The sequence below is a fragment of the Planctobacterium sp. AWM4_229 genome, assembly GCF_056160305.1.
In genome coordinates, this window is record NZ_JBSWWX010000008.1 from 173,015 (window position 1) to 230,685 (window position 57,671).

At 45.5% G+C, this 57,671-nt stretch carries 54 protein-coding genes (2 of these 54 running past the window's edge); 34 read left to right on the plus strand and 20 right to left on the minus strand.

Annotated features, from left to right (window positions below; all coding sequences use genetic code 11):
• Positions 1–265, minus strand: the 5' portion of a protein-coding gene (gene nhaR / locus ACXAGP_RS18395) for a transcriptional activator NhaR (protein ID WP_475263015.1). It extends 638 nt beyond the left edge of the window; 265 of the gene's 903 nt are visible here — the first part of the coding sequence; its start codon is at positions 263–265; its stop codon lies off the left edge, out of view.
• Between the two features lie 118 nt (positions 266–383).
• Between nhaR and nhaA the strand changes: the two genes are divergently transcribed.
• Complete coding sequence (gene nhaA / locus ACXAGP_RS18400; protein ID WP_475263016.1) at positions 384–1,580, plus strand: Na+/H+ antiporter NhaA; 1,197 nt, start codon at positions 384–386, stop codon at positions 1,578–1,580.
• Positions 1,577–2,068, plus strand: coding sequence for a hypothetical protein (locus tag ACXAGP_RS18405; protein WP_475263017.1), 492 nt, complete (start codon positions 1,577–1,579; stop codon positions 2,066–2,068). The genes nhaA and ACXAGP_RS18405 overlap by 4 nt, the downstream gene beginning before the upstream one ends.
• Positions 2,069–2,122: 54 nt before the next feature.
• Here the strand turns inward: ACXAGP_RS18405 and ACXAGP_RS18410 are convergent, their stop codons facing one another.
• From ACXAGP_RS18410 to ACXAGP_RS18420, 3 genes are read right to left on the minus strand one after another with little or no spacing between them, the layout of a single operon-like run.
• The gene (locus tag ACXAGP_RS18410; RefSeq protein ID WP_475263018.1) at positions 2,123–2,728 is read right to left on the minus strand and encodes a cytochrome P460 family protein; all 606 of its coding nucleotides are present in this window, start codon (positions 2,726–2,728) and stop codon (positions 2,123–2,125) included.
• Positions 2,725–3,348 carry a cupredoxin domain-containing protein gene (locus tag ACXAGP_RS18415; protein WP_475263019.1) on the minus strand — a complete coding sequence of 208 codons (624 nt, stop codon included), beginning with the start codon at positions 3,346–3,348 and terminating at the stop codon, positions 2,725–2,727. The genes ACXAGP_RS18410 and ACXAGP_RS18415 overlap by 4 nt, the downstream gene beginning before the upstream one ends.
• Positions 3,349–3,359: 11 nt before the next feature.
• On the minus strand, positions 3,360–4,355 hold the full coding sequence (locus ACXAGP_RS18420; RefSeq protein ID WP_475263021.1) for a cytochrome-c peroxidase: 996 nt from the start codon (positions 4,353–4,355) through the stop codon (positions 3,360–3,362).
• Positions 4,356–4,554: 199 nt separating this feature from the next.
• Between ACXAGP_RS18420 and ACXAGP_RS18425 the strand changes: the two genes are divergently transcribed.
• From ACXAGP_RS18425 to ACXAGP_RS18435, 3 genes are all read left to right on the plus strand, one after another.
• A complete protein-coding gene (locus ACXAGP_RS18425; protein WP_475263022.1) occupies positions 4,555–6,963 on the plus strand; it encodes a methyl-accepting chemotaxis protein in 2,409 nt (802 codons plus the stop codon).
• Between the two features lie 24 nt (positions 6,964–6,987).
• Positions 6,988–10,044 (plus strand): methyl-accepting chemotaxis protein, encoded by a 3,057-nt coding sequence (locus tag ACXAGP_RS18430; protein ID WP_475263024.1) that lies wholly within the window; start codon positions 6,988–6,990, stop codon positions 10,042–10,044.
• Between the two features lie 124 nt (positions 10,045–10,168).
• Positions 10,169–10,789, plus strand: coding sequence for an HvfX family Cu-binding RiPP maturation protein (locus ACXAGP_RS18435; protein ID WP_475263096.1), 621 nt, complete (start codon positions 10,169–10,171; stop codon positions 10,787–10,789).
• On the opposite strand, the gene ACXAGP_RS18440 is transcribed toward ACXAGP_RS18435, so the two are convergent.
• The 4 genes from ACXAGP_RS18440 to gorA all read right to left on the minus strand — a co-directional run bounded on the left by ACXAGP_RS18440 (position 10,786) and on the right by gorA (position 14,503).
• On the minus strand, positions 10,786–11,187 hold the full coding sequence (locus ACXAGP_RS18440) for a response regulator (protein ID WP_475263025.1): 402 nt from the start codon (positions 11,185–11,187) through the stop codon (positions 10,786–10,788). The genes ACXAGP_RS18435 and ACXAGP_RS18440 overlap by 4 nt on opposite strands.
• Positions 11,188–11,208: 21 nt before the next feature.
• Positions 11,209–11,973: an EAL domain-containing protein gene (locus tag ACXAGP_RS18445; RefSeq protein WP_475263026.1), complete on the minus strand. Its 765-nt coding sequence runs from the start codon at positions 11,971–11,973 to the stop codon at positions 11,209–11,211.
• Positions 11,974–12,140: 167 nt separating this feature from the next.
• The gene (locus ACXAGP_RS18450) at positions 12,141–13,082 is read right to left on the minus strand and encodes a GGDEF domain-containing response regulator (protein WP_475263027.1); all 942 of its coding nucleotides are present in this window, start codon (positions 13,080–13,082) and stop codon (positions 12,141–12,143) included.
• Positions 13,083–13,153: 71 nt separating this feature from the next.
• Positions 13,154–14,503 (minus strand): glutathione-disulfide reductase, encoded by a 1,350-nt coding sequence (gene gorA, locus ACXAGP_RS18455; protein ID WP_475263028.1) that lies wholly within the window; start codon positions 14,501–14,503, stop codon positions 13,154–13,156.
• Positions 14,504–14,672: 169 nt separating this feature from the next.
• Between gorA and ACXAGP_RS18460 the strand changes: the two genes are divergently transcribed.
• The 4 genes from ACXAGP_RS18460 (at position 14,673) to ACXAGP_RS18475 (ending at position 18,959) form a co-directional block, all read left to right on the plus strand.
• Positions 14,673–15,668 (plus strand): hypothetical protein, encoded by a 996-nt coding sequence (locus ACXAGP_RS18460; RefSeq protein WP_475263029.1) that lies wholly within the window; start codon positions 14,673–14,675, stop codon positions 15,666–15,668.
• Positions 15,669–15,776: 108 nt separating this feature from the next.
• Positions 15,777–16,127 (plus strand): response regulator transcription factor, encoded by a 351-nt coding sequence (locus ACXAGP_RS18465; RefSeq protein WP_475263030.1) that lies wholly within the window; start codon positions 15,777–15,779, stop codon positions 16,125–16,127.
• A 79-nt stretch (positions 16,128–16,206) separates the two neighbouring features.
• Positions 16,207–18,243 carry an oligopeptidase A gene (prlC, locus tag ACXAGP_RS18470; protein WP_475263031.1) on the plus strand — a complete coding sequence of 679 codons (2,037 nt, stop codon included), beginning with the start codon at positions 16,207–16,209 and terminating at the stop codon, positions 18,241–18,243.
• 20 nt (positions 18,244–18,263) lie between these two features.
• Complete coding sequence (locus ACXAGP_RS18475) at positions 18,264–18,959, plus strand: DNA-3-methyladenine glycosylase I (protein ID WP_475263032.1); 696 nt, start codon at positions 18,264–18,266, stop codon at positions 18,957–18,959.
• Positions 18,960–18,983: 24 nt separating this feature from the next.
• Here the strand turns inward: ACXAGP_RS18475 and ACXAGP_RS18480 are convergent, their stop codons facing one another.
• Positions 18,984–20,195 carry an AraC family transcriptional regulator gene (locus tag ACXAGP_RS18480; RefSeq protein ID WP_475263033.1) on the minus strand — a complete coding sequence of 404 codons (1,212 nt, stop codon included), beginning with the start codon at positions 20,193–20,195 and terminating at the stop codon, positions 18,984–18,986.
• A gap of 154 nt (positions 20,196–20,349) precedes the next feature.
• On the opposite strand from ACXAGP_RS18480, the gene ACXAGP_RS18485 reads away from it, so the two are divergent.
• The gene (locus tag ACXAGP_RS18485; RefSeq protein ID WP_475263034.1) at positions 20,350–20,841 is read left to right on the plus strand and encodes a hypothetical protein; all 492 of its coding nucleotides are present in this window, start codon (positions 20,350–20,352) and stop codon (positions 20,839–20,841) included.
• Positions 20,842–20,929: 88 nt separating this feature from the next.
• A complete protein-coding gene (locus ACXAGP_RS18490) occupies positions 20,930–21,886 on the plus strand; it encodes a hypothetical protein (protein ID WP_475263036.1) in 957 nt (318 codons plus the stop codon).
• A 3-nt stretch (positions 21,887–21,889) separates the two neighbouring features.
• Here the strand turns inward: ACXAGP_RS18490 and ACXAGP_RS18495 are convergent, their stop codons facing one another.
• The 3 genes from ACXAGP_RS18495 to ACXAGP_RS18505 form a co-directional block, all read right to left on the minus strand.
• Positions 21,890–24,034 (minus strand): methyl-accepting chemotaxis protein, encoded by a 2,145-nt coding sequence (locus ACXAGP_RS18495; protein WP_475263038.1) that lies wholly within the window; start codon positions 24,032–24,034, stop codon positions 21,890–21,892.
• Positions 24,035–24,061: 27 nt separating this feature from the next.
• The gene (locus ACXAGP_RS18500; protein ID WP_475263040.1) at positions 24,062–24,742 is read right to left on the minus strand and encodes a TorF family putative porin; all 681 of its coding nucleotides are present in this window, start codon (positions 24,740–24,742) and stop codon (positions 24,062–24,064) included.
• Between the two features lie 96 nt (positions 24,743–24,838).
• On the minus strand, positions 24,839–25,960 hold the full coding sequence (locus tag ACXAGP_RS18505; protein ID WP_475263042.1) for a response regulator transcription factor: 1,122 nt from the start codon (positions 25,958–25,960) through the stop codon (positions 24,839–24,841).
• Between the two features lie 188 nt (positions 25,961–26,148).
• Between ACXAGP_RS18505 and ubiE the strand changes: the two genes are divergently transcribed.
• Genes ubiE through ubiB form a run of 3 tightly spaced genes read left to right on the plus strand, consistent with a single transcriptional unit; the run spans position 26,149 to position 29,206 of the window.
• Entirely contained in the window at positions 26,149–26,922 is a 774-nt protein-coding gene (gene ubiE, locus ACXAGP_RS18510) for a bifunctional demethylmenaquinone methyltransferase/2-methoxy-6-polyprenyl-1,4-benzoquinol methylase UbiE (protein ID WP_475263043.1), read from the plus strand.
• Entirely contained in the window at positions 26,922–27,560 is a 639-nt protein-coding gene (locus ACXAGP_RS18515; RefSeq protein WP_475263044.1) for a ubiquinone biosynthesis accessory factor UbiJ, read from the plus strand. Before ubiE ends, ACXAGP_RS18515 begins: the two co-directional genes overlap by 1 nt.
• Before the next feature lie 11 nt (positions 27,561–27,571).
• A complete protein-coding gene (ubiB, locus tag ACXAGP_RS18520) occupies positions 27,572–29,206 on the plus strand; it encodes a ubiquinone biosynthesis regulatory protein kinase UbiB (RefSeq protein WP_475263045.1) in 1,635 nt (544 codons plus the stop codon).
• Positions 29,207–29,228: 22 nt separating this feature from the next.
• Here ubiB and ACXAGP_RS18525 read toward each other — a convergent pair whose 3' ends face one another.
• Positions 29,229–30,785, minus strand: a complete 1,557-nt coding sequence (locus ACXAGP_RS18525; protein ID WP_475263046.1) for a response regulator — start codon at positions 30,783–30,785, stop codon at positions 29,229–29,231.
• A gap of 157 nt (positions 30,786–30,942) precedes the next feature.
• On the opposite strand from ACXAGP_RS18525, the gene ACXAGP_RS18530 reads away from it, so the two are divergent.
• On the plus strand, positions 30,943–36,546 hold the full coding sequence (locus tag ACXAGP_RS18530) for a two-component regulator propeller domain-containing protein (RefSeq protein ID WP_475263047.1): 5,604 nt from the start codon (positions 30,943–30,945) through the stop codon (positions 36,544–36,546).
• Between the two features lie 6 nt (positions 36,547–36,552).
• Here ACXAGP_RS18530 and ACXAGP_RS18535 read toward each other — a convergent pair whose 3' ends face one another.
• Complete coding sequence (locus ACXAGP_RS18535) at positions 36,553–38,229, minus strand: helix-turn-helix domain-containing protein (protein ID WP_475263048.1); 1,677 nt, start codon at positions 38,227–38,229, stop codon at positions 36,553–36,555.
• A 570-nt stretch (positions 38,230–38,799) separates the two neighbouring features.
• On the opposite strand from ACXAGP_RS18535, the gene ACXAGP_RS18540 reads away from it, so the two are divergent.
• Positions 38,800–40,443: a S8 family serine peptidase gene (locus ACXAGP_RS18540; RefSeq protein WP_475263050.1), complete on the plus strand. Its 1,644-nt coding sequence runs from the start codon at positions 38,800–38,802 to the stop codon at positions 40,441–40,443.
• A gap of 96 nt (positions 40,444–40,539) precedes the next feature.
• On the opposite strand, the gene ACXAGP_RS18545 is transcribed toward ACXAGP_RS18540, so the two are convergent.
• Positions 40,540–41,463 (minus strand): hypothetical protein, encoded by a 924-nt coding sequence (locus ACXAGP_RS18545; RefSeq protein ID WP_475263051.1) that lies wholly within the window; start codon positions 41,461–41,463, stop codon positions 40,540–40,542.
• Positions 41,464–41,675: 212 nt separating this feature from the next.
• Between ACXAGP_RS18545 and tatA the strand changes: the two genes are divergently transcribed.
• Genes tatA through hemB form a run of 6 tightly spaced genes read left to right on the plus strand, consistent with a single transcriptional unit; the run spans position 41,676 to position 45,360 of the window.
• A complete protein-coding gene (gene tatA / locus ACXAGP_RS18550) occupies positions 41,676–41,912 on the plus strand; it encodes a Sec-independent protein translocase subunit TatA (RefSeq protein WP_338294630.1) in 237 nt (78 codons plus the stop codon).
• Positions 41,913–41,927: 15 nt separating this feature from the next.
• Entirely contained in the window at positions 41,928–42,233 is a 306-nt protein-coding gene (gene tatB / locus ACXAGP_RS18555) for a Sec-independent protein translocase protein TatB (protein ID WP_338294629.1), read from the plus strand.
• Between the two features lie 3 nt (positions 42,234–42,236).
• On the plus strand, positions 42,237–42,995 hold the full coding sequence (tatC, locus tag ACXAGP_RS18560; protein WP_475263053.1) for a twin-arginine translocase subunit TatC: 759 nt from the start codon (positions 42,237–42,239) through the stop codon (positions 42,993–42,995).
• Position 42,996: 1 nt separating this feature from the next.
• Positions 42,997–43,533 carry a hypothetical protein gene (locus tag ACXAGP_RS18565; protein WP_475263054.1) on the plus strand — a complete coding sequence of 179 codons (537 nt, stop codon included), beginning with the start codon at positions 42,997–42,999 and terminating at the stop codon, positions 43,531–43,533.
• A 21-nt stretch (positions 43,534–43,554) separates the two neighbouring features.
• On the plus strand, positions 43,555–44,331 hold the full coding sequence (locus tag ACXAGP_RS18570) for a TatD family hydrolase (protein WP_475263098.1): 777 nt from the start codon (positions 43,555–43,557) through the stop codon (positions 44,329–44,331).
• A gap of 30 nt (positions 44,332–44,361) precedes the next feature.
• On the plus strand, positions 44,362–45,360 hold the full coding sequence (gene hemB, locus ACXAGP_RS18575) for a porphobilinogen synthase (RefSeq protein WP_475263056.1): 999 nt from the start codon (positions 44,362–44,364) through the stop codon (positions 45,358–45,360).
• Positions 45,361–45,376: 16 nt separating this feature from the next.
• Here the strand turns inward: hemB and ACXAGP_RS18580 are convergent, their stop codons facing one another.
• Both ACXAGP_RS18580 and rhlB read right to left on the minus strand, forming a co-directional pair.
• The gene (locus ACXAGP_RS18580; protein ID WP_475263057.1) at positions 45,377–46,846 is read right to left on the minus strand and encodes a Ppx/GppA phosphatase family protein; all 1,470 of its coding nucleotides are present in this window, start codon (positions 46,844–46,846) and stop codon (positions 45,377–45,379) included.
• An 18-nt stretch (positions 46,847–46,864) separates the two neighbouring features.
• Entirely contained in the window at positions 46,865–48,112 is a 1,248-nt protein-coding gene (gene rhlB / locus ACXAGP_RS18585) for an ATP-dependent RNA helicase RhlB (RefSeq protein WP_475263059.1), read from the minus strand.
• Between the two features lie 106 nt (positions 48,113–48,218).
• Here rhlB and trxA point away from each other — a divergent pair, with 106 nt between their 5' ends.
• Positions 48,219–48,554, plus strand: a complete 336-nt coding sequence (gene trxA / locus ACXAGP_RS18590) for a thioredoxin TrxA (protein ID WP_338294623.1) — start codon at positions 48,219–48,221, stop codon at positions 48,552–48,554.
• 323 nt (positions 48,555–48,877) lie between these two features.
• Here the strand turns inward: trxA and ACXAGP_RS18595 are convergent, their stop codons facing one another.
• Together ACXAGP_RS18595 and rraA are read right to left on the minus strand one after the other, a co-directional pair.
• Positions 48,878–49,915 (minus strand): formimidoylglutamase, encoded by a 1,038-nt coding sequence (locus tag ACXAGP_RS18595; RefSeq protein WP_475263061.1) that lies wholly within the window; start codon positions 49,913–49,915, stop codon positions 48,878–48,880.
• Between the two features lie 18 nt (positions 49,916–49,933).
• Entirely contained in the window at positions 49,934–50,419 is a 486-nt protein-coding gene (gene rraA / locus ACXAGP_RS18600) for a ribonuclease E activity regulator RraA (RefSeq protein WP_475263062.1), read from the minus strand.
• A 216-nt stretch (positions 50,420–50,635) separates the two neighbouring features.
• Here rraA and ACXAGP_RS18605 point away from each other — a divergent pair, with 216 nt between their 5' ends.
• The 11 genes from ACXAGP_RS18605 (at position 50,636) to ACXAGP_RS18655 (ending at position 57,254) form a co-directional block, all read left to right on the plus strand.
• Entirely contained in the window at positions 50,636–51,148 is a 513-nt protein-coding gene (locus ACXAGP_RS18605) for a phosphatase PAP2 family protein (protein ID WP_475263063.1), read from the plus strand.
• Between the two features lie 35 nt (positions 51,149–51,183).
• Positions 51,184–52,260: an MJ1255/VC2487 family glycosyltransferase gene (locus ACXAGP_RS18610; RefSeq protein WP_475263065.1), complete on the plus strand. Its 1,077-nt coding sequence runs from the start codon at positions 51,184–51,186 to the stop codon at positions 52,258–52,260.
• 94 nt (positions 52,261–52,354) lie between these two features.
• A complete protein-coding gene (locus tag ACXAGP_RS18615; protein ID WP_475263066.1) occupies positions 52,355–52,975 on the plus strand; it encodes a Crp/Fnr family transcriptional regulator in 621 nt (206 codons plus the stop codon).
• 50 nt (positions 52,976–53,025) lie between these two features.
• Entirely contained in the window at positions 53,026–53,481 is a 456-nt protein-coding gene (locus ACXAGP_RS18620) for a GNAT family N-acetyltransferase (RefSeq protein ID WP_475263067.1), read from the plus strand.
• Positions 53,482–53,506: 25 nt separating this feature from the next.
• Positions 53,507–54,418: a DMT family transporter gene (locus ACXAGP_RS18625; RefSeq protein WP_475263068.1), complete on the plus strand. Its 912-nt coding sequence runs from the start codon at positions 53,507–53,509 to the stop codon at positions 54,416–54,418.
• Between the two features lie 173 nt (positions 54,419–54,591).
• Positions 54,592–55,023 (plus strand): hypothetical protein, encoded by a 432-nt coding sequence (locus ACXAGP_RS18630; RefSeq protein ID WP_475263070.1) that lies wholly within the window; start codon positions 54,592–54,594, stop codon positions 55,021–55,023.
• Between the two features lie 96 nt (positions 55,024–55,119).
• Positions 55,120–55,422, plus strand: coding sequence for a hypothetical protein (locus ACXAGP_RS18635; protein WP_475263071.1), 303 nt, complete (start codon positions 55,120–55,122; stop codon positions 55,420–55,422).
• Positions 55,423–55,464: 42 nt separating this feature from the next.
• Positions 55,465–56,001 (plus strand): GNAT family N-acetyltransferase, encoded by a 537-nt coding sequence (locus tag ACXAGP_RS18640; RefSeq protein WP_475263072.1) that lies wholly within the window; start codon positions 55,465–55,467, stop codon positions 55,999–56,001.
• A 50-nt stretch (positions 56,002–56,051) separates the two neighbouring features.
• Positions 56,052–56,522 carry a nuclear transport factor 2 family protein gene (locus ACXAGP_RS18645; protein ID WP_475263074.1) on the plus strand — a complete coding sequence of 157 codons (471 nt, stop codon included), beginning with the start codon at positions 56,052–56,054 and terminating at the stop codon, positions 56,520–56,522.
• A gap of 50 nt (positions 56,523–56,572) precedes the next feature.
• On the plus strand, positions 56,573–57,016 hold the full coding sequence (locus ACXAGP_RS18650) for a hypothetical protein (RefSeq protein WP_475263076.1): 444 nt from the start codon (positions 56,573–56,575) through the stop codon (positions 57,014–57,016).
• Between the two features lie 37 nt (positions 57,017–57,053).
• Complete coding sequence (locus ACXAGP_RS18655; protein ID WP_475263078.1) at positions 57,054–57,254, plus strand: tautomerase family protein; 201 nt, start codon at positions 57,054–57,056, stop codon at positions 57,252–57,254.
• 16 nt (positions 57,255–57,270) lie between these two features.
• Here the strand turns inward: ACXAGP_RS18655 and ACXAGP_RS18660 are convergent, their stop codons facing one another.
• Positions 57,271–57,671 carry the final stretch of an alpha/beta hydrolase family protein gene (locus tag ACXAGP_RS18660; RefSeq protein ID WP_475263080.1) on the minus strand. 661 nt of this gene lie beyond the right edge of the window, so only the last 401 of its 1,062 coding nucleotides appear in the window; its start codon lies beyond the right edge, outside the window; the stop codon is at positions 57,271–57,273.

The window sequence follows — 57,671 nt, forward strand, 5'->3', positions numbered from 1 at the left end:
CTTTTTGTTTCAGGTTTTGTAGAAGCTCTGTTCCCAAACTGAAGATGTCTTCTGCATAGCTGTAAACGAACTGGCCTTGTTGATTCAGGATTAATCGCTTGCCTTTTCGGTCAAATAGCTTTTTACCCAGATAGTCTTCAAAGGTAGCGATCTGGCCGCTAACCGTTTGCGGTGTAAGGTGCATAAGCTCAGCAGCGCGCATAATACTGCCTTCTCTGGCTGTTACGTAAAAGTAGTAGAGATGGTGATAATTCAACTGTTGCATAGTTTCGGCACAACCCTAAAAGTTGATCTATTCAGATAATAACTGAGTAAAAGTACATTAGATACGAATTTAACGAAATAAAAGATCGTTGTAAATTAAACTTTTTTAGGGGGATGGAATGACAGATAAATTGAAACAGATTTTTAAACATGATGCTGCTGGTGGCGTTCTGTTGGTGGCTGCGGCATTTTTGGCTATGGTCATGGCCAATACCCCGATGCAAAGCCTGTATAACGGTTTTCTCGAAATACCCGTGGTATTTAAATTTGGCGCATTTGAAATTGCTAAGCCTCTGATTTTGTGGATCAACGATGGTTTGATGGCGATTTTCTTCTTCCTGATTGGACTGGAGATTAAGCGGGAAGTATTAGACGGGCAATTGCGCTCCGTGGAACAAATTACCTTGCCTGCATTTGCCGCCATCGCGGGTATCGCCGTTCCTGCTGTATTTTATTATTGGTTTAACAGCGGCGATCCCATTGCCGTCAATGGTTGGGCCATTCCGGCGGCGACGGATATTGCATTTGCGCTGGGTATCTTCATCTTGTTTGGTAAGGGATTACCCTTGTCATTAAAGCTGTTTTTATTGAGTGTTGCCATTTTCGATGACATTGGCGCGATTGTTATCATTGCCTTGTTCTACTCACAAGACTTGTCCATTCTCTCCTTGATTGTGGGCACCACAGGATTAGCCGTCCTGGGTGTTTTGAATCGCTTTAATGTGCGCTATCAAGCCGCCTACTTATTGATTGGCGTCGTTGTGTGGGCAGCCGTATTAAAATCGGGTGTGCACGCAACACTTGCCGGTTTTGCACTGGCCTGGTTTATCCCACTCAAAGTTAAAAATCCTGACGGCCACGCAATGCTGCCTCATATGGAGCACGCATTGCATCCTTGGGTTTCTTTCATGGTATTGCCTATTTTTGCCTTTGCTAATGCGGGTGTACAGATTGTCGGCGCTACCATGGAGGATCTGTTTAACCCTATCACTTTGGGGATCGCGGCAGGTCTCTTTGTGGGCAAGCAAATTGGTATTTTCGGCACCTGTTTTTTAGTGATTAAATCTGGGCTGGCAAAAATGCCCAAAGAAGCTACCTGGGCGCAACTATACGGTGTGAGTTTGTTATGTGGTGTGGGCTTTACCATGAGTCTGTTCATTGGCTCATTAGCTTTTGAAGAGCAAGGCATGGGTTACCAGCTCAGTGTTAAAGTGGGGGTTCTGATGGGGTCTTTATTGTCTGCCATCGTCGGTGCAATTGTGATCATGAAGGCGAAACCCGAGAGTAAAGAAGAGGTTGCAGGGGAAACAGTATGAAAAAGTTAGTCAATATTAGTTTTTTGCTGGTGTCTTTAGCCCTTACTTTTGGCGCTCAAGCTAAATCGGATGAAGAGTTTTACGAGGATATGAATCAAATGTGTGTTGAGACGAACACCAAGTCCAGCACGGTATTTATTACCAGCTGCTATCAATACATACGTGGCTTTTTGCAAGGCGCGGTGATCACCGATACCGTGATCATGGAACAGGTGGATAAGAGTGCCTTTGAGTCCAGCTATGAAAACAGAGCCTACCGAACACGAGTGGGCATGGAACGGACAAAAACACCTGCTACATTATACGCTGGGTTTTGTTTACCGGACGATGATGTCACTCACGAGGTGGTGCTAGATCTATTGCAAAGTGTTCAGGAGCACTTTAATGCGGCGGACGAAATCCCAGGTAATCCACTCTCCGAGTATTTGTATGCTCTTTTAAAGCAGCGCTACCCCTGTGAGAATTCCACCAATATTATGGTTAACTAATTGGTAAAAGTGCCAAGGTAAATTATTTTAAGGAAAGGGCCGAAAGGCCCTTTTCTAATTCGCTTTGGAAAAATAATTGGCGAAGATGTAGTCCCGGCTTGCAATGTTAATATGGCAGCTGGCACAGGCTTTGTTGATCACTGGATCCTGGCTATTTCCCTTTAAGATGATGTTACCTGTAGGATCAAACTGCACATACTCCCAATTACCGGCAGCGTCATCGTATCCTGCTTCTTTCTTTACCATCATAGTGACCGAAACGGGTGTGTTGGGTGACCCCTCACTTGCCAGAAAATTCTCTTTCAATACGATAGTGCCGGTTGGATAGGGTTTGAATTTTGGCTCAGGAATTTCATCTTCATCCTCGTATTCATCATCGTCCATATCCTGATAAAAGCGCAGATATTCAGAGTAGTTGTTGCGATAAGACTCTGCCCCTTTGTTGAGATACACCACAATAAATTGATTCCAATGTAACCCAGAATATTCAAAGCCCGTCATACGGTCCCAAGTACTGCGATAGTTTGCAAGCTCAGCTTGATATTCCTCAGGTGCTTTAAACGGATGAATATCAAAAGGAGAGGTTACGGTTTCCACAGCCAAACCGGTGGAGCCAAGCAAGAAACCGGCTAATACAGTGCTAATTAGCTTTAATTTCATCTGCTTACCGTTAACGTTGCTCTCTTTTTGCCCTTGCGTGTCACTTCCAGTGTTTTTGATTCACCGGGCGCTAATTCAAAAGCTAAGTCATCATATTTGGGCAGGGTTAATACAAATTGGGTATTGCTGCTGTCCAAACCATCCAGTTTGATATCGTATTCGCTGACCTTCTTCTCAAACTCGAACAATTGCACATTGTCTGAGTTAGTGTTGAGAATATAAGAGCGCATTTTTGGATGAATTTTACAGCCTATGCGGGTGAGCGTATCTTCTTTCCACTCAACATCCAGATTGGTCACTGTGCCTGACTCCATCAGTCCCACATCAAAGCGAACGCCTGAATTGGCATCATCGGCAAAAATATTGTGTTGAAAACTGTCGGAGTTTTTGAATTCGATCTTGCCACCATTGCTGATAGCAAATACTTTTTTGTTGAAAACCTTGTTGCTTTGGTCGAGGCTGGCAGCCGTATTGCCTGAGCCAGAATTCTCGACGGCGTACAAGGCTCCAGCAAACGGCGGTTTTTTCTCAAACACCAGTTTGCCGCTGATAGCATCCGCCATCACATTGGCAGAACCTGTAATTAATGACGCTAATATTGCGAATTTAAACATCTTCATCGTAGCTTCCTTCAAGGTAGTTTTGGACGTTCGACAACAACAGTGTCAGTCAATGCGCCAAGAAATGCCACTAAGTCGGCTTTTTCTTGGGCAGATAAATTTAATGGAACAATCAGGGGAGAAAGGTTTTCTACGCCTTTTTCTCCGCCTTTATTGTAAAGTTCAATTACCTCTTCCAGTGAAGCCGCAGAACCATCGTGTAAATAAGGTGCAGAGAATATGATGTTACGCAAGCCGGGCGTTTTAAACGCGCCTTTTAAGGTGGCATCGGCCACTATCGCATAGCGCCCGGGATCCTTATCACCGACGCCAATATTGTGGAAGCTGTCATCAGTAAAGTTTGCTCCATCGTGGCATTTAACGCAGTTGGCTTTACCCACAAATAATTCGAGTCCGCGAATCGCTGAAGGCGACATGGCCGCTTCGTTACCAGCAATGTATTGATCAAATGCTGAATTATCAGAGATAAAAGTACGTTCAAATGCAGCAATTGCGCGGCCCACGTTTTCGAAGGTCAAACCGTCATCGTAAACGGTTTCAAACCGATTTACGTAGTCTTTGATTTCCTGCAGACGTGATAACGTGAGTTCTGGCGACATGCCCATTTCGGCTTCGGCAACAATAGGCCCTAAGGCTTGTTCTTCCAGGGTTGAGGCGCGGCCATCCCAAAATAAGCTGCTGCTCCAGGCCAGGTTATAGATGTGGGGAGCATTTCTACCTAAACGATTGCCATTGGTGCCTAAACCCAGTTTTAAACCGTCGCTAAAACCCAACTCGGGATTGTGGCAGGTGGCGCAGGATTGGTTGTTATTTATGGAAAGGCGCGGTTCAAAAAATAGCATTTTTCCCAGTTCAACTTCTTCTTCGCTGTGGGGCTCATCATCGGGATACTCAATATCATCAATATCCGGCGTACCGAGGTTGAAGTTGGGTAAGTCAATTTTGGCGTTACCACTAAAACTAATCACTAGAATAAATGCGGCGAAAAAGCCTCTGAAAACGTTCATAAATTGTGCGATCCGCTCAATTGGTTCAAATTTTGTTACTAAGTCTAGTCAATTAAAGATCAATCGCTATTAGACCAAGGTCGAATTCAGTCCTTTCTAAGAATGCCCCAAAATTGGGCAATTATCTTTTTCATAACAAAAGCACTACACTAGTCTGGTTGCTACAACTCTTTACCACCTGGACTGGTTTACGACTATTATGCAATTGACCTTAAAACTAAAACTGTTGCTAAGTTTTGGCTTGATTACTTTGTTAGTGGTGTTAATGGCGGGCATTATCCTGTTCACCAGCAACAAAGTAGAAGATTCCATTACAGATGTAACCGACAACAAAATCCCACTGGCTATTTCGGTTAATCGCTTGGATACACTAGTCAATAAATCCCTGGCAGCCCTTCGCGGCCAGATCATCCTCGGTAACAACCCACAAGAGCGACAGCGCTTTATTGCACAGCAAAAGAGTGCATTTGAAGCCATAGAAAGTGAGTTGAGCGAAGTTATTCGTGGTGCGGAGGTAGTGGGTGTTAGCCCTGCACAAGGACAGCAGTTAAAAATCAAAATTGAGCAACTGCGTCAGCTGTTTACACAGGTTTCCGCCATTGCCAACACACCTGAGAATGTCCCGGCACAAAAGATACTTGTTGAGGAAGCCGTACCCATAGCTGAAAAAATGCTGGAGGAACTGCGCGTTATCAGCGAGCTTGAAACCGCAGAAGATGCGGATGAAGATCGCAAAGAGCTGTTCGCAAATCTCGCTGGCTCCAGAGCAACGTTTGCTGCTGCAGTGGGGAATTTACGAGCCTTTTTACTCACCAAAAACTTGCGTTTTCAATCCCAATTTAACGAGCAGTGGCTGCTCAATGGTGATCACTTCACGGTTATTTTCGAGGATTATGAAGAATACTTAACTGACGACCAGTTACAGCATTGGGAGAACTACTCTGCTCTTCGGGAAGCATTTGCTCCCCTTACCATTCGCATTTTTCAGGCGCATGAAAAACCGGATTACAACCGAGCTAACTACATACTGGCGAATGATATCGAACCGTTGATTCAGGGAATTGGAGACATCTTAAAGTCGCTAGAGGATGCAGTGGAGCAAGTGGTTTCGTCAGCTCAATCACAGCTCAAAGATGGACAAGCGGATTTGCAATGGCAGATTTTGGCGGTTTCATTGGTAGTGGTATTTATTTCGCTGGCGGTTAATGTGGGCATTAGCCGCTATCTCGACACTAATATTCAGGAAATGATGGAGCGCTCATTCTCTATTTCGGCTGGTAACCTGGTGATAGACAAACAGATGGAGTTGGCGGATGCCAAAGATGAGTTTGAGCGGCTGGATGCCAGCTTTAATGCGATGGCAAGTGCCTTGTCATCTATGATAAAAATCATCAAAACTCGCTCATTTCAATCCAAGGCTGCAGCACAATACGTGGCTTCCTTGGCCACAGACATTCGCGAACAGGCTGAAAAGGAAAAACAAAATTCTGACGCCATAGGGCATGCTTTGGAATTATTCCGGGAAATCCAGACCGACTCTCAGCACATAGTACAAAAAGCACAGAACGAGCTAGGGGCCTCAATTGAACTGGCTCGAAGCGGAATTGCTGCCACCAAGCTTAATCTGCAAGAAATGGATCGCTCAGTACTCGCTGTGCAGGAAGCGTCTGACAAGGTTGAGAACTTAAAAGTGGCGTCAGACAAAATTTCTGAAGTCACCAGCGCCATTAATGACGTCGCAGACCAGACTAATTTAATTTCGTTGAATGCGGCAATCGAAGCGGCGCGAGCTGGAGAGCATGGACGAGGGTTTGCTGTTGTTGCCGAAGAAGTACGAAATTTAGCGAAAAGAACCTCAAATTCAACTAATGAAATCAGAGAGGTTATCGCCGAGCTGGGCGACATCGTTGCTGATGTTCAGACAGGTATCAAAGCTATCGTGGAGCAAGTGAACAAAGGAAAGACCCGCTCACTAGAGAGTGAAGAAGCCATGGAAAAAATGATGTCAGCCATGGACAGAGTCGTTTCTGAAAATCACGTGTTAGTCGCTCATTCTGATAAACAAACCGCAGAGCTGGGACAGCTGCATAACCAATTAGCACAGCTATTAGAATCATTGGATCAGAATGCGCGTCAGGCAAAAATCGTCAATGGTACTTCTGAGGTGCTAAACGAAGCTATTGCTGCAGTGAATTATTCACTATCCCATTTCGAGTTTGAGCAAAACGCAAGGCAAGGCGCGCAGGATATGTGTTTTGATTGCCGAATAAAGGCCAGTCTTTCTTCTGGAGATCAGCATTGGGATATGCTGACTGAAAATCTGTCCATTAGCCATTTGTGTGTGACTACTGAGCTCAGTTATCTAGAGGAGCTCGACAAAGCTTCGGGAGAACAGTTTGAAGTTTCCTTGTTCACACCCAAAACGAGTACGGTTGAATATCGACAACAATCTCCACTCGTTTTAACGGTGACAATTGAAGAAACCCATAAAGCTGAAGATAAGGCAATGCTTAAATTATCCATCGACAAACGAGGTGCTGATTATGGCAATTTTGTCGAGTCGCTATATACCTTGATGCCTGAGTTTAAATCACTTTCAAAAGCCTGAAACCTATTACACCCGGAGCCGTGAATGTTGCCAAGTTTAACAGTAATGCGTGCTGATTTAGTGAGAATGACGTTGGCTAAGAAGCTGTATCTTGGCGGTTTTCTGGTGAGTGCATCATTGCTGTTTTTACTGCTTATCAATAGCCAGGCATTTGCCAAGTTGAGCGCGGGTTTTTCTGACATACTTAATCAGGCCCAAACCAGTAATGTTAGCGCCAGACAAATGAATCAAAATTTGTCACAAAGTAGCACTGAACTGGTGTCTGTTTCACAGGAGATGTTGTCACTCTCAGAACAAATAAAGTTGCTTAACGGCAAAATAAAGGCGCTGGAAGCGGATATTAGTGAGTTTGCTAACGCCCAAGTTTTTATCATCGACGAGCTGGATATGATTTCAGAAGACATCGAAGATGAGGATGTATTAGAGGCACTCGAAGGCGTTGTAAATTCGGTTAATGCCTCGGGTGAAAAGATAGGGCGTGATGGTGTGGTGAGTTTAAATGCCACCATGCAGCAATTAGACAGTTTTACGCAGCTTGTGAGTCAAAGTGCCAAGAGTTTAAGCTCAGTGTCTACCAGCGTCAGGCAGGATGAAACAAGCAGTTTAAAAGTGGCTGCCGCCAATCAAGAAATTGAGGCACTTGCGAAGTCTTTTGAATCCCAAATTCAATCCGCCAATCAAACCGTTATTGTGTTTTCAGCGTTAGCCATTTTGTTTTTATCAGCAGCAACCTTGTTTTTTGTTCGCTCCATTGTCACACCGCTAAAACAGGCCACCACCATGGCCAGCAATATTGCCCAAGGCAACCTGGACACCAAGGTCAGTGTCAAATCTAACGATGAAATTGGCGAACTTGTTTTGTCGATGGAAGCGATGCAAGCAAAGCTCAAAAAAGTCATTGACGAAGATATTAATAACCTGGTTAAAAAAGCGCAATCTGGTGATTTGTCAGGCCAGGTGAATGATGCGCAATTGGATGGCTGCTTTAAAGATATCTGTTCCGGCATAAATAACCTAGTCTACGAAGCCGATCAGATCATTACTGACACCGGCAGAGTATTGAAAGGGTTGGCAGAAGGAAATTTTGATTGCCAAATTGTTAAAAATTACCAAGGACGTTTTGGTGAATTAAAAGATGACGCCAATACCATCATCGAGTCATTAAAACAGAGTATCGACAATGAAATTCGGCCTTTGGTAGAACGAGCAAATGTAGGGGAATTAGATACCGAATTGGACTTCAATGATAAAAAAGGTTTCTACCGTGGCCTTTCAATGGCAATTAACGAACTGATTGCCATAAACCGCAATATTATTGAAGATGCCTCAGCTGTGTTAAAGGATATGGCTGATGGTGAACTGAATACTGAAATGAAAAAAGGTTATCGCGGTGCTTTTGCCGGGCTTGCACAGAGTATTGACGCCACCAGAAATCAACTGAAGCAGACTATCGAAATTGATGTACAGGAAGTCATTGATTTTGCTAAAGCGGGCGATCTCACCAATCGCATTGAAGAGCAGGGCAAACAGGGGGCCTATTTAAAATTAGCGCAAGGTGTTAACGAGCTGACTTCAGAGTGCGAAAGCATTGTTTCTGACTCCGGAAGAGTTTTTGCGGCTTTAGCCAATGGTGACTTACAGCAAAGTATTAAGAAGCAATATCACGGAGCCTTCGAGCGGTTGAAAAAGGATGCCAATGCGACGGTTGATAAAATTAAAACGGTAGTGGAAGGGGATATCCAGCTTTTGGTGAATGAAGCTCGCCAGGGAGAATTGGAGCGGCGAATTCACGAAGGCGATAAAAGAGGATTTTATCTGGATCTGTCCACGGGTATCAATGAGCTGGTAAGCAACTGTAAACGCATTATTCAAGACACCAATAGTGTTTTTGAGGCACTGCGAAGCGGGGATCTGAAAACTAAGATTGATAACCAATATGCGGGCAGTTTTGATGAATTGAAGAACAATGCCAATTCATCCATTTCGAAGCTCTCTCAAATTATAGAAGAAGATATTCAGCGCATTGTGAGCAACGCCCGCAACGGCGATTTGTCTGAAATTATCCCAGAGCAGGGCAAAACGGGCTTTTTTGCTGATTTAAGTGGTGATATCAATGCTTTAGTGTCCACCTGTGGTGAGGTATTTAATAACACTGCTAACGTTTCTCAAGCGTTGTCACAAGGCGACTTGACTCAACAAATACAAGGTAACTACAACGGTGTGTTCAGCGAAGTGACGCAGAACATAAATCGTTCGGTGCATCAAATTTCACTGCTCATTGCAAGTATCAAAGAGGCGGCAAACAATGTCGCGTCGGAAAGCTTTTCTATTGCGCAAAACAATGACGATTTATCCCATAAGGCTCAAGAGCAAGCTGAAGCCGTGAATCTGGCGCTGCGCAAAATGCAATCTCTGAATGAGCAAATTATTGCCACCGCGCAAAAAACAGATAAATCTGAGCAAATAGTGCAAAACGCGAGCAATGTTGCGGCCAATGGCGAAAGGGTTGTAGGGCAATTAATTGGTGCGATGAATGACATTGCACATTCAAGCGAGAAGATTGGCGACATTATCGGTTTAATTAATGACATTGCATTCCAAACAAATTTACTGGCGCTAAATGCCGCTGTCGAAGCGGCAAGAGCTGGGGAGTCTGGTCGGGGATTTGCAGTTGTGGCCACCGAAGTAAGAGCTCTGGCAATGCGCTCCGCTGGCGCAGCGAAAGATATTGAAGCGCTAATTGGTGACAGTAATTCAAAGGTTACAGATGGGAAGTTAATGGCATCCAAAGCTGCTGGTGCCTTGAAAGACATCTTAAATTCCACATCAGATGTTGCCGAGGCTATGCTGGACATCCGCAAAGACACAGACTCACAAACAGAGGTCGTTAAGGAAACCCTTCGATACACTGATGACATCAACAAACTCGCAACTGAGAATGCTGTTCTTGTGATGTCGTCGAATAATTCTGCAAAACAACTTACCGAGCAATCCCACAATATGAATGAGTTGGTTAAGCGCTTCAAAATTAGTACAGATGACGGTTTGCCTGTGGAAACCTCTAGCGGGCTGGCTAGTTAGTCTGATAAATCTTTTTGCAATATATTGGCCTGTGGCCAGGTCTTATAAGGCCGAATAGTCTATTTCGCTAAAAGTGCAAAATAGTGCCCTGGTTATTATTAATTATCGTAAAGAGATGCCCATGATCCCCTTAGTCAAACAATTTCAGCATGGTTTAGATAGTACTAAAGCCTTCGATTTCATCGCTCCTTTATTATTGCGTTTATATCTGGCACCTGTGTTAATGCAGGCTGGCTGGAATAAAATGAATCATTGGCAGGATACCGTCGCCTGGTTTGGCAATGCCGATTGGGGGCTGGGGCTGCCCATGCCGGCTTTAATGGCGGCGTTAGCGGTAGGTGCAGAGTTCTTCGGTGCTATTTTGTTACTGCTTGGTCTGGCCACTCGACTTGTTGCCATTCCATTGATGGTTACCATGCTGGTGGCGGCGGTTACGGTGCACCTGGAAAATGGTTGGCTTGCCATCGCTGATGCCAGTAGTTGGCTGGCTGATGGCACTATACTTAGCAATCCTGCGATAATGGAAGCGCCAGAAAAGCTAACCGCTGCAAAGTCCTTGTTACAGCAGCATGGTCATTACGACTGGCTGACTTCTAGCGGTAATTTTGTCATTTTAAACAACGGTATAGAATTCGCGGCTACCTATTTCATTATGTTACTGACTTTGTTTTTCATCGGAGGAGGCAAGTACGTCAGTGTGGATTATTGGCTGCAAAGACGCTTTACAGATAAGGCGGATTTTTAGATTTGCTCGGGAAATTGGTGGCGACACCATACGTCGCCGACTTTTTCCAACAAACCTTGTTGCCGAAAAGGTTTTACCACGTAGCCGCTGATACCTTCGGCTATCGCTTCTATGACATGAGTTTTATCACTGTTACCCGTTACCATGATAAAAGGCACATCAGGAGATATTTCTCTGGCGCGTCTCAAAAAGTCCAAACCACTTAAGCCTGGTACGTTCCAATCACTTAAAATAATGTCAAAACTGTCTGGAAAGCGAGTAAGAAGTTTCAACGCTTCATGACAGCGGGTTTTGGTAGTAACAGAAAACTTGCCGCATGCTTCCAGACTATGCTGCATAAGTTCAAGGGTGAGCGGTTCATCGTCTACCACTAATATTTTTATTTTGCTCAGATTCATGGTTATTCCAGAGAACCTAAGTCAGGCGGAAGCCAGAAACCAGCTTTCAAACTCTTCACCGCAAAGTGGCTTGGAGCCCAAATATCCCTGAAAATAACGCAGGCCAAGTAAATTGCAAAGCTCCAGTTGGTCGCTGTTTTCGATATTGGTGGCGATGGTGCTCACATAGTTGCTTTCCATCTGCTGTATCAAGGCTGCAATAGAGGTAGGGTTGCGAAGGTAATTGAGTGCTTCAGAATGCAGTTTGTACCAGCTGTATTGTTTGTCCTGATATAGTTGGGTCAACTGTTCCGGGTTAACAACTCTATTGATGGAGAATTGAACCCCCAGCTCCCTGATGGCTTCGATATTTGCCTGGCACTGCGCATTGGTGGTGCATTGACAATCAATTTCCAGCACCAGAAACTCAGCATAAAACAAATATTCTGATAAGCAGTGTTGCAAAAAGCCGGGAAAGTCAGGGCGCATCAGCGTGGCTTCAGCGATGTTGATGCTGAGGAAAATAGCGTGGTGATACTTCTCTGACCATTGCCCATAAACTTGCATACTTTCTTCGATCACCCAGCGGTCTAACTCTGATATGTTGCCGCAAATTGTGGCGCTGGAAACATAGTCTGTGGTGGACATCAGTTGCTGGTCATTGTGCACCCTAAGTAGTACTTCTGCCCCAGTTACCTGTTGAGTATCCATGTTTAAGATAGGTTGAAATGTTACCTGGAGAGAGGTGTCGGCAGGACACGCGTCTTTACCTTGAATATTAATGGCAGGCGTGCCGCTAAGTTGCATTGCTGTCTCTCCACAATGTTTGAATTTCTGTTTCAGTAGTGAAAATAGTGGAAAACGCTTGTTAGGAACAATTGCTTTAGTACGTGATTAGACTAAAGTCGTAAGCGTCTACGACTTTAGTCGTAGAGGCGAAAATAGTGATGGAAAAAAGATTCAGAATATGAGGCTCAAGACTTTTTGCCATCGCTTTGCTGATGGGCAATCACTCGATTTCGACCATTTTGTTTTGCTTCATACATGGCGGAATCTGCAGCCTCAAACAACTTCTCTGACGATTCTTTGTGGTCTGGTTTTACCGTTGCGACACCGACACTTAAAGTAACGTATTTGTGTACCTCAGATTTGGCGTGCGGTAACTGTTTATTGCGCAGGCTTACCAGCACGTTATTGGCCACTCGCCAGGCGCCCTGCTCATCGGCATTGGGTAGAATGATGGCGAACTCTTCTCCACCGATACGGGCTACCATGTCCCCCGGACGATTCGCGGTGTTATAGATACTTCTGGCCACTTGCTTTAAACAACTGTCTCCCTGGCCATGGCCATAATGATCATTGTAGTTTTTAAAAAAATCGATATCACAGACGATGAGGCTTAATGGCAATTCATCCCGACTTGCCCGCTTCCATTCATTTTGCAGGGTTTGATCGTAACTGCGCTTGTTATCCAGTCCGGTTAGTGGGTCTTTGGTGGCGAGTTCTTGCAACATATCCCGTTGCAATTTCATCATCAGGTGATTCTTAACCTTTGCCAGCAACAATGGCATTTGTACCGGTTTGCCAATGAAATCTACCGCGCCCAAATCGAAACAGCGGGTAATTTCGGATATTTGCTCAAGCGAAGAAATAAAAAACACTGGGATGTTAAAGGTTTTGGCGTTTTGCTTAAGCTCTCGGCAGATTTGATAACCGGACATGGTGGGGATAATCACGTCCAGGATGATGAGATCGGGCGCAGGGTCCTGCATAGCTCGCTTTAACCCCTTCTGTGGATTTCGATAGGTCTCCACATCACAGATATCTGACAGTGCTTCACTGGCCATTTCCAGAAAATAGCTATCATCATCAATGATTAACACTTTTGCCAGGCTATCAGGTGAACAGTTACTCAATCATACTCCCTAAAATAAAAAGGCGTGCTATCGTTACGCGCCACCACGCCTTTTGTATCATAACGCTGAGTTTAGCGCATCGTTACGTATTCTTCACCAGAGGTGGGGTGAATAGCCACGCAGGCATCGAAGTCGGCTTTAGTGGCGCCCATTTTTATGGCAACGCCAAAGCCTTGTAAAATTTCATCCATGGCAAAGCCGATACCGTGCAGGCCTACCACTTTTTCTTCTGGTCCTACGCACACCAGTTTCATTTTGGTTTGCTGGCGATTGCGCGTAACCGCGGTGTACATAGCAGCGAAACTGCTGTTGTATACCTTTACACTTTGCTCGCCGTACTGTTCTTTAGCTTCCTCTTCCGATAATCCGATGGTGCCAATCGGCGGATGACTGAATACCACTGTTGGGATGGTATCGTAGTCCATTTTAGCCTCGGTTTTGCCGTTGAATAGGCGCTCTGACAGAGTGCGTCCAGCTTTCACGGCAACGGGAGTTAAGTCTACTCTGCCAATGTTGTCGCCCACAGCATAAACATTAGTCGCTGTGGTATTTTGATATTCGTCTACAATGATGTGACCTTTTGCGTTAACTTCTACACCTGCATTTTCCAGCCCCAGGTTGTCAGTGGCCGGTACACGACCCACCGCCCATATCACCTGCTCTACTTCCAGGGATTGACCATTGGTAAATGTCAATTTCAGCATACCGTTGTCTAGTTTTTCAACACTCTGTGGGATTGAATGGGTATGTACCGCCGGACCGTCTTCAGCCATTAATTCCATGAGGGTGTCACTCAGCATAGAGTCAAAGTTACGCAACGGAGCGTGCTTACGCACCGCTAAATGAGTATCACTGCCCAGTGCGTGTAGCACACCTGCCAACTCCACTGCGATGTAACCTGCACCTATTACCGCTGCACTTTTGGGTAAATGATCCAATTCAAAAAAGCCATCGGAGTCAATACCTAACTCGGCGCCTGGAATTTCAGGGCGCCACGGGCGCCCGCCAGTGGCAATCAAAATGTGATCTGCTGTGTATTGCTTACCATCGACTTCAACGGTGTTTTTGTCTAGCAACTTGCCATAACCATTAATCACGGTGATTTTGTTATTACCTAGCACTCGATCGTAAGAGCCATGAATACGCTCAATGTACGCCTGACGATTTTTCACCAGTGTTTGCCAGTCGAATTTATTTACTGTCAGGTCAAAACCATAATCAGGTGCATAACGGTGTATCGCTTCTGCCACTTGGGCACCATACCACATGGCTTTTTTCGGAACGCATCCTACGTTCACGCAGGTACCACCAATGTGTCTTCCTTCTATCAGCGCTACTTTTTGGCCGTGCATTGCGGCACGATTGGCGGAGGCGATACCGCCGCTTCCGCCACCAATACAAATGTAATCAAAATCTGCCATGTTGTTTTTCCAAATAATTCGTCTGTGCTATAGGTTATGGGTTCTTAGTATAGAATTGCAAACCAGCTTTAGCGATTGAGTGATTCGAGATAATTCATTAGAACGGAATAATACGGAAATTGTTTCTATGTTTTGGTTGATTGAAGTCAAAAAGTAATGGAGTAAGCAGATGCGCAACAAACTCTGGAACGATGCCTCTATGCATCAAGCAATAACCCTCTCAGAGGCCTGTTCGGGCAACTGGTTGCCGGTAATGATAGAGCGGCACGATAATAAGGTCTTCGTAAAATGGTGTTTATACGAAGCGTTAAACTTCAAAGTACCTTTTATGCGGGATTCAATCAGGCAGTTGGGCTATAAGCATGACCTTAAAGACGTACTGCGTTTCAGTTCAACGGAATTTTTCGAGGATTTCGCGTACCAAACCATTGCTCAAGACTTAACTACGGAAGCCTGTATATTTCACATATCTCGCTGCGGTTCGACGTTGGTTTGCAACGTTTTAAAGGAATCTCCCGATAGTCTGGTACTGAGTGAGCCGCAGCCTCTTGATTTCATTTTGCGGCAATGGGCGTTCCATGATCCTGGTGTAGAGCAGCAAGAACGATTATTGGAAGCGCTCTTTAATGTGTGGAATTTTGTGGCTTTGCAGCAAGGGCAAAAGTTGTTCGTTAAACCGGACTGCTGGTTGAATCTGCACTGGCAAAGTTTGCTAAAAGCCACTTCTATCAATAAATCCTGGTTACTAACCAGAGACTTAAGCGAAGTTTTACTGTCCCATAAAAAACGTTCTGGCGCGTTTATAATACCGCAGTTTGTTGCGCCAGAGTATTTTGGATTGAATGACCCGGGTCATGGGGTGTTTGATTATTCGAGGTATCCGTTGCAAGTTCTGTCAAAGGTTTTGCAATGCGGTTTGAGCTTAGTAAAAAGCGGTAAAACAGTGCAGCTAGACTATAAAGCGCTTGTTTCCGAAGGCTTACTGCGCCTACTCAATGAGCACCAAATCTCTTTGAATCCGGCACAGCTACAGTGTGTTTTGGCCTCGCACTCTAAGAATGGTGGGCAGTTCATTGCAGCAATCAGTGAGGAAAGTGATGCCTTTTCAGATGAAACACTGAGTTTGATAAGCGAAACTCAGCAGCGGCTCTACAATGTGATTTAATTTTGGTGAAATTTGCAAGGTAGGTCTACTATTTAGATAACAATTAAAAAAGTTGTTTCGCAATGCAAGTCCTGAGCCGAAGAGCTGAGGCATAAACGGAGCTGCTGTATGCGGGTGCTAGTGATAGACGATAGCGCGTTAACCCGAAAAATGATCATTCGCATCATAGAACAAGAGATCGATAACGCCACCTTCGATGAAGCTGAAGATGGTGATGCTGCTCTGAAAATGCTGAACAGCGGCGACTATGATGTTTTTACAATCGACTACAATATGCCAGGTGCTAATGGCGAGATAGTCGCTATTGCAGCCAAAACCAACTGCCCTAATGCGCGTATTTGTATGTTGACCTCTCAAGAAGAGCCAGAAGTACAACACCGGGTCGAACGCATTGGTGTGCGCTTTCTGCGCAAGCCAGATTTTCAAGAGGAGTTAGTCGCTTTCATCAAAACTCGCTAGAGAGTTTTAGAGCTTTCTCGCTTGATAAATTTTCAGCTACCCTCACTATCAAGCTATCTAACAGTTAAAAGAGTGCGCTATGTCTTTTTCGCAATTTGAATCTGAGTTGGGTCTACCCCTGTTTTCCAAGTTCACGCCAGAAACCATTCAGGAAAATGTCAAACGAGGCATTGCTGATTGCAAGCAGGTTATCGAAGAACGGTTAAAGCAAACCGTTTACACTTGGGAAAATTTTGTATTGCCGATTGATGAAGTTAGCGATCGCCTGAGCAAATATTGGTCTCCGGTATCCCATATGAACAGTGTGGTTAGCAGCGATGCATTGCGAGAGGCGCATGATAGCTGTTTGCCATTGTTATCGGAGTATTACACCTGGCTAGGTCAGCATGCAGGTATGTATCAGGCTTACAGGCAAATTGCAGAATCTGAGGAATTCAGCGCTCTAAATGAGGCGCAACAAAAAGTAATCAACGACGCGCTGCTGGATTTCAAGTTATCCGGTGTAGCCTTGGCTGATGAAGATAAAAAGCGTTACGCTGAAATTCAGGCGCGCTTGTCAGAGTTGTCTTCAAAGTTCAGCAACAATGTGATGGATGCCACCTTGGCATTTACCAAACATATTACTGATGAGTCTGAGCTGGCGGGGCTTCCTGATTCAGCTAAAGATGCGGCGGCTCAAGCGGCAAAGGAAAAGGAACTGAAAGGCTGGTTGTTTACGTTGGATTTCCCCAGTTACCTGCCAATCATGACTTACGCTGAAAATCGCACTTTGCGAGAAGAAATGTATCGCGCCTTTGCAACTCGCGCTTCAGAGACGGGACCAAACGGCGGGGAATTTGATAATACTGACATCATAGTGGAAACGTTGGCGTTGCGTCAGGAGCTTGCCAAATTATTGGATTTTCAAAGCTATGCCCATTATTCATTGGCTACCAAAATGGCTGAGTCTCCCGAGCAGGTTCAGGGCTTTTTACAAGATCTGGCGGATAAGTCGAAACCTCAAGCACAATCTGAATTGCAAGAGATACGTGAGTTTGCTGAGCAAGAGTTTGGTGCGACAGATTTGCAAGCATGGGACTTATCCTTTTATGCAGAAAAACTGAAGCAGCAAAAATATGCGATTTCAGACGAGATGTTGCGCCCTTATTTTCCCGAAAACCGCGTTGTTAGTGGCTTATTTGAGGTGGTTAAACGCCTGTATAATATCGAGGTTACTGAACGCAAAGATATCGAGACCTGGCATAAAGACGTGCGCTTTTTTGATATCGTCGATGCTCAAGGCGAGCTTCGCGGTAGCTTCTATCTGGATTTGTACGCCCGAGCTAAAAAGCGCGGTGGTGCCTGGATGGACGAATGCCGTTCTCGTTGGATACGTCCAGACGGATCTTTGCAACGCCCGGTCGCCTACCTGGTGTGCAACTTTAATGGCCCGGTAGGAGAAAAGCCCGCACTGTTCACTCATGACGAAGTGATCACCCTGTTCCACGAGTTTGGTCATGGCATTCATCACATGCTGACCAAGGTCAATGAGTCTGGTGTATCTGGCATTCGCGGAGTGGCTTGGGATGCCGTAGAGCTGCCCAGTCAATTTCTGGAAAATTGGTGTTGGGAAGAGCAGGCTTTGGCCTTTATTTCTGGTCACTATGAAACCGGCGAGCCTTTACCTAAAGAGATGTTGGACAAGCTATTAGCCGCCCGCAATTTTCAGTCTGCTATGCAGATGGTCAGGCAGCTGGAGTTTTCCTTATTTGACTTTGGACTACATGAACAATATCAGCCTGGACTGAGTGTGCAAGATTTCATCAATGATGTCAGGCAGCGGGTATCGGTGGTTACGCCGCCTGCGTTTAATCGCTTTCAGAATAGCTTTAGTCACATTTTTGCTGGTGGATATGCTGCAGGCTACTACAGTTATAAATGGGCCGAAGTCTTGTCTTCCGATGCCTTCTCGCGCTTTGAAGAAGAAGGTATTTTTAACGCCGATACTGGTCGTTCATTTTTGAATAATATTCTGGAAATGGGCGGAAGTCGCGAGCCTATGGATTTATTTAAAGCTTTTCGTGGCCGAGAGCCGGAAATTGATGCGCTGTTGCGTCATTCTGGCATTGCCGCTTAATTCCAACCAGGTAAGTGATAATGACAGCTGAAACATTTGATGCGATATATGCACGAGCAGCCGAGCGAAAAGGGGGAGAGGCACAGTTAGAGCAGTTGCTTTCTGCCCCGCTCAATACAACGCATTTGGCGCAAATGGGTGATGATCGCTTTCTGGCAGAGTTTACCAAAAAAGTGTTTCAGTCGGGTTTTGTCTGGCGAGTGGTAGAGCAAAAGTGGCCAGCCTTTGAACAGTGCTTTTTTGGTTTTGATATCGCCAAAGTATTGTTGATGCCTGATGAAATGCTGGAGAAAAAAGCCAGTAATCCAGAAATTATTCGCAACTTTACCAAAGTAAAAAGCATCCGAGATAATGCCTTGATGATAGATGCCGTGCGATCTGAGCAAGGCTCTTTCGCACAGTTTGTAGCAGATTGGCCTGAGGACAATATCATCGGCCTTTGGGACTACCTGAAAAAGCACGGTGCCAGGCTGGGGGGGAACACAGGCCCCTATGCGCTCAGAGCATTGGGTAAGGATACCTTTCTATTGAGCAAAGATGTGGAGGGCTACTTTAAAGCCCGAGAATTAATTTCTGGTTCAAGTAGCTCCAAAAAAAGTCGCACTGCATTTCAAGAAACTTTTAATCATTGGCGTGCCCAGTCTGGACGATCCTTGCAGGAGATCAGCAAAGTGGTTTCTATGAGTGTCGGCGATAATCATATTGGGGTGCAGTAATTAAGGGCCTACAAGCTCTGGCTATCAGGTTGTTTTCTGGGTTTTGCTACTGGCTCTTTTACGAAACTCTGAGGGCGTATATCCCGTGTGTTTTTTGAACAGGGTGTTAAAGGTGGTTTTACTATTAAAACCCGCGTCTTCAAATATGCGTTGAATGGTTTTGCCTTGATTCAGCGGATTAACAAGCTGATCTTGCGCATCTCGGACCCTGAAGTCATTCACAAAGTCATAAAAATTTTTTTTGAAGTGCTTGTTTAGCAAAGACGACAGAGTGCGTGGCGATATATCCATGCTGTCCGCCAATCCCTCCAGGCGTAATTCCGGATCCTGGTAAACTTTCACGCGAATCATCAAATCATTGAGTTGTTCAGCCTGTTTTGGATTAACCGAAGACTCCGTTTCTGGATCTTGTTTCTTTGCTTGTGCTGCGTTGCTAAGCGGACTGGCGCTGATGGCGTGGGTTTGACTGTAAACCACCATGATGGCCATTAAAAACAAAGGCGGTACATTGCTGATGATACCAATATAGTGGGCGCCTTCCTTCCAACCTATCAATCCTGAAATGCTGGCACCCAAATGCATGGTCCACACCAAGACGAAACCACTGGCGATCCAGCGCAACCACTTTAAGTTGTGTCTTTCAATACTGGAGAAGCGATGCGGCAGAGATTCATCGTGCTCGTTCATCAGTTTAATTGCGTAGATCCCGGTAAATACCGAAAACAGGGAAACTGCCCAGTGGCAAGCATTGGCTATGTAGGTGAATTCTGGGGGCAATTGATAGGCCGCAACGCCGATGACGCAGAAAAAACCAGCGCAACCTAAACCGATCCAGGTGAGCATAGAACCGATTTCTAACGGTTTGCCCATCATAGCTCTGGCATACCAGAGCAAGATCAGCCCTTGGACAGCGGGTAACAGAATTTTCGGTAAAGGTTCAAAAGGGTGTAAAAACGCCAGCGTATGTGGGCCAATAATAGCGTTGTAATACATCAAATTTTTAAATAGCGATAGCCCTTGTACGACTAAAAATAGGGCCAGAAAATAATCACCGGGCTGCCTGTCCCGTTTTAATAAAAGCGGGGTGGCCAACAAAAATGCCAACAGTGTGGTCATCAGCTGCATTGCGTCATACAAATTCAAAATATGGGCGAAAACGATGTGTTCTTGCGCTGGCATGGCGATGTCCGGATTAAAAGCATGCCCCATGTTTGCCATCTTTGCCTGGCGAGTCAATGGCTTCTCTGTGAATTGTATTAGATGGAGGTTCAACTGCGCGCAATGCGGTCAGACGAACGTTCAGATGGCGTCAATTGCGCTTGTGGGGACGCATTTAATATTTGCATTGCCTAAGGTCGATGCTGAGCTTAACCCCTACAGGAGAGTCATCATGACCAAAATAATGGCAACAACAAGTTTACTATTTTTATCATTTTTTAGCGTATTTGAGGCAAGCTCAACACCGCTAAGTACTCTAAACAGGCACATTGATCATTGTTATAAGGATACCTTAGTAAAAGGTGTGCTACCGTCAGACAGCGTTTGCTTAAAAGTGATTAATAACAAACGTACAACTCGCAAAAACAAAGCTATCGCCTTGCACAACCTGGCTGTGCTACAGGTGAGGAGTGGAGAATTAATTGAGGCAAAACACAGTTTTGAGCGGGCAGTGGAGTTAAATGCCAAGCAAGCGGCCAGTCTGTTAGCTTTGGCACAGTTCCACTTTTCTCGGGAGCCTGAGATGGCACAACAATATATCACTCGTGCATTGGTTTTGAAGCCGCAACATAAGCTGGCAATTGAGTTACAAAACAAACTCCGGATGCAACAACAATTGCTATCTGGCAAGACAGTAAAATCTGCTGTGCAGGTTACTGAGTGATTAATTTACCTGATTGCTACAAAGACGTAGCAATCAGGTGGTAATTACGAGATTAGATAACCAAAAATTGGCAGTTAATAAAGGAAAAGTGACTAAAGTTTGTTATTCTGCTGGGCAATTTCGATTCAATACCCATCCTTTTAATATGTTGCGAGTGTTTCTCACGTGCTCACGCCTTGGGCTGACTTTGTTGTGTTTTTTCAGTTGTTCAGTCGCCATAGCCAATCCTGTAACGCCGCATTCGATTCAATACTTCGGAGCTTCCGGGAAATACGCCTTTAAAAATGATTATTTTTTGCAGTTGCTTGAGGGGGCATTAACAAGCACTGAAGCGCAATATGGCGCCTGGCAACTAAGCCAATTTCCAACGCGAATGAATCAAAGTCGCGCAATTGAGAATATGGCGCAGTCTTGTGAGTTTGATATCCAATGGCACATGACCACCGCCACCCGAGAAGAGCAAATGCGGCCGATACGAGTTCCTTTATACAAGGGGTTATATGGGTACCGTGCCTTGATGGTGCATGCCGACAGCAAATTATTGTTTGCCGAGATAGAGGCAGTTGAACAGCTACAACAATTGTTGGCAGGTCAGGGACACGACTGGCCGGATACCGGAATACTCAAACACAATGGCTTTAATGTGCAGGGAGTTAACAATTATCACGGCTTGTTTGATCTCTTAGCGCAAAAGCGAATAGATTACTTTCCTCGCAGTGTCGCTGAAATTGGTGAGGAGCTGACAATGCACACTGAAAAACCGTTGTTAAGCGACTCCCATATATTGCTCTATTATCCCGCCCCCATTTACTTCTTTGTTTGCAAAAAGCATGAAATGCTGGCTGAACGGCTTGAAAATGGCCTGAAAAACATCATTCAAAATGGCTTGTTCCATGAGATTTTTAGCGCCAGCAGAGAGTACCAAAGCTTTCTCAAGTTAGGCGGATTTAGTGGCAAAACAATTTTCACACTTGAAAACCCGCTGATTTCCAACGCACATTTACCTCAAGACAAACATCTTTGGCTCGCTCCTGATAAGGGCTAACCCTCAATGGGTTTTCAGTTTACTTAGTAAATTGTACAGTCTTTGAATGGCTTCATCGATGGCACGAGAACTTTGTTCCGATGCTTGCGACAAGGAAGATACTTCTTTAGTAGCATCACCGATAATGACCATATTGCGATTGAGTTCAGCGCTGACCGCGCTTTGTTCTTCTGCTGCGGTGGCCATTTGCATCATGCGGTTACTGATTTCTGATATTTGTTCTGCAGTTTCTCGCATTCGGGTAAAGGCTTCTTTAGAGCGCTCAGAGGCCAGTCCGGCTTGTTCGTTGCCTTTCTCAATGATATCTACCGTGGAGTCCACTTCTCCTTGCAGGGCATCAATGACACTGGCAATTTCACTTACCGAATCCGCCGTTTTAGAAGCCAGTGCTCGAACCTCGTCTGCGACTACGCTGAATCCTCTGCCGTGCTCTCCCGCTCTTGCTGCTTCAATGGCTGCATTTAAGGCCAGTAAATTGGTTTGCTCCGCAATGGCGCCAATCACATCGAGAATTTTTTTGATATCCAGACTGCGAGAGGAGACGGCTTTTACTGCTAGCGAGGCTTCTGACATTTCCTGAGAGAGTTCACTGGAACTTTGCGTGGATAAGGATACCTGCTCCTCGGTTTGTTTGACGCTGTCATTGGCTTTGTCTGCATTATTGGCCGCATCCGCTGCCGTGCGAGCCACTTCTTTGGCGGCTTCAGACATTTCAGTAATAGCGGTCACTACACTATCCACTTCCGCGAGTTGAACCTGTATTTGTGCGTTGGTTTGTTGCGCCTGCTCTCTGGTGGTTTTACTGCCATCCAGCACTTGCTCACAAGCCAGTTTAGCCTGATCTAATAGTTCTCGTACTTTCTCTCTGAATAAATTAAAGGCATTGGAGAGTTGCACCAGCTCAGCATGAGATTGCACGGTGATATCCTGGGTCAAATCGCCGCCTTGGCCAGCCAGTTCGGTCATCTTGTCGGCAATCAGTTTTACTGGAGAAACAATACTGCGGGTAAACAGATGGACCAAGGCTAAAGCCACCAAAGTTAAAATCACGGCGACCGTGATCAGTGATGTCATCAACGAATTGATGTTGTCAGAAATTGTACTGCTAACCCGCTGTGCCGGCGCCAGGGCTTTATTTACATCTACACCTATGACCATTTTCCACTGGGTATTAGGTGTAGCCAGCTGAATGTCTCGCGTTACATACATCATGTCGTCTATGATTAATGAGCTATTGTTGGTACCCAGTGACAGAATGCGTTCGCTGGTTTGTGGATTTCTGAAGGCTTCTTTGAATGGCCGGGCGAGTTTATCCGGTGCTTCAGTTGCAGCAGCGATAATATTGTCCTGACTAATCACATAGACGGCTGAATTACCTTGATATAAGGACTGCTTTAACGCCTCCGCAGATTGTTGCAATATGGGTAAATTTAAATCAACACCCACGACCCCTCTGAAGCTGCCATTGGCCACCACAGGGTAGGTGAGGCTGGTCATCAGCTCTTCGTAACCCGGCCGTATTTCATATTTGTAAGGGTTGATAATACAGGGCTTTTGCGTATCTTTTGCGCATAAAAACCATTCGGCCGCCCGAAAGCCAAATTCATCCAGGGTGGCATCAAATTTTTCCTCGGCATCTTCGATTATTTCTTGGGTTATGGAGTTATCGGGATTGCGCACAAAATAAACTTCAAAGCTACCATTACCCACAACGGAGTGCTCAAAACCACTCAGGAATTCAGCACTGCGTCCGTCGAACTTGTCTTTTTCAAACTGCGCATAGATGGATGAGGTTGGGCTAAAACGCAATAAACCAGAGGTTAAGTGCTCCACCTGATCACGTGTTAGTTTTAATGATGAATCAGGAGTGGCGATACTCTGCTCTATTTGCTCTCCCAAGATTCTCGGGAAGGTGTAGGCTTTTTCAATCGCCATGGCGATTTCCGCTGCCTGCTGTGACGCCCTTGCGGCGACCGTAGTCTCAATTTGTTCAGTGAGTTCGCTATTCACCTGATTCACAATTTTGGACTCTGTGCTGGTAAGTGAGTAGTAACTCACCATCATGAGGATAAACGCCAGAGCAAATAAAAGGGTACCAACGACTGCGACGAGTTTGATGGCAAGGCTGGCTTTTGTAGCAGGCATCATTTTCTCCCGACAAGTTTTTCAGTAGCACTAAAAACTAAAGGACTTACTTATAGTGGCTAACAAGCGTGTGTCACCGTAAGTATCCAAATCGGTACCTTCCAGGGTGATACTGGCATCGAAACCACTGACGCTAAACTCCGAGCCGATACGCCAATGGATGTAACTTTCATCGCCCGGCTCCCATTCAAATTCCTCGTAATCGAGGCTCTCGGAGCGATCAACGGCAATGACAAGGGAGGCGTTGTCTGTAACAGGGTAGCTATAACTTAATGCGGTGATAATGTGTCGCGCTCCGGTACCTGCGTAGTCAGGTGCATACCATAATTTCACTTCAAAGTTATCCTTGCCCATAGCGGCGGCGACTTCAAAGTAGTTGCTATCATCACTGCCGCTACCACCGTGATAGCTGTAATACAGCAGCGATATGTCATACCATCCGCCGTGGTCGAACTCGCCGTAATAACCACCGTAAAAATCGATTTCCAGATTGGTGTCATCACCAAAATCCACATTGGAAGCCCAACTGCCAAAATAGGCACCGGACTCCAGAGCAAAATCAATACTGCCTTGTAGTGCCGGACCTTCATCAGTTTGAGTGATACCGTTAAACAGGTAGTCTGAGGCGAGGGTGAGAGTTGCTGAGCGCTCCATGGCAGCGCTGTTGAATGTGAAAAAAACCAGTAAAAGTAGAATTGGCCGGTTGAACATCAGTATTCCAACATTGCTAGTGATTTCTACTTAGTATAGCAATGCTGGAGTAATTGCTGCATTTTTGTGCAAATAAGTTTAGGCTGCAGTGTTGGCTCAGCTCTCTTGCATTTGTTGCAGTTTGCTCATTACGGTGCTGAATACTTCGCTGGTACGCTCGGTTTTGGCCAATGAGGCATTGAAGGCTTCCGAGGAGGTATCAACGATATGGTGAATATGTGCTTCCTGATCTTCTTCCAGGCCAAGGCTTGGCAGCAACATATCAAGGTCGGACATCATGGCACGAATGGTATTGGCACTGCCATCCACACTGTGTTGTAAGTCATCAGAGGCTTTTGCCAAAAGAGCTGTGATATCTTTGACAGACTGTTGCCAGTTTTCCGCATCTACCAAGGCTTGTTGTTTGTTTAAGGCATCGGTTTTAACATCAAACGCTTCCATCAAAAAGCATAAGCTGTCCCGTAAGCGTCCTGTCTTCTCTTCGTCCTGTGGCATATTGAGGATCAGTAGTGACGTATCACCAAAAGTGAAAATACAACGCTGGCCTTTGGTCCAGATGCGCTCTGTTTTACGCACAACGCTGATAATTTGTTGTTCCATGGGGGTACTGACGCGCCCTTTGGAAGCTTCAAATACGGGCTCGCCCGACATCTCGTAATACAAGGTAGCTTTGAGAGAGAATTCCGCCATACAGGCGAAGATAGCAGAGGATAACTCCGTAAAGGTGTTGGCTTCTATTACCCCTTGAACCCCCTTCATGATGATACCCATTTCGCTTTGCGCAGACATGGCTTGAAAAGCGGTTTGGCTGGCGTAATCCAGTTGTTGCTTTAACCCGGATTTGGCATTGAGGATATCCATAGCTGAGCGGACTTTGGCGGATATTTCAACAACGTCATAAGGTTTGTTGATGTAGTCATCGGCACCCGCTTCCATGCCTTTAATACGCTCTTCTACCGAGGTTTTGGCGGACAGAAAGATGGTGTAGGTTACACAATGACTGTAGTCATTTTCTATCGCTTCGCAGATTTCATAGCCTGTTGGGCCGGGTAATAAAGTTTCCAGAATAACCAGTGTTGGCATGTCGGGGCTGAGGGTGGCAAGCATTTCGCGGCCATCAGAAAACACCTCTACCTGGTAATCATCTTCCAGCATACCTGCCAGTAAATCCTGACCTATTTCATCGGGTTCAACGATGCAAATTCTTGCGTTGGACATGCTTCTCTCTTGTCACAAATGCGTAGCTTGGCGACTAGTAAGTGTGGTTCAAATGCGTTTTTTTTCAACTATACCTTAGTCGTACGTTGTGTACTATTTTCTACATAAGTTTAATTGCCTGCGCAACCGGGCAATTCTCTGTTAAACTGCGGCAGTTAAGCGCAATAAACAAGTTATAAGGGAAAGTCGTGACACAACACTCTGAAAATCACTCCAACACCTCAGAAACTACGCACTTTGGCTATAAACAGGTAGATACACAGGAAAAGGTAAATCTGGTGGCCGACGTATTCCATTCTGTGGCTGCAAAGTACGACATGATGAACGATTTAATGTCGATGGGGGTACATCGCTTATGGAAGCGATTTACCATTGATTGTAGTGGCGTGCGCAGTGGTCAACGAGTTTTAGATCTGGCTGGTGGCACTGGTGATCTTACCGCTAAATTTTCTCGTCTTGTTGGGGATTCGGGAAAGGTGGTGCTGGCCGATATCAATGGCTCTATGTTGAAAGTTGGCCGTGATAAGTTGCGGGATATGGGCATAGTAGGCAATGTTGAAACCGTTCAGGCCAATGCTGAGTGTTTGCCCTTCCCGGACAACTACTTCGATATCGTTACTATTGCCTTTGGCTTGCGCAATGTTACAGATAAAGATGCTGCCTTGGCGTCTATTTTCAGAGTGTTAAAGCCCGGTGGCCGTCTGCTGGTTTTGGAATTTTCCAAACCAGAGAATGAACAGTTTGGAAAATTATACGATTGGTACTCGTTTAATATTCTTCCTGCGATGGGGAAATTGGTGGCTAATGATGCCGATAGTTACCAATATCTCGCTGAATCCATCCGTATGCACCCGGATCAGGAAACCCTGAAAGGCATGATGCACGGCGCTGGCTTTGAGCAGGTTACTTACCATAACCTCACTGGTGGTATTGTGGCCTTGCATCGCGGATTTAAATTCTGATGCCAAGGGCGCAATTATTGTCCTCTGTTCTGGAGTCAGCAATCAATAAATTGCTCACTATGGACGATACAGCTTCAAATAAACTGGCGAAGTTACAAGGTAAGAGACTGCAGGTGTCCTTGGCTGAACTGCAACATGACTTACTGTTTGTGTTTTCATCTTCGGTGGATGTGCTCAGTGTAGCAAAAGTGAGCTCAGAACAAGTTGACAAGCTTCCCGATGGTACAGACTGCTTGCTTGCTACCAGTTTTTTAACCCTGCCAGAGTTAAAAAATGTGGCCAATATCACCCAACTTATTAAGCAGAATAAGTTAAATTTATTGGGCGATATTCAGGTGGCTCAGCAATTTAGTCACGTTTTAAAAAGTATCGAGATTGATTGGGAAGAGCAACTTGCCAAACATACTGGCGACGTCGTGGCTCACGAGCTATTTCAGGTGGCTGAGCGTCTGAAAAAGCACTTTTTGGGCTTTGTCCAGCGCACTGAAACAACCTTGCGAGATGCCGCATTAGAAGAAAAAAACATTGCTGTTACGGAAGCCGCAGTAGAAGACTTTTGTGGTCAGGTGAGTGATGTGCAGCAACGCGCACAACAACTCGAATCGCGTCTATCACGCCTGCTTGAGCTCGCTAAATAATAGGATTTACGGTGCGAATTATCAGAATCTACACCATAGTTTCGGTTTTACTCAGATATGGGTTAGATGAACTTATCCCTAAGAAATTCAGGCCTTGGTACTTTTCGATGCTGCGCCTGAGTTTGTTTTGGTTGCGCAATCGCTACCCTGAAAAAACACAAGGCGAGCGTTTGAAACTGGCGTTGGAGTCCCTTGGACCTGTATTTATCAAGTTCGGTCAAATGCTCTCTACTCGGCGAGATTTACTGGATGCTGAATTGGCTGATGAGTTAGCACTTCTGCAAGACAAGGTAACCCCCTTCGCCGGTGAAACTGCCAAAACCATGATTGAGCAGGCATTGAAGTTGTCCGCTATTGAGGCTTTGTTTGACGACTTTCAGCTACAACCTCTGGCGTCAGCTTCCATAGCTCAGGTGCACAGCGCCGTTTTAAAAACTAACGGCCAGCAGGTGGTGATCAAAGTCACGCGTCCAGATATCAAAAAAACCATTGATGCCGATATTGAGTTGATGCGCATTCTGGCCAAGGTAGCTCAGCGAGCACTGCCGGATGGCAAGCGGCTCAGACCGGTAGAAGTTGTAGAGGAATATCGCAAAACCATATTGGATGAATTGGATTTGTCTCGGGAAGCTGCCAATGGCAATCGGTTGCGCAATAACTTTGAAAATTCCTCAGAATTATATGTGCCGCAAATTTACCTGGATTATTGCCGCAGCAATGTACTGGTCATGGAGCGTATTTCCGGCATTCCGGTGGCCAATGTCGCTGAACTAAACGCCAATAATACTGATTTGAAATTGTTGGCGGAAAGGGGCGTAAATATCTTTTTCACCCAGGTTTTTCGCGACAGTTTTTTTCATGCTGATATGCACCCCGGTAATATCTTCGTGTCACGTGAAAATCCTCAATCGCCACAATACATAGCCATCGATTTTGGCATTGTGGGCACCTTAAATCGCGAGGACAAACGCTATCTGGCTGAAAACTTTGTGGCGTTTTTTAATTCTGATTACCGCAAAGTCGCCGAGTTACATGTGGATTCAGGATGGGTGCCGGCTACCACCAATATCGATGATTTTGAAATGGCCATTCGCTCAGTGTGTGAGCCGATATTTCACAAACCCCTGGCTGAGATATCCTTTGGTCAGGTTTTACTACAGCTGTTTAATACTGCGCGCCGCTTCGACATGGTTGTGCAGCCACAGTTGGTGTTGCTGCAAAAAACCTTGTTGTATGTAGAGGGGTTGGGAAGGCAACTTTATCCACAATTAGATTTATGGCAAACGGCTAAACCTTTCCTGGAAAATTGGATGAAGGAGCAGGTGGGGTGGTCTGCAATGATGGGCAAGGTTAAAAGCAACTTGCCCTTCTGGAGCGAAAAACTGCCTGAAATACCAGAGTTGGTATTCGATAGCCTTAAGCAGATGAAGCGCTTGCCACAAAAGCAACAACTTTGGCATGAGCAGCAGCTATTACAGCAGCGGGAAAACACCAAAAGCATTATCTATGCCGTAGGCGGAGGTACCTTTATTTTGGTGGCAGCGCTTTTACCCTTTTATCCATTGCCCCTTTGGAGCTCGGCCATCTGTGCTGCTATTGGCATTGGCTGTTGGGTTAAAACGGTTTATAAGCTTTACGATTTTTGAACACCCGCTAGTGCCTGATGAATTATTTTTGAGGGTATTCTAAAAACAGTGTGGTACCTGTGTCTTCGCCGGTTTCAAACCAGATACGACCGTTTTGGGTTTCGGTAAGCAGTTTAGCAATATAAGTACCCAAGCCAATCCCATCCGGTTTTTTCCAGCTAAGGTATTTTTCATAGAAACGGTCCTGAATCGCAGGGTCAATCACAGTGGGATTGTGAATAAGGCACTGTACTTTCTTGTTCTGACTTTGGAACTTAACGCTAATGCAATCCCCTTCGTTTGATGCCTCAATGGCATTTTTTATCAGGTTGCTCAGGGTCATGCGCACCATAGATTCTTCTGCTTGAATAATTAGTAGGTTTGCGTCATCAATTTGCCACGTCTGGCTACGCGCTTTTAGCATGCCGCTGAGTTGAGCGGTAACATCATTGACCATGTCCACCAAATTGACGTTCATAGGAGTAAATTTGTAATCGTTACTCTCCAGTTGCGTTACTAATTGCAAGTTGTCCATATAACTATTGGCATTTTGGCAAATTTCTTTCAGCTGCTGCGAGGTTTCCCGAACTTTTTTAGGCTCATCGTAATAAACATCCAATTTGCGTAAGTTATCCGCGATACTTTCAAATGGGCGTTTCATGTCTTTCTGTAATGCTCGGTCAAATTCAGAGCGCAATTGGGTGTAATCCACCATTAAATCTACTTGCTCACGCAGGTTCTTGGTGGAACGTGCAATTTTTACATGATTTTTAACTCGTGCAGCTAGAATTCGTGGGTTTATGGGCTTGGTAATGTAATCAACCGCGCCTAGTTCCAGGCCTTTGACGACGTCATCAGTTTGGTCCATGGCTGAGATAAAAATAACGGTGATATGCTGTGTGGCAGGGTGTTCTTTGAGCTTTTTACAGACAGTTAAACCGTCCATATCTGGCATCATGATATCTAGCAAAACCAAATCAGGCGGATTGGCTGACATGCATATTTGTAATGCTTTTTCTCCACTTGTTGCGGCTCTGACCTGGTAGTCACTGCGGATCACTTCTGAAATAACCTTGATGTTCTCTGGTACATCGTCAACCACCAATATGCTGGTGCTTTCCAATTCCTTATCAGAAATATTCTCTATAACGTGTTCTGGCTCCTTACCTTTAATATTTGCGCTTTGGCTGTTTTTAACCGGTAAAGCCACCGCGCGTTGTATTCTTTGGCTAAATGTCTTAAGGGAAAAGGGTTTTACAATAAACTCAGATACGCCAGATTTTACGGCATTGATAACCGTGGACTGATCCAATGAGGCGGAGACAATGATAAAAGCACTGCTTGCCATCTCTTCCGTACTTCGAATGTTACGCAGCAAGTTCAGGCCGTCTACTTCAGGTGGCAGTTGCTCGCTAATAATGATGTCAACTTTGTGTTTTGCGATAATCTGATTGGCGTGGCTGAGTCGAGCGGCCTGCTGTATTTGGCTAAAGCCCAATTGCTTCAGCATAGAAGCAATAGTTGATCTGATATTGTCGGCCGGATCAACAATTAACACCACTTTGTTTTTGAAATCCGAAAGTTCTTTTCCGCTCCGCATCCGTGACTCCTTTTTAGACAGTATCGCTCGCACGCCTTTCTGCTACTATTGGTTAAGAATAGCAACGGAATCAAGACTTTTCTGTTAAATGCGCAATAGTGAATAAAAATTGGCGTAAAATGGTTGTTGTTACGCTTGAAAGGAAGCTGTCCTGAAAATGAAAAATCTTCAATGGCTAATAAGTAGGATTGTGTTTACCTGTGTTTTTTTGCATTGGGGTTCTTCATTTGCCGCATCAAAGATAGAAACGCTTTCGGTCTTTGATGGGCTATCAAATCCGCAAATTTACGCTATCGCGAGAGACCAAAAAGGATTCATGTGGTTCGGTACAGCCGATGGGGTAAAACGCTTCAATGGCTACCAGTTTTCTGCATTCAGACACGATCCCTTAGCTCTCGGCTCTTTATCGAATAACAATGTAGGCGTCATGCTGATTGATTCTAAAGACCGCTTGTGGGTTGGGACATGGGGCGGTGGCGTTAATCGATTTATACCAGAAAGCGCAATGTTTGTTCGCTATAAACACAGTGCGTCGCAATCCGACTCTCTCAGTGCCGATCGCGTGCAAGCGCTCTTTGAAAGCCGTAACGGGGATATCTGGATAGGAACGAATGGCGGTGGTTTGAATCGCTACAACGCCCATGATGATGCCTTTAAAGCGTGGAAACATCAGCCGGACGATCGCCACTCTATTTCCCACAATCGGATTTGGAGTATAGCTGAAGACGATAGTGGAAAACTTTGGGTTGGCACCTCCAATGGGCTTAATGCTTTTGACCCACAAAGCGAGCATTTTGTCCGGTATGCGGCGCGCGAACAGGGACTTGACCACCCAGAAGTCAGAAGTGTATTCGTTGATACTCAGCAACGTATATGGGTGGCCACACGATTGAGTTTTGGATTATTTGATCCAGTAGAGCAGCGCTATCAATTATTCGATTTGCCCGACGGCACTTTGCCCAGTGTGACCAATATTACTCAAGTTGGAAAACACTTGTTGCTTGCTACTTTTGCAGGGGTATACAAGTTTGATCTGGAAAACAAATTATTCGTTGCTGCGGGGGAGAAGGGCAACTGGGGCTTGTTAGAAAATCGTGATGTTCGGCAAGTAATGCAGGATTCCACTGGTATTTTATGGGCCGCGACACGCTATTCTGGCGTTGTTAAAGTGTTCCAAAATCCACCGCCCTTCAAAGGCTGGCGCAATTTCTTACAAGACTATCAGCTTTCGGGTTTGTTCAATCAGGTGGTTTCCTTGCATGGTGCAGGTGAGCAAAATATTTGGCTTGGTACAGGGCGCAGCCTGGTTAGATTTGACGGTACTACACAGTTTACTCCCCATATGAGTGAAACGAATTTGCGCAACCTTAATCGCTTGCGGATCCTCAATATTAGCAGGGCGTCGGACGGGAAAATATGGTTGGCAACCGACAACGGGCTATACCGATTGAGTGATGACGAAAAACAGCTGATTAAAATTCAAATTCCCTGGTTAGAAACATCCGATCAAGCAATTGATTGGGTTAGCACTGATAAAAATGGCGCTTTGTGGATCATTGCCGCAGGTGAGAACCGGGTGGCGTTATGGCAACCCGGTTCGCAACAAGTTCGTTATTTCCTCGAGCGAGTGGACCCAAACTTTGTATTTGTGGATGAATCGAAGACTGCATGGGTGGGGACAGCCGGAGACGGGTTGTTTGCCATCAACACCATTACCGGTGACATTGAGCACTTCCTTCAGGGGCAAAATAGTACTTTATCTGCGAATTTTATTAATGATGCATTGCAGGATGAGATTGGTAACATCTGGTTTGCTACACGCAGAGGAGTGGATCGATTTGATCCCAAAAGTCGAACCTTTCAACCGTTTATTCTGAGCAGAGAAAATACCGATATTGCAGTTCAAAGTATGGTGATGGATCATCATGACAATCTCTGGATGGCCAGTAATCAAGGTATTTTCAGATTAGAGCCAAAAACGGGAAAGCAACACCATTTCACCACTAATGACGGTCTTCACAGTAATAACTTTCTGGCACGCTCAGCGCTTAAAACCGCTGACGGCACAATCTACTTTGGCAGCATTGACGGCTTAACGGGTTTTCATCCAGATCAGGTCATCGTTAACAGGGTCCCCCCTCCAGTAGTGATCACTAAAGTCTCAATTGATGGTCGACAACTGGCAACGGTTCCAGATGCACTGGAAGTTCCTCACAATTACCGCAATGTACGAATCGACTTTGCTGCACTGGATTATCAGGCAACGGAAGATAATCGCTACCGAACGCGTATTTCTGGCTACATTGATGAGTGGAGCGATATTACACCGTTACCAGAAATCACTTTTGGTAGGTTGGAACCCGGTGAGTATCGATTCGAAGTGATGGGCAGTAATAATCACGGTATCTGGAATATGGAATCGGTTGGTCTTAATCTGGTTGTTAATCCAGCGTGGTATCAGACTTTGTGGTTTCAAATTGCTGTGGCACTGACGCTGTTAACCATTGTTGTACTGAGTTACTGGATAAAAGTGCGACAACATACCCGAATTCAAGCTTATTTATCAGCAAAGGTAGAGCAGCGCACACAAGATATTCTGGTCTTGGGAGATGTTGGCCGGGATGTTGCCATGACCTTTGATCCGGCTGCCATCGCAGAAAAAATCTTTCACAAGTTACGCGCTGGTATCGCGGCAGACGCCTATGGATTTGCCGTGTTAGATAACAAGGCTCAAGAGCTGCGATTTATCTATGCTGAACAAGCTGGAAAGGATATCGCTGGCCAGGTTATATCCTTGTCAGACTCCGGGGCGCCATCAGTCAGGTGCGTAACCTCGGGTGATCAAGTATTTGTTCAGTCTGAGCCGCAATGGCAATCTTTAAATTTAACTAGTGAGCTTTGTCTCAATGGTCCTGAAACTCACTCGGTGATTTGTGAGCCGCTTCGCTCTAAAGATGGTGTTGTTGGAGTTATAACTATACAGAGTAATCAACCTGGCGCATTTGATACATCCCATTTGAGTATGTTGCGCGTGGTGGCCAGTCACGCCGCTGTTGCATTACAAAATACCATTGCCTATCAAGAACTTGCAGAGGCAGAAGAGCGTCTGGAATTGGCTATGGAGGGCGCAAATGCCGGCATGTGGCAATGGGATCTGTCTAACAATCAACTTATTACTAGTCCCATATGGGCAACGATGCTGCACTATGATCCTGAACAGTTATACGAAATGTATGGCAATACCCCCGAAAAGTTTGAGCAGTTGGTGCACCCAGAAGACTTACCACTGGCTGCACAATTGTTGCAACAGCACATTGCGGGTCAAAGCGAAACTTACCGGGCAGAATTTCGAATGCGCAATGGCCGGGGAGAGTGGCAATGGCTGTTGAGTGTCGGTCAGGCGGTAAAGGAGAGTGGCGATTCAGGGGCACAACGCATCTTCGGAATACACCTTGATATTTCCGATGACAAAGCGCTTCAAGATGCATTGCAAGAAGCCAAAGATAAAGCAGAGCAGGCGACGCAAGCCAAGTCTGATTTCCTGTCTAACATGTCTCACGAAATTCGAACGCCAATGAATGCCATCATTGGTATGAGTCATCTGGCATTGCAAACAGAATTGAATCGCAAGCAACACAATTACATCAGTAAAGTGCATTCAAGTGCAGAGTCATTGCTGCGGATCATTAATGACATCCTGGACTTTTCCAAAATCGAAGCCGGAAAAATGGATATCGAGTACGTTCCTTTTAATCTTGAGGACGTGCTGGATAATCTCGCCAACGTTATGGGATTTAAGGCGGCGGAAAAACACATTCAATTTTATTTTGATATCGCAGCACAGACACCCTTGCAGTTGCTCGGGGATCCCTTGAGATTGGGGCAGGTGCTACTCAACTTGGGCAACAACGCTATTAAGTTTAGTCATGAACAGGGCGAGGTGAACATCAAAGTTGCAGTGCAAACCACCTTTGAGGATAAAGTGCTGCTGCGCTTCCAGGTACAGGACAACGGGATTGGCATGACGACTGAGCAAACAGAGCGTCTGTTCAAATCTTTCAGCCAGGCGGACAGCACCATTACGCGCAAATATGGCGGTACAGGACTAGGCCTGGCCATCTGCAAAGACCTGGTGGAACTAATGGGTGGTGATATCTGGGTAGAAAGCGAACCTGAAATTGGCAGTGTTTTCAGTTGCACCATCCTATGCGGTAAGGCTGTTGCTGCCAACGACTTTGGCCAACAGCCATTGCAAAACTGCTCAGTTTTGTTGCTCGATGAAAGCCCTTTGTCATTGCAGATAACAACGAACCTCTTGCTGGAGGCTGGTTGTGAAGTACTAGCCGCTGGTTCAGCGGTGGAAATCGCCGCTAAGCTCAATCAAGGTACTTTCCCAGCCGAACTTTTGTTGCTGGATTGGAATATGACGGCAATGTCCGTGCAACAGGCGTACGATGAAATTGTCGAGGCACTAACACCAGATAACCCGTTAAAAACCATTGCCCTTACTCGCTTTGGACAGGAAGAGCCGAACAATGAAAGTGCAATAGCACTCATTGATAGTATAGCGAAACCGCTGTTGCCCGGTTATTTACAGCGTTGTTTGTTACGAGCTAAGCAGTCGAATATTGATGACGCATTCATAGCGCGTGATAATGGTGAAGACGCTCATAATTTAGAAAATTTGAACGGTGCAGATATCTTATTGGTGGAAGACAATGCGCTAAATCAGGAATTAGCTTTGGAATTGCTCGCCATGCAAGGTGTGGTGGTAACGGTGGCAGAAAATGGTCAGATTGCTATCGAATTGCTGCAAAAAAAACGTTTTGATGCGGTGCTCATGGACTGTCAGATGCCCGTCATGGATGGTTACACCGCGACAAGGTTGATTCGTCAGGAGCTTTCTACTGAATTACCTGTTATCGCGATGACTGCAAACGCAATGGCAGAAGACATAGAGTTGGCTCTGAGTTCGGGAATGAACGACCACATAAGCAAACCCATAGATCCTGAACGTCTATATCGCACGCTAGCAAACTGGTTACCCGACCGGGAGCCTGCTCAAATGCAGCATACTCGCACGGAATCTCTGACCTCTGTGGAGCATGATGGGCAGCAAAGCTATGATGATCCGTTGAGCAATGACGTTTTAGCTGAGCTTACCTTGCTGAATGCCAAAGCTGGCCTGACTACTTGCGCTAACAATACAAAGCTATACCGACGTTTACTGGAAGGTTTTTTACGACAACAGGATTGTTTTTCTCGTGATTTGCAGGAAGCCCTTGCCAGCGGTGATTCAGCAACAGCTATCAGACTGACTCATACACTTAAGGGCAATGCGGGAAACATAGGCGCGAAATCGACTTTAGAGTTATGTAGTCAGTTTGAGGATTGTTTAAAGCAAGGGAAAATCAGTCCTGAACCGCTGCTGCATTCACTGACAGAACAGCTTGTTCGGTTAAAAAACGATATCGAAATCGCCCTAGATAACCTCAGCGACGATTCGACTGCAACACCAAGTGAATTTCCTGTTACTAAGGACATTGATGGTCTTTTGTCATTGTTCAATAAGCTTAAACTCCAACTGCAAGATTACGATACAGCCGCAGAAGACAGCGCGGAAGCGCTATTGGAACTAATGCCGGATAACGCCGATACCTGGCACAAAGTGTTAATGGCTCTGGATGCCTTTGATTTTGAAGCCGCTAAATCGCTTGTTGATTGCTTGCCTGACATTGAGAGATTGGTGGAAAAACCATAAAGATGCTTATACGGGCTCTTCCCCAAAATGCGCTTGATATACTTTGAGCAGTGCTTGGGAATTTTTGAATCCACAGCGTTGGGTGACATCTTCAAGTAAACAGCCTTTTGCAAGTAAATGCTTTGCCAGTTCCAGTCTCTTCTGAATCAGATATTGCTTGGGAGTACAGCGGGTGAGGTTGTTGACGCGACGAAAGAATTGTCGTTTGGACAGTGAAAATTGCTCAAAATAGTCTTCAAATCGAAAATTCGGGTTGCCAATTTCGGCTTCTAATAGCTTGTTTAGTTGCGCTAAAAAGATGGCGTCTCTGGAAGGTTGAAATGTGACATTGTCGTGGACCTCCTGGCGCAGTGCTTGATCTTTTTTAGCATGGTGAAGTCGTTTTGCGCTTTCAAGTAAAATGACATTATCAAACGGTTTTTTGAAAAATACCTGAATATCCAGGTCCAGCGCCCGCAGCCTGTTTTTTGTGGTGTCTTGTGCTGTCAAAACAATAATAGGTAAGGTTTGTAAGTCGATTGACTTGGCTAACTCTTGCAACAAATCAAAGCCATTTTCAGAGCCTTGAACAGGATCTAAAATCAGCACATCCGGTTGCCACTCCAAAACTTTTTTCATCCCTGAAATCAGACAAAACATGCCGATACAGTTGAAGTGACCGCTCAGTGTTTGGGTCAAGCTCATCTGAACTTCGGGGCAGGGATCCAGAATTAAACATTTTGGGCTGTTTGTTTCTGGACCGGCTTTGTTTAACAAAGGCTCCTGAAACAGGTCGAAGAATACCTGAGGGGAGATATCATCAATCTCATTGTGAGAGCGCAAGGTGGTTTTTTTAAAGCTGCCTATTACAAATTCCATTATGCATGTGGGGGGCAGTGGCTGGCCAATATGAGTTTGGGCTTGAAGCTTTTGAGCAAAGTGAGCTGCAAGGAAATACTCCGGTTGTTTCTCTGGGTTGGCGATTTCAAGGGGAAAGGCCAGGTTACCTTCGGAACGAATCGAGAGCAGCAACTTGCTTTGCTGTTCAGTCACTTGCCACGTCAATTTGCACTGAGACGGCACTTGTTTAGGCACTAAATTATAGTAAAAAGAAAGGTACAGTAGCAGAGCTTGTTCTTCCACTGGCAGAATATAGTCCACGCCGTTTGGGTATGACAATTGAGCACCAGATTCACCGTTATGGTTGGGCAGTTGATGCAACAACGTTGTCAGTACTTGCACTAACGAACATTGTTTTTCTGTTTGAGCGTAAGCTTCAAGATCAGAGGATAGTCCGGCGTGATGGGTATCTTGAACCAGCTGCTCAATTTTGTGAATACTGGACTCTGTCGCTATTGCTTTTTCGAGCAAATCCGTCTCAATTTTTGTTTGTTGAAACCATTCCATATAGTGGTTTTTGATTACGCCAATGGAGTTACTCAAATCCTGAGAAATAGAAGTAAAAAATAGATGCCGTGTTTCTTCCAGCTGTTTATTTTCTCTGGTGAGGTTCCGGATCCGCACTTCTTGTTCCGAAAGGGTGCGATGCAGACTACTTTGTTTGGCATGACATTGAATGAACTTATATTTTTCAGCTTTTAAACTTATTTGAGTTTTAATGGCGTAAGCTAAGACGCCAGCGCAGCCAAAAAGCAAAACAAGCAAACACTCCAAGGATGGAGTTAACGAAGCAATACCTGTCATTGGGTTGTTACCCTCATCAATAAATTTTGTGTTCTCTCCTTGCTATCGCGATAGTTCAAATGAAAAGCATCCCCCCTGCAGAGGTAAAAAATATACCCTCTTGTAAATAAGACAACAAAATACTGATCAATTCAAGTTACATTTTTTTACGAAGCCGTACTTAATTGTTTACAAGCGTAAATATCATTGTGTCTCTTTAAATTGAGTGATTGTGGGTCATCCAATATGCAAAGTGACATTCAAAAATCTTTTAAAAACAGAGGTTTAACTCAAAAAAATAAATTTAATGGCGAGGTCTTACCAGTTGTTTGGGGGTGTTTATTGTCATTCAATTAGGCGCTTTGTTAGGTAAATAAAATGCTCGCTTTGAAATTTGTGACAAAGTTCTGTGATTTACCTGACTTTTTACAAACCTGGAGAAGCGTGTTGCGAGCCATCAGGTCACTCAACGCTAGATTGAGGCTCCCTGTTGGTTCGGGAATTTAAATCCAATAACAGGAGCGTTTATCACTTAGTTTTGCATAAAGCAGGCAGTGTACAACCGCTCAATGAACGACAGGAACAATATCAATGTCTCATAAATTAAATAAGATCGTCTTAGGTCTAGGCTTCTCGTCTATTTCTTTGATTGCTGGTGCAGTCTTTGCGACAGAAACTGAATCCGCTAAAGCGCCAGTAAGAATGGCGGTTGAAACCCAGGTTCAGGAAAACCAAGCCCCCATGCTGGCGGAAATGCAACAGCGTTATATTGTCATTTTTAATGATGATGCGGTAATGGGTGATGCTGAATCGATAAAACAAAATGGCGGCGTTTCACTGTTCGACCGTCAGGGTAAACTGGATGTACGATTGGCCAGTGAACACTTGCGTAGCTTGGGTGCTACGCCTATCAAAGCCATTGAAAGCCACAAGATGATGGTGGTGAACATGGACAAGAAAACCTTCAACACGGTATCCAATCACCACAGTGTGGCTACAGCAGAGGAAGACCCTAAACGTTATTTGATGGCACAAACCACGCCTTATGGCATTCCAATGGTGCAAGCTGATCAGCTATTCCAGAACAACCTGAGTGCCAGAAAAGTCTGTGTCATTGATACGGGTTACAATCTAGGTCACCCTGATTTGCCAGATCAAAATAATGGCGCTTCCGGTGAAGCTAACAATAGCGGTGTAGGCAACTGGTATAACGATGGCAATGGCCATGGTACCCACGTAGCAGGCACCATTGCCGCATTGTCTAACAACGAAGGTGTGGTTGGCGTTTATCCTGGTGTTGATATTCATGCGGTTAAGATATTTGACGATTCAGGCAACTGGACGTTTGCTTCAGATCTAATCGATGGTATCCAACAATGTGCCGACGCAGGTGCTGATGTGGTCAACATGAGCTTGGGTGGTGGTAGTTCTTCCACTGCAGAGTCCAATGCTATGCAGAGCTTTGCAGACCAGGACATTTTGTTGATTGCTGCAGCGGGTAACGATGGCAACAGCAGCTTTTCATATCCTGCCTCTTATGATGCAGTAGTATCTGTGGCTGCAGTAACCTCCAGTGAAAGCCGCGCCAGCTACTCCCAGTATAATAGCCAGGTGGAATTAGCTGGACCCGGATCCTCGGTCTATTCAACTTATCCAACCAATTCCTACGCTACCTTAAGCGGTACTTCAATGGCTACGCCGCATGTTGTTGGTGTTGCAGCCTTGGTTTGGAGCTTCTTCCCTCAATGTAGTGCCGACGAAATCCGTTCTGCATTGCAATCTACTGCGAAGGATAAAGGTTCATCTGGCCGTGATACGCAATATGGCTACGGCATAGTGCAATCTGAAGACGCTTACAACTACCTCAATACTTATGGTTGTGAGGGAGATGGTGGCGACAATGGCGGCGGTGACAATGGTGGCGGCGATGTCGATCCTGTTAACGGCTCTATTTCTAACTTGAGTGGTTCGCGTAATGCCTGGGACCGTTATACCTGGGAAATCCCGGCGGGCGTAACGACTATGTCTGTTAGCATTTCAGGTGGTTCAGGTGATGCTGACCTGTACATGCGTTATGGTGCTGATCCAACTACGAGTACCTATGATTGCCGACCTTATACTTCTGGCAACAATGAAACCTGTACCTTCAATAATCCAGCATCGGGTACCTGGCACGTCAGCATTCGTGGTTACAGAGCTTATAGTGGTGTAACCATGTCATACAGCTACGAGTAATCGCGATAGTTTGATTAGCTTCTTTTATGTGTTGGGAAGCTAACTAGTGCAAGCACCGGAAAGGACTATTCCGGTGCTTTTTTCGTTATCCCGGCGTTAATAATCACCAAAAAAACCTTCAACTCTTAGTGCAATGCCATAAGAAGCACTGAAGCTTTCATCCCTTCGCCACAAAATAAAAGGCTCCAATTCAAAATATAGCCACTCTCGTAAGGCGTTTTTACGCCAGCGACTACTTATCAAATATTCTTCTATGCGGTAGTTAGGTTGACTCAATCCTTCCAGATAAACACCCGTGATCAAAGCAGAGGTGTCAGAAAGCTGCTGCATGGCATAGAGGTTGTGCTGCCACAGCCAATCGTTAGTTTCATCTCTGAAGAAGAAGTTATTATCCAGGCGCATTACCGATAGATCTGCTAAATCTTGTTCCAGTTGCAAACCGAAATGGCTGCCCAAACCTTCCTGGCTGTAAAAATAGCCTGAGACTTCCCAACGATAACGCTGGGTTTCGTTGAATTCTCCGCGAGCGGCGTAGCGGGAGCGAGCATATGGCTGAGCCTTTCGACCGATTCCGATGCGGTGCGACCAGACGCTGTCTTTAGATTGTGGCTTGGTCCATTTCAAGGCCAGGTTAAAACGGTTTTGGGTGGACAGGACTTCATTTTGTGCCGCTTTAACGGGGGCGCGTTCCAGATCTTCGTCGAAGTCACTGAAAACGATATCCACCTGATTTTTCAGATTGGGCAGATTAAACTTAACCCGAATTTTCGTTTCAAACTCCATGATATCACGGCTGCGAGGCTCCCATCCCAAACTGATCCTGGCACCACCATTAGGCTGTTCATCAATGCTAAAGTTTTCATCGGCAAAAAAGTCATCTAACCAAATTGCCGTGCTATTCACCGAGCCGCTAACACTGTCATGCAATGAGTCCAACCAAGGTTGCTGCTCTTCCTCAGCAGAGGTTATTGGCACACATAACATGCCGAAAATGATAAAAATGGTAATGTTTTGCAACAATCTGGTTAACCTTCCTCTGTCTATTGAGCATCGATTTGTATGATAATGACTAAGGTTATTGTCATACTGGTGTTATCTAAGTGTGGTCTAAAAACATCGAGATCAGCAAACCCTAATTGTTGATAAGAGTGTGAACCAGCTAATAAAAAATACTTTGTTCCCTGCATTTAGCGGAACGGGTATACTACAGAAAAATTTTAAGGAGAGTCGTTATGGGTGGCATCAGTATTTGGCAATTGCTGATAATTTTCGCCATTATCGTGTTGTTATTCGGAACTAAAAAGCTCCGCTCATTGGGGTCTGATTTGGGCTCTGCGGTAAAAGGCTTTAAAAGTGCTGTAACGGATGAAAACAAAGCCGATGCAGACTTTAAAGAGCCCCAAGGCGTGCAAGATCAAAGTAATCAGCAACAAACCACGCAGAGCAAAGAAAAGCAAAACGCTGAATAATCAGGTTAAAACCACATGTTTGATATTGGCTTTTGGGAACTGTTAGTGATTGGCGTGATCGCGCTCTTAGTGCTAGGCCCGGAAAGGTTGCCCGGAGCGATTCGCTCAACCAGTCGTACCATCCGCAATATCAAAAATGTGGCCAATGGTTTTCGTCAGGAGATTGAGCAGCAAGTGCGCATCCATGAATTGCATGAGAACCTGAAAAAAGCCGAAGAACAGCAACTAAAAAATCTGTCTCCAGAACTTCAGGAAAGTGTTGACGAATTGAAAGCTGCGGCTGAATCGGTCAACCAACCTTACCGAAAAGATCCACAATAAAACATGTCAGATGCCGTAACTCTTATTGACCACCTGGTGGAGCTGCGCAATCGCCTGCTAAAGGCGGTGCTCAGTGTGCTTTTGGTATTTTTGGGGCTGGCTTATTTTGCCCAGGATTTGTATGCGCTGATGTCGCAGCCCCTGATAAGCGCCATGCCGGAAGGCGCGCAAATGATCGCCACAGATGTGGCCAGTCCATTTTTTGCACCCTTTAAATTAACTCTGGTGCTGTCGTTTTTTATTGCTATTCCTTATGTCCTTTATCAAGTTTGGGCGTTTGTGGCGCCGGGCCTATATCAAAACGAAAAAAAGCTGGTGGCTCCCCTGATGCTGGCCAGTACCTTTTTGTTTTATGCTGGAATTGCCTTCTCCTATTTTGTGATTTTTCCATTGGCGTTTCCGTTTTTTATCGGTGTCGCTCCTGAAGGGGTGGTGATTAGCACCGATATTAATAGTTATCTGAATTTTGTATTGAAGCTGTTTTTTGCCTTTGGCGTTTCTTTTCAGATCCCAATAGCCATTATTCTGCTGTGCTGGACGGGTTTTACCAATGCTGACAGCTTGCGAGAGAAGCGCCCTTACGTGATAGTGGGGGTTTTTGTGGTGGGCATGTTAATGACCCCGCCTGATCCCATTTCTCAAACCCTGTTGGCGCTGCCAATGTGGCTTTTATTTGAACTTGGTGTCATGATCGGTGGTCTATACGCCAGCAACAGAGAAGACTCTGAGGCAGACGAAGAAGAAAAAAGGATAGCGAAATAAAATGAAATTTACCTTAATAGCCTTATTTGCTGCGGTTACCCAGCTAGTTAGTGTCAGTGCACAAGCCGAAACATTGGCGCAGGCCATGGAAAAGTGTCGTTCGGTGAGTAACTCGGTGAAGCGTCTCGTATGTTATGACCAGTTGGCACAACGCGCCAATAATCTGGAAGACTCGGAACTGGCTGAGTTTTATGCCAATCGTCCGGTGGTGGTGGCTTCTCCTGAAGCGCGACGCAATGCCGTGAATAACGAAGTACAAACTACACCACAAAATACCTTTGGACTGGAACAGCAGCTGGCAGAAAGAAAAAGTTCCGAGGCCTCTGAATTACGAGCTGTAGTAGGTAAAGTAGAAAAAAATCCACACGGTAAGCTGATTATTACTTTGCAAGATGGCCAGGTTTGGCGCCAGACTGATTCCGAGCGTATGAGTTTGTCGGCAGGTGATAGTATTTTGATCAGCCGAGGCTTGTTGGGGGCTTTCTACCTTTCGAAGCAAGGAAATAATCAGAATATCCGCGTAAAACGCAAAAGCTAATCGCAAAAGGGACTCGCTCTGCTGTTTGATATCGGCGTTAATTTAACCAATAACCGATTCAATGATGATATTGATGAGGTTATTGAGCGCGCCCGTGATTCGGGCGTTGCAGGTTTGCTCATCACGGGCACTTGTGAGCGGGAAAGCCGGGCGGCGGTGGAAATATGCCAACAATATCCGGATTATTGTTGGTCTACTGCTGGAGTACACCCTCATGATGCCGCACAAGTGTCGGCATCATATATCGACATATTACGGCAATTAGCCAGTGAACCAGGGGTAAAGGCGATTGGTGAATGTGGTCTAGACTTTAATCGCAATTTTTCCCCTGCTGAAGCGCAGATTGCCGTATTTAAACAACAAATTGCACTAGCTTCCGAGCTGGGTTTACCCCTATTTCTACACGAGCGAGACGCTTGGGATACCCAGATGGACATACTGTCTGGGGTTAATAATTTAAAAGGTGTGGCCCACTGCTTTACCGGTACAACGGAGCAAATGCAGGGGTATTTATCGCTGGGTTTGTATATTGGTGTGACTGGCTGGTTGTGCGATCCAAAGCGTGGAGAATCCCTACGGGAAGCTGTGGTGCATCTGCCGTTAGACAAGTTGCTGATTGAAACGGATGCACCGTACTTAACCCCTAAAACCTTGCCCGGAAAAATCCGGCGCAATGAACCTTGTTACTTACCCCATATCGCCGAGACGATAGCTGAAATTAAACAAGTTTCAGTGGCAACCATCGCTGAGGTCAGTAGCAACAATGCAGCGCGATTGTTTGGTCTTAAACTGCAGTGATATTCGAACCTGAACGGAGAGATATTTAAAGTGACTTTTCCCCTTTTTCCCGCCGCCAGAATGCGTCGTATGCGTCGCCAGCAATTTAGTCGAGATTTGATGTCTGAGAATCAATTATCGGTGAAAGATCTTATCTATCCTATGTTTGTGCTGGAAGGACAAAATCAGAGAGAGGCCGTGCCTTCCATGCCCGGTATTGAACGTTTGTCAGTGGATTTGCTCTTACAGGAATGTGAAATACTGGTAGCGCTCGGCATACCAGCAATCGCGCTATTCCCGGTAACCCCGCAATCGGCAAAAAGTGATAATGCCGAGGCCGCTTATGATGCAAATGGACTGGCGCAACGCGCTGTTAGAGCAGTAAAAGCACAGTTTCCCGAACTCGGAGTGATCACTGACGTGGCGCTGGATCCTTTTACCAGCCATGGTCAGGATGGTTTGATTGATGCTTCAGGTTACGTGCTTAATGATGAAACCGTAGAAGTATTGGTAAAACAAGCTTTGTCTCATGCCGAAGCAGGTGCCGATGTGGTGGCACCATCAGATATGATGGATGGCCGCATTGGCGCTATCCGAGAGGCATTGGAGCAGGCTGGTCATATCAACACCTGTATCATGGCCTACTCTGCTAAATATGCTTCTCACTATTATGGTCCGTTTCGCGATGCAGTGGGGTCGGCAGCCAATCTTAAAGGGGCTGATAAAAAGAGCTATCAGATGGACCCGGCTAATTCTGATGAAGCTATCAGAGAGATCGCTCTGGATATTAATGAAGGCGCCGACATGGTGATGGTGAAACCCGGTATGCCTTATCTCGATATCGTCAGACGCTGTAAGTCAGAACTGGCGGTACCTACGTTTGCCTATCAGGTGAGTGGCGAGTTTGCCATGCATCAGGCCGCTTTTGCCAATGGTTGGTTAGCCAGAGAGGCGACTATTCTGGAGTCATTACTGGCATTCAAGCGCGCGGGCGCAGATGGTATTTTGACTTATTTCGCCAAAGAAGCGGCTCAGCTTCTCAAGCCATGATGAAAAAATAACAATATTATTCGAAGCTGAGTAGCCAGTTAACCGACTTGATACTGTGCTGTTCTTCGTTTAATAAATGGCGTAACAACGGGTTATTAGCCAGATAGTTTTCGCTAAAGCGCAGTTGCCAGAGGTTGTCACGGATCTCGATATCCGGCACGGCAAAGCGCTGATCAATGCGTTGGCTGCACAGGATAATGGCCAGGCGCAAGGTGCGGATCAATAAGTTCAGTTGTTGTTCGTTGTCTTGTGGGTGCTGATTCTCGGAGTGAGTGGCAGAAGGATTGGAACTCACTACTCTTGAAATAAGCTGTTTTTCTTCAAAGTTTAGCCACGACATATTGGTGTGTTGCAGCAGATAGCGGGCGTGTTGTTGATGGTTCTTAAAGCTTATCATTTGGCCGGCTTCGTGTAACAAGCAGGCATTCTGCAACACTTTTTTCAGCATGGCGTTAAGTTGCGGCTCTGGCTGGCAATTGGCCAGAATTTGCTGGCAGCAGCGGTATACCCGGTGCGCTTGATTTTCATCAATGCGCAGTAGCGCTAATACTTTTTCCTGAGAGCGATTAAAAGGCGTCGGCAGTACCTCCGCTAATACTCCTTCTCGCAATGCGCCTTGGGCCAGGTGCATCTGCTGGATATCCAGTGATTCAAACAGGGCTATTAAAATGGCTAGCCCGGCCGGGAATATGGCACGCCGACTCTCTTGTAATCCCGTTATCTTTAAATTATCCAGATGCCAGGCTGAACAGCAAGATTGCGCCAATTGCTGCAGGAAGGGCAGTGTGATAGTGGCTGGCAGGTTTTGTGCTGTCAGTATCTCTACAATGGCTTGCGGAGTGCCAGACGCGCCCAGGCAATCGTGTATTTTAAGATCGGTAAACTCAGACAATACCGGTTTAATCACTTCTTTGGCGGCATTGACGGCGTTGCGAAAGTTGTCTTCGTTAAGCTGCTCATCAGCAAACCAACGATTGGTCCAGGTGACGCAGCCCATATTCAGGCTATGTAGCAGGCTGGGTTGATTGCCCTTGCCCCAACCCAACTCGGTACTGGCGCCACCGATATCAATCACCAACGAATGACGATTGCTTTTTTGGTCGCTGGTAACGCCGCTGAAGATATAGGCGGCTTCTTCTTCACCGCTGATAATGCGAATGGGGTGCCCAAGCAGTTGTTCGCCTTTGGCGACAAATTCATCGCGGTTGGTTGCCAGGCGCAGAGTTGCAGTAGCTACCACAATAATATTGCTTTTCGGTATGTACTGTAGCTGTTGGGCAAAGATGGCCAGGCAATCCCAGCCCCTTTGCATACTTGTAGTATCTAACAGGTTATTGTCATCCAGACCCGATGCTAGTCTGACTTTTTGCTTCACCCGATTGCGAATGCGAATACCGTTGGAAGTTTCCTCAACTACTAATAAATGGAAACTGTTGGATCCGAGATCCACGGCAGCATAAGTGTTGGCAAGCAAAGTCTGGGTCATTGATGTCTTAAATACACACTACCTGTTGTTATGGCGCTTTTGATTGTTGCGCTTATCGCGATGCACTCGTTTGCGCTGAGTCCTTCTGGGTGGATTAACATCATCAAGCAAGACATCGTGGAAATAATCAGTTACCGGAATCGTATGGCCAATATAGGTCTCGATCGCCGGCAAATTGAGTGCGTATTTCTCACAAGCGAAACTAATGGCATGGCCGCTTTTCCCAGCTCGTCCGGTTCGACCAATGCGGTGTACATAGTCTTCCGCGTCATCGGGTAAGTCGTAGTTATACACGTGAGATACTTTGTCGATATGCAGGCCTCGTGCGGCTACATCCGTGGCTACCAGAATATCCAGATGACCTTTGTCGAAATCCTCCAGAATATTCAGGCGCTTTTTCTGTGGCACGTCGCCACTTAGCAGGCCTACTCGGTGTTTGTCGGCATTCAACCAATCAGTTACCAGTTCACAGGTGTGTTTGGTATTAGCGAATACAATGGCTTTCTCAGGCCAGTCTTCTTCTAACAGAGTCAGCAATAGCTTCATCTTGTCGCTGTCGGAAGGATAAAACAATTCTTCCACGATACGGCTGGCGGTGCGCTGTTCCGGCTCTACTTGTACGTGCACTGGGTTGTCCATATGTTCGTAGGCCAATTCCTGAACGCGGAAAGACAGGGTCGCTGAAAATAACATGCTCAAACGATTTACCGCAGGCGGCATACGACGGAACAAAAAGCGGATATCTTTGATAAAGCCAAGATCAAACATTCGGTCGGCTTCATCTAATACCGCCACCTGAATGTTCGCCAGGCTGAATACCTGTTGTTTGTAATAGTCGATAATACGGCCCGTAGTGCCGATAACGATATCTACGCCTTTTTGCAGTGTTTCTTGTTGGCTTTGGTAACCTTCGCCCCCATAAATAAGGCCAAGGGAGATATCAGTATGTTTGGCGATTATTTCTGCATCTTTGTGGATCTGAACTGCTAATTCACGCGTAGGAGCCATAATGATAGCGCGCGGTTGCCCGGTTTTATCCTTCTCATGAGTGAGCAGGTAATTAAAGGTGGCCACCAAAAACGCAATGGTCTTACCCGTGCCAGTTTGAGCCTGTCCAGCAACATCCTGGCCGTTTAGCGACTGGGGTAGAGCCAGCGCCTGGATTGGGGTGCAGTGTTCAAAACTGGCAGCCTTAAGTGCCTCAAGAATCTTGGGGTGAATGTTTAGATCCGAAAAGTGGGTCTCTGTTAAATGTGTTGTTTGCATAGCTTATTGCTTATCAACCCTTGCATATTAATCCAGTTGCTATAAAAATAGCGCAACATTGGTTTCGTATCACATTCGAAACCACAAGCCTAACGTGGAGAGTTTAATGAGTGATAAAATAGTCACCTTGTCTGATAGTAGTTTTGAAAGCGATGTAATCAAATCAGAAAAACCTGTTTTGGTAGACTTCTGGGCTCCATGGTGTGGCCCATGCAAAATGATTGCTCCAATTCTTGACGCTATCGTAGAAGACGACAATTTCGCCAGCAAGATAACAGTTGGCAAGCTGAATGTCGATGATAATGTTGAGACGGCGGGTAAATACGGCGTGCGCGGTATTCCTACTTTACTGATTTTTAAGAACGGTGAAGTTGCGGGTACAAAAGTGGGCGCGTTGTCTCGCACTCAATTGGAAGAGTTCATCAACGAATCTGTTGGTTAATCTGCTTCAAGGCAGTTGCCTGTCTGGCGACTGCCATGTTTCTTCCCTTTGCGCTATCAAAACGCAAGAGCGTGTTTACCTTTACTGTACGAAATTTGTTCTATATATAAGCGATTTAATAGCGGAACAGTCCTAGTGGTGCTAAGTCAAAGGACTGTGACAAAGAGTAAAGCGCTTATATGACGAACCCTCCGGGCAGCGCCTGTGTGCAATTTATACTGTGTTGAATGCTTTTGATTTGGAACCACCAGACCTTCAAGCATTCGCCTTGTCTAAATTGCACACATACTGCTGCAAAATCGTACAGCAAAGATAAACACGCTCTAGTCTTCCTGATTTTTCTTGGCAAAATCCGCTTTAACAAAGGAACAAACTAGCTCAGCCAAAATTTGTCCAGCTGCTCGCATTTGCGGAGCGCTCGTGGCGTCTGGTGCCGCTTCTGCTAAGTGCAGATATTTAACTTTGGGCAACATTGCCATTTCACTAACGTAGTACAAGGCATCTTCGTAGGGCATACCTGTTGCTGTAATGGCGCTGGCTGGCATATTGGTTAAGCAATCCACATCCAGTTCTACCCCGATGGGCAGGCCTGAGTGCATCAGGTAACGAGCACAGTCCTCAAGACATTGATCAAAGTTTAGTTTGCGACTCCAATGACTGTCCTGAATACTGATCCAGCGGAAGTCGTGTTCCCGCATGGCGTCCAGTGCATCCTGATTATTCTTTTGTTCGTGTAAGCCCAATACCATATAACGAGAAAGATAATTTTCTGCTGCCGCGTAGCGAAAAGGATTACCGCTGTGACGACCTTCTGTGGCTCTGAAATCGCTATGAGGGTCGAGATTAGCCACCGCTAGTGGCAATTGCTCGGCTTCACTACAGGCTTTGATAATGGGATAGGCGTTATTGTGACCACCACCAATAACAATTGGAATAAGCTGGGCTTCAAACACTTGCTGCAGTAGATGATGTACCCGGCTGTCTATTTCGCAACACAGGTTGCGCAGTGTTTTAATATCGTCTGGATTTTGCTCGGTAGACGCCTGCAAGTCAGAAAAATCAAGCTCTCCCAGTAAGGCAATTTTTTCACTGGGGATAAATTGATTGTGCTGCAAATTCACAAAACTTTGCAAAAATGCTGGCCAACCATTTTGTGCTCCGCCATTGCCCAGATTGGCTCTGGGACCGATATCTTCAGGTAAACCAAGCAGCACATAATCAATACCTGATGCTTTAAGAGCCTTAAAATCTGTGTGTTGGGCAAAGCAAAGTACTTCACCTATTTTGGTTTCACCCGCCCGTTGTTTGAGCAAATTAGCGATATTGTCCAGGCAGGAAAAGTTGAGTCCGGAAATGTTCATGATTGTCCCCGCGCGAGATTATTCGATGTCCAGCGGCTCAGGAGACAAAACGATACCGGTATTATCGGCATAGATATGATCTTCCGGTAAAAAGGTAACGCCGGCAAAGTTAACCGCGATATCGGTATTTCCAACTTCATCGGTATCGGCACCTACAGGAATGGATGCCACAGCGTGAATACCAATATCGGCATCTTCTAATATGTCTACATCACGCACTGCACCGTAGCAGATGATGCCCTCCCATTGATTCTCTACCGCAGTCTGAACATTCATGGCATCCAGCAGCGCCCGTCGGTTAGAGCCGCCGCCATCAATCAGCAAGACTTTGCCCGCTCCGTTTTCGTTCACGATCTGATCAATCAATCCTTTGTCTTCGAAGCACTTGATGGTAGTGACTTCTCCACCAAAAGAGCTACGCCCCCCATAACTGATAAAAATAGGATCGAGTACATCGATGCTGTCAGCAAAAATGTCGCAGAGTTCAGAAGTGTTGTATTCCATGGTAGACCTTCAAGGGCATTTTTTTCTTAGTCTACGCCAACTCATGGGCTTTGTCAGGCCATTGCAATAAAAGTCAGTCAAGTGAGGGGTAAGCAATGGTTTCGCAGAAGGGATTGTCACATTAGTGTCTTTTTTGTGTCACTACAGGTTAACAATTCACCACTATTCTGTGCAGCTATAAAGGATAGATTTAAATCTGACAAGTTTAATAAACCTATGAACCTGATAACTCGCGTGGATACACAATTATTTCAATGGCTGTTCAGTAAAAGCACTGGACGGGATTGTACCGTGTTTCGCTATATTTCAAAGACAGGTGATGGGCATGTTTATCTATTGCTGGCGTTAGTGCTTTGGATGTTTGAGCCAAAGCAAGGGGCACTGTTTCTCTATACAGGCTTGTTGGCCTATGCCATGGAACTGCCTTTATATGTGATGCTCAAAAAACTGTTTAAGCGCGCCAGACCCTGTGATTTCAACTGTAATGTTACGGCACATGTACAGCCATCAGATAAATTCAGCTTGCCGTCTGGCCATACCGCCGCCGGATTTTTAATGGCGACGTTATTGGCTCATTTCTATCCCTCTTTCGCCGTGCTTGCCTATGGATGGGCGAGCATGATCGCGTTGTCTCGAATCATGTTAGGCGTGCACTATCCCGGCGATATTGTCGCTGGCGCGAGCCTGGGTGTGACCATTTCTACCATTAGTATTGGTATTTTGGCCTGAACCAATTCCACTAAAACAGCAAAACCAGAAAAACAATGACATTAAAAATACTATACGGTGTCCAAGGCACCGGAAACGGACATACCACGCGTGCACGTGTAATGGCAAAGGCATTTAGTCAACGCACGGACGTCAAGGTAGATTACCTGTTTAGTGGCCGCCCCAGAGACAAGTATTTCGACATGGAAATCTTTGGTGATTTCCAGACCCGAAAAGGTCTGACATTCGTGCATTCTGATGGTGCTGTAGATCAGTTTAAAACGGTTATGCAAGCCAGCCCCTTACAGTTGCTCAAAGATATTCGCGGATTAGATTTGTCCGGTTACGATCTGGTGCTCAATGACTTTGAACCCGTTAGCGCTTGGGCATCAAAACTGCAAAAAGTGCCTGGTATCTCCATCAGTCATCAGGCGTCTTTCGGTCATGATGTGCCCAAGGCGGGCCAGTCCTTTATTGATAAACTTATTATGAACAGTTTTGCGCCCACTTCGATGAGTTTGGGGGTGCATTGGTACCACTTTGGTCACAGTATTATGCCGCCGTTTATCGAAGACCAAATCTCCGATGTGTCTGTTGGCAGTCACTACCTGGTGTATTTACCATTTGAGAGCTTGTCGGATATCGGTACGTTGCTGGAAAGCCTGAGCGAATACAACTTTGTGTGTTTTCACCCCGATGTTGCTACCGAAAGTGATGACGGGCATGTTTCCTGGCGCAAGCCGAGCAAAGTCGGCTTTCACAAAGCCTTGCATAGCTGTGCCGGCGTTATTGCCAATGGCGGCTTTGAGCTATCCAGCGAATGTTTGCAATTAGGTAAAAAACTATTGATCAAACCCCTACATGGCCAGTTTGAACAGCTGTCCAATGCCAAAACGCTTGATGCTTTGGGTTTGTGTCGCATTATGATGCGTCTCGATCAGGAACGTCTGGAGCAATGGTTGGATGAGCCTGCTGGCGAAGCCATTGAATTTCCAAGCGACCCGAGCATCCTGATCGACTGGTTGGTGGAAAAGGATTGGCAAAATACTGAGTCCGTGGTGCAGAAGCTGTGGCAGCAGGTTAAATTTCCAGACAGAGTGCAGCGCAAACTGAGTGCAATGAGCAAAGCTTGAGGTATCCCCTGGACTTTACCAGAGCGTAGCTTTTTCTGGTATGCCGTGATAAAACAAAGGTTATCTGCAATTTCCAGAAAGTCTTTTATTTGACATGCCTAAACCACTGCTTTCACGCCATTGCGACAGCTTCAGCGCTTGCCTTAAAAGCCATTATCGGGCCGAGCTGAATGTGGGATTGTTGGCGGAGCATGTTACTGAGGTAAAGCTAAAAGCCAACGAATTCTTGTGGCAGGCAAATCAAACCCAGGAATACCTTTATGTGCTGCAAAGCGGCTTGCTCTATGCCTATTTCGAAACCTCCGAAGGCAAATCATTCTGTAAAGAAGCCTATTGGGAAAATGACCTGGTTTTTGGCTTTCGCAGCTTGCTCAGTGATATTCCCTTTCCCTTTAGTGTTAAATCAATTGAGCCTTCGGTTTTATATCGAATTCCCCGTCAGCATTATTTATCGCTAGTAAACAAGCACCACGACTGGCAAGCGTTTCATTTGAGTGTGGTGAGTGAATACTACATGTACAAAGAGGGCAAAGAAGAGTTTTTGCTGTTAAACACCCCTGAGCAACGGGTCGCGCTATTTTTTGAAACCTATCCGCATTTATTGCCTCGCTTACCGCAACATGTGATTGCATCCTACCTTGGCATGACACCCATCAGTTTTAGCCGCATCAAAAAAAGATTGGGGCTGTTAACAAATGTTAATGCTAGTGGCTGAGCTTTCACTTATTCTCGCTGTCATCTTTTTGCAGCCGCGTTTAAGTACCTATGAAAATCACCATTAAACCTTTTGAACAACTATCAGCATCTGAATTACACGATATTTACCAGCTCAGAATTGCGGTGTTTGTGGTTGAACAAACCTGTTACTACCAGGATGTGGATGGCCTGGATAAACACCCTGATACCGCCCATGTGATGTTTTGGGATGGTGATGTATTGGCGGCCTACGCACGAGTTTTGGCACCCGGCAGCTCTTATCCTGAGTACGCCAGTATTGGTCGCATTGCCAATGCGCAATCTCATCGGGGGATGGGGCTGGGCCATAAGCTGGTAGCCGAGTCCATTAAGGTTAGCTTGGAAAAATGGCCACAAGAGAGTATCAAGATCAGTGCTCAGGCACACCTGCAAGGTTTTTATCAAAGCCACGGTTTTGTAACTGTGTCAGAAGAGTATCTGGAAGACGGTATTCCCCATGTTGCCATGCTACGCGAAAACGCTTAATAGCAACTTTGGTGGCCTTTAAATAATGGATAGACGACTTTTTATCTGGCGCAAACGGACCGTGGTGTCTGCTTTGCTGTTAGCCGTTATTTTTCTACTGGTGGGGAATCTGTTTGCCACCGGCGCCGATGTATTTGTTAAAAACTGGGCGGATGCCAGTGGCATTTACCAGTACTTGTTTTTGCGTCAGTGCCTGTTGGCTGCCTGTCTCTATCCTCTATTTCGTCGTTTGCCCCAAGACGCCCGAGTGTTGCGCCGGGGACGTTTACAGGCCTTCAGAGCAAACTTAACGGTGATTGGCGGCGCCTGCGTATTTGTGGCGCTTACGGAATTAACCCTGGCTACCGCCAATGTTTTGTTTTACGCCAGTCCGGTACTCACCTTATTGCTGGCGGCCTGGTGGTTTAAAGAGCCATTACACAAATTTCGCCTGTTTAACATCGCCTGTTGTTTCGCTGGCGTGGTGGTGGCGCTACAACCGGATAGCGGTGGTATGGGGATTTTAGCGGGCCTGGCAGCAGCGCTTTGTATTGCTTGCCATAATTTGCTGGTGCGTTACATCCCTTCCAGTACGCCAACAATTGCCGTGATGTTTTGGGGTACGGTATTGTCCATTCCTTTGATGGCCATACTGTCGGTGTTTAACTGGCAGCCCTTTAGCTGGCCCATGCTCTATCTGGTGGCAGGTTCGGCGGTGTGTGTGTGTGGCTATCAGCTGTGTTGCATCGTGGCTTATCGGCGCGCCGAAGCCGGCGCCATTGCCCTGGCGGAATATTCCGGCCTGGTGTTCGCCGCACTGTTAGGCTGGTGGTTATTTAGCGAAAACATTGATATCTGGACTGCCACTGGCATGGCCATGATAATCTTCCCCATCTTCTGGCAAACGGTGATTGAGCACCGAAGATTGCCAAAAACTGTTCCAGGCGAAGTGAGTTAGCACGGGTGGTGCGAACTATTCATCTGAGGATTCATGGTTAAAAGATACGATTTCTTGATGCCTAAAATAATGGGCGATTGACTTTGCTTGATAGGCGAATTAGGTTCGTGTTTTAACACGAACCTTGTTCGTCTAAGAATAGTTTGCCTCGCAGTTTAATTTAGGAGATTTTTATGAAGGTTTTGAAAACGTCCATCGCATCGTTGTTGGCATTCTCGGCATTTGTTAATGCAGGGAGTGGAAAAGCTATCGTTCCTCATTGGGGAGATGCATCTTCTAATGGACCATCGACTGTTTTCGTTTCTAATATTACGGATAATTACATTAACGTTAGCATTAAATTTTATAACAAAGACGGTACTGTACTTTCTCCTTCTTCATACACAAATTTTACTGCAAGTAACACGCAACTTGAGCCGGGTAAAACTGGATATGTCAATATTACTACACCCGAAACGGACTATGGATATGCCACAATAGAATGGAGCAATGTTGAAGGGGATGATGATACGGTCGCACTGGTTTCCTATGGATACAGACAAATTATCGAAACATCCAGACGACTCGGAATGGCAATACAAGTAAATGATGGTAAACCGTTCTAACAAGATAAGTTTAGCTTGGAAAAACACTCATTGGCTACTGTTCTTGTCACACTTATATTAGCCAACTGTTTTTCGCCGCCTTTGCGGAAAGTTACAATGCTGGAAGAAGGAAACATTGGAGGTTTTGTTAAGATGTCCTTTTCGCTTTTTTTATTGTCTTTGGGAATATCACTTGTCAGTTCTTCCTTAGCGCTAGCGAAGGCAGTATCTCTGCCATTTGCAAGAAAAGTGCGGCTTATTCATTTGGTCATCCTGCTTGTTTTGAATATTTTTATTGTTGCTATACAACAGGTATTTGTTGATGCGGAGGCCAATATCAGGGTCGACTTGATAGTCATTTCTGGAGCGTTAGTCGTGCAACTAATCTCGATGTTGTTATTCAGAGCCTATAAAAATTAAGACGTTTTTACGCACAGATGCATAGCTAAAAGGTTAATTGTTATGAAGTTTTCCCTATTTGAACCATCGAGAGCCCAAGAGGTTATAACGCTTTTCAGAAAGGTGTTTTCTGCATCTGAGGGGGAAGCGGAAGGTCAGGTCATTGCAGACTTTGTGGTAAAGCTGATTAACACGACTGAGCAACAAGATCTGATAGGCTGTGTTGCAGAAGTAAATGAAAGGCTTGTAGGTTGCATCTTTTTCAGCCGTTTTATTGTACCAAACGGGCAATCGGCATTCATTCTGTCACCAGTTGCCGTATCGACAGAAGTTCAGGGAATAGGAATAGGCCAAAAGCTTATTCAATATGGTTTGGACCATCTCAGGTCTGTAAACGTCAAGTTAGCTTTCACTTACGGTGATCCCGGTTATTATTGCAAAATGGGCTTTCTGCCAATTGATGAAACTATTGTCAAAGCCCCATGCCCTTTAAGTCAACCCATTGGGTGGTTGGCACAATCACTTGATGATCAGGCAATACAGCCTATGGTTGGTGCCACTCAATGTGTTGCGGCATTAAATGACCCAAGTCTCTGGTAGCATGGCACCTAGGAAGCACGCTTAAGTGCCGGAATATTAAGGAAAGTTCTATGAAAACGGTTATTTCACTTTTTGTATTATTTTGTTTGGCTTCATCCCCTATCTATGCCGCCAATCAGCTCTCAGAGCAAAAAATCAAAAACTTAGCACAAGATTTTATTGCAGCTAAAAATGCGCGCCAGCAACCCGACTCGGACGAGAAAGACGTGGAGTATTTTCTGTCTTTCATCGCAGACGAGTTTATCGATGAACACATCAAATTTAATGTCACGGTAACCAGTAAAGAAGAACTCAGGAAAGGAATGATAGCCAAGTTGGAGGATAAGATAATCTTTAGTGATATTGAAATTCTGGAGATGATGATTGGCAGCAACGTGGCATTTGTAAAGTTCAAAGAGCACGCCAAAGGGCAGCCTGCACACCTTGATAAGCCCATTGAATATACAGCTATAAATATTGTGTCTCTGGATTTTACGGATTCAGGTAAAATTAAGCGCATCCGTCGTTATCACGGACTGTAAAGCCAGAGTATTTCCACAAATAGCTACCAAGCACTTTTTAAAGGAACTAAATGATAAACACCAAGCAAGGCGTTATTTTATTAGTTATTGCAGCCACTATTGCTTTTTTAACGGCGTTGGCTCATCTCTCTTGCATCTATTTCGGTCCTCAGTGTTATGAAATACAAATGGCGCCACCCGATATCGTTGAATCAGCGCGAGCGGGTACCTTGTTAGCCCCCGTTGGTGCCGTCATTGTATCCATAATATTTGTCGTATTGGGCTGCTATGCCCTCTCTGGCGCAAAGTTAATGCGCAAATTGCCATTGTTAAAGTTCGGTGTCTATAGCATTGCTGTGGTTTGTATTATTCGCGGTATATTGCCACTGCAACTGTGGCTCAGGCATCCGGAAAAAGTCAGCGCTGCCGTGTTGCTGGTGGGCCTCATCTGGCTGGGTGTTGGTCTCTGTTACTTGCTGGGATATCGAGCCGTACAGAGCAAGGCCACGACATAAATTCATTTTACTCAAATAAAATAATGCAGGAGGCGGTATGCCCTATGTGAATGTGCAAATGACAAAAGGTGTGACGCGGGAGCAAAAGGCTGAACTGGTGAAGGATATCACCCATTCTTTACAACGGGTCTTGGGCAAAAATCCAGAGCACACCCACATAGTGATTCAAGAGATAGCCGAAGAAAACTGGGGCTATGCGGGCATGCTGACGGATGATTGGAAGAAAAGCCAATCTTAGTCAAAGTGAAATAGTGTCATTGCATACTTTTTGAGGATTTATCCAGTATTCCATGTTGCCTTAGAAAATGGCTGATGGAGGAGCCTGTCATGTCGTGGATGCGTTGTCTGTCGCCTTCATCTGGGTTATTGCAAAGAAACTCAGCGCCTTCTTTGCTTAAGATCTCAACTGCACCTTCAGTGCAAAGTCCAAGGAAGCTAAAATGCGTGGCCTCACTCAGCTCCATATAAACACCATTTTGAAATTGGCCTGCCAACAATCTGCCATGGCGGGTAACAGGTAGCATTTCATCTAGTGTGCCAGCAATCACCATAATCGGTGTTGCAATGGAAGATAAGTTTGTTGCTTCAAAGGCGGGAATAAAACCCGGCGCCATACTAATCACAGCAGTGATACGCTCATCTAATAGAGATTGTT

Coding starts and splice junctions, on each gene's coding strand:
- ACXAGP_RS18485 (WP_475263034.1), top strand. CDS start 20,350: ATGACCAAAATAATGGCAACAACAAGTTTACTATTTTTATCATTTTTT.
- nhaA (WP_475263016.1), top strand. CDS start 384: ATGACAGATAAATTGAAACAGATTTTTAAACATGATGCTGCTGGTGGC.
- gorA (WP_475263028.1), bottom strand. CDS start 14,503: ATGGCAGATTTTGATTACATTTGTATTGGTGGCGGAAGCGGCGGTATC.
- ACXAGP_RS18525 (WP_475263046.1), bottom strand. CDS start 30,785: ATGCGGAGCGGAAAAGAACTTTCGGATTTCAAAAACAAAGTGGTGTTA.
- ACXAGP_RS18540 (WP_475263050.1), top strand. CDS start 38,800: ATGTCTCATAAATTAAATAAGATCGTCTTAGGTCTAGGCTTCTCGTCT.
- ACXAGP_RS18535 (WP_475263048.1), bottom strand. CDS start 38,229: ATGACAGGTATTGCTTCGTTAACTCCATCCTTGGAGTGTTTGCTTGTT.
- tatC (WP_475263053.1), top strand. CDS start 42,237: ATGTCAGATGCCGTAACTCTTATTGACCACCTGGTGGAGCTGCGCAAT.
- ACXAGP_RS18465 (WP_475263030.1), top strand. CDS start 15,777: ATGCGGGTGCTAGTGATAGACGATAGCGCGTTAACCCGAAAAATGATC.
- ACXAGP_RS18620 (WP_475263067.1), top strand. CDS start 53,026: ATGAAAATCACCATTAAACCTTTTGAACAACTATCAGCATCTGAATTA.
- ACXAGP_RS18425 (WP_475263022.1), top strand. CDS start 4,555: ATGCAATTGACCTTAAAACTAAAACTGTTGCTAAGTTTTGGCTTGATT.
- ACXAGP_RS18610 (WP_475263065.1), top strand. CDS start 51,184: ATGACATTAAAAATACTATACGGTGTCCAAGGCACCGGAAACGGACAT.
- ACXAGP_RS18515 (WP_475263044.1), top strand. CDS start 26,922: ATGCCAAGGGCGCAATTATTGTCCTCTGTTCTGGAGTCAGCAATCAAT.
- ACXAGP_RS18440 (WP_475263025.1), bottom strand. CDS start 11,187: ATGAATCTGAGCAAAATAAAAATATTAGTGGTAGACGATGAACCGCTC.
- ACXAGP_RS18580 (WP_475263057.1), bottom strand. CDS start 46,846: ATGACCCAGACTTTGCTTGCCAACACTTATGCTGCCGTGGATCTCGGA.
- ACXAGP_RS18595 (WP_475263061.1), bottom strand. CDS start 49,915: ATGAACATTTCCGGACTCAACTTTTCCTGCCTGGACAATATCGCTAAT.
- ACXAGP_RS18530 (WP_475263047.1), top strand. CDS start 30,943: ATGAAAAATCTTCAATGGCTAATAAGTAGGATTGTGTTTACCTGTGTT.
- trxA (WP_338294623.1), top strand. CDS start 48,219: ATGAGTGATAAAATAGTCACCTTGTCTGATAGTAGTTTTGAAAGCGAT.
- ACXAGP_RS18645 (WP_475263074.1), top strand. CDS start 56,052: ATGAAAACGGTTATTTCACTTTTTGTATTATTTTGTTTGGCTTCATCC.
- ACXAGP_RS18565 (WP_475263054.1), top strand. CDS start 42,997: ATGAAATTTACCTTAATAGCCTTATTTGCTGCGGTTACCCAGCTAGTT.
- ACXAGP_RS18650 (WP_475263076.1), top strand. CDS start 56,573: ATGATAAACACCAAGCAAGGCGTTATTTTATTAGTTATTGCAGCCACT.
- ACXAGP_RS18630 (WP_475263070.1), top strand. CDS start 54,592: ATGAAGGTTTTGAAAACGTCCATCGCATCGTTGTTGGCATTCTCGGCA.
- ACXAGP_RS18655 (WP_475263078.1), top strand. CDS start 57,054: ATGCCCTATGTGAATGTGCAAATGACAAAAGGTGTGACGCGGGAGCAA.
- ACXAGP_RS18615 (WP_475263066.1), top strand. CDS start 52,355: ATGCCTAAACCACTGCTTTCACGCCATTGCGACAGCTTCAGCGCTTGC.
- prlC (WP_475263031.1), top strand. CDS start 16,207: ATGTCTTTTTCGCAATTTGAATCTGAGTTGGGTCTACCCCTGTTTTCC.
- rraA (WP_475263062.1), bottom strand. CDS start 50,419: ATGGAATACAACACTTCTGAACTCTGCGACATTTTTGCTGACAGCATC.
- ACXAGP_RS18405 (WP_475263017.1), top strand. CDS start 1,577: ATGAAAAAGTTAGTCAATATTAGTTTTTTGCTGGTGTCTTTAGCCCTT.
- ACXAGP_RS18505 (WP_475263042.1), bottom strand. CDS start 25,960: ATGTCCAACGCAAGAATTTGCATCGTTGAACCCGATGAAATAGGTCAG.
- ACXAGP_RS18625 (WP_475263068.1), top strand. CDS start 53,507: ATGGATAGACGACTTTTTATCTGGCGCAAACGGACCGTGGTGTCTGCT.
- ACXAGP_RS18430 (WP_475263024.1), top strand. CDS start 6,988: ATGTTGCCAAGTTTAACAGTAATGCGTGCTGATTTAGTGAGAATGACG.
- ACXAGP_RS18635 (WP_475263071.1), top strand. CDS start 55,120: ATGCTGGAAGAAGGAAACATTGGAGGTTTTGTTAAGATGTCCTTTTCG.
- ACXAGP_RS18460 (WP_475263029.1), top strand. CDS start 14,673: ATGCGCAACAAACTCTGGAACGATGCCTCTATGCATCAAGCAATAACC.
- ACXAGP_RS18500 (WP_475263040.1), bottom strand. CDS start 24,742: ATGTTCAACCGGCCAATTCTACTTTTACTGGTTTTTTTCACATTCAAC.
- tatA (WP_338294630.1), top strand. CDS start 41,676: ATGGGTGGCATCAGTATTTGGCAATTGCTGATAATTTTCGCCATTATC.
- ACXAGP_RS18495 (WP_475263038.1), bottom strand. CDS start 24,034: ATGATGCCTGCTACAAAAGCCAGCCTTGCCATCAAACTCGTCGCAGTC.
- ACXAGP_RS18605 (WP_475263063.1), top strand. CDS start 50,636: ATGAACCTGATAACTCGCGTGGATACACAATTATTTCAATGGCTGTTC.
- ACXAGP_RS18475 (WP_475263032.1), top strand. CDS start 18,264: ATGACAGCTGAAACATTTGATGCGATATATGCACGAGCAGCCGAGCGA.
- ACXAGP_RS18640 (WP_475263072.1), top strand. CDS start 55,465: ATGAAGTTTTCCCTATTTGAACCATCGAGAGCCCAAGAGGTTATAACG.
- ACXAGP_RS18420 (WP_475263021.1), bottom strand. CDS start 4,355: ATGAACGTTTTCAGAGGCTTTTTCGCCGCATTTATTCTAGTGATTAGT.
- ACXAGP_RS18445 (WP_475263026.1), bottom strand. CDS start 11,973: ATGCAACTTAGCGGCACGCCTGCCATTAATATTCAAGGTAAAGACGCG.
- ACXAGP_RS18410 (WP_475263018.1), bottom strand. CDS start 2,728: ATGAAATTAAAGCTAATTAGCACTGTATTAGCCGGTTTCTTGCTTGGC.
- rhlB (WP_475263059.1), bottom strand. CDS start 48,112: ATGCAAACAACACATTTAACAGAGACCCACTTTTCGGATCTAAACATT.
- ACXAGP_RS18415 (WP_475263019.1), bottom strand. CDS start 3,348: ATGAAGATGTTTAAATTCGCAATATTAGCGTCATTAATTACAGGTTCT.
- tatB (WP_338294629.1), top strand. CDS start 41,928: ATGTTTGATATTGGCTTTTGGGAACTGTTAGTGATTGGCGTGATCGCG.